Below are 57,671 nucleotides of genomic sequence, written 5' to 3'. Positions count from 1 at the left end.
TGACCGGTCTGCCCGCGGTGCCGGGAAGGCCGGCGTTCCGGGGCCGGGGTGCCGGCACCGCGGTGCCGCCCGAGGTCAGCCGCACCGGTTCGCAACCCGCCTGGTTGTGCTGCAGTGCCCAGCCCTCCAGGGCGGTCTGGCAGGCGAGGTCGAGGTGGGAGACGCCTGACAGATCCAGTTCGATCGGGCGGTCCTTCGGCAGTGCCTCCAGGGTTTCCAGCACGCGCGGAAGCCGGAGGAACGTCGCCGTGCCGGACATGGCCACCACCAGGTGCCCGCTGTCCTTCTCGCGGACGTCGACGTGGATGTGCGAGGTGTCCCAGGCCGACTTGGCGACCGCGAGCACCACGCCCAAAATCACGCCCTCGAACAGATTCGTGGTCACGATCGCCACCGCCGTCGCGCCGAGGATCAGCGCTTCGCCCCGGTCACGTCGTAGCAGCGGGCCGATCTGCCGGACCGGGACCAGCTTGCAGCCTGCGTGCACCAGCACACCCGCCAGTGCGGCGAGCGGAATGGCGCCGATCGCAACGGGCAGCAGCGCCGTGAACAGCAACAGCCACGCGCCGTGCAGGATCCGCGAGAGCGAAGTGGTGGCCCCCGCGGCGACATTGGCCGAACTGCGGACGATGACGGCGGTCATGGGGAGCGCACCGAGCAGGCCGCACAGGCTGTTGCCGACCCCCTGCGCAACCAGTTCCTTGTCGTAGTGCGTGCGCGGCCCGTTGTGCATCCGGTCGACGGCCGCCGCGCTGAACAGGGACTCGGCCGAGGCAATGAGGGTGAAGGCGATGGCTGTCCCGAGCGCGGCGACTCCTCCCAGGGCCGCCAAGTCGTCGAGACCGGGCGGCCGGATGGCCTCGGTCAGACCCCGAACCGTCACATGGGCCACGTCCGCCCCGAGTGCGGCGGTCACCCCGGTCGCGAGGGCTACGGCGGCCAGCGGCGCGGGTACCACGCGAAGCCGCGCGGGAACCCTGGGCCACAGGACGAGGACAGCGATGGTTCCGAGGCCGATGGCCGCTCCGGTCGCCATGCCGGGGGAGCGCACGGCGTCCACGACCAGGCCCGGCACCCCGAGGAGCTTGCCCAGGCCCGATCTCGGCTGCTGGGCGCCGGCCATGGTGTAGAGCTGCCCGAAGATCAGCACCAGTCCGATGCCCGCAAGCATGCCCTGGACCACGGAGCCCGAGATGGCCCGGAACCAGCGCCCGCAGCGCAGCAGGCCCAGCCCGATCTGGAGAGTGCCGGCGAGCAGCACGATCGCACCGAGCATGCCGAGGCCGAACTCCTGAACCGCCTCGAACACCAGGACCGTCAGTCCGGCGGCCGGACCGCTCACCTGCAGTGAACTGCCGGGCAGGAACCCCACCACAAGACCGCCGACGATGCCGGTGACCAGCCCCAGTTCGGCGGGGACACCGGACGCCACGGCGACGCCGACGCAGAGTGGCAGGGCCACGAGGAACACGACCAGGGAGGCGAGCAGATCCTGACGGAGTACGTGAGGCCGGCGCAGGCCTCCGAACGTGGATTGCAGATAGGAGCGCGGAAGAGACATGGACGTTGGTGTTCCTCTGCTCTGGGGCGGGCCGGTGGGAAGGGTGCGGGGCCCGGTGGCCGGGCCTGGGCGGAGTACCCGGGTGCGCGCCGGGCGTGGCGACGGGAGCCCGTGCCCGGCGTGTGCACCGGACGGGAGTCCTGGGCGTGACGGCATGGCGGCTCACCGGTTTCCTGAGGAGTCGCCCGACGTGGACCGGGTGGGGTCAGCGGGTCAGCGGCGACAGAGGCAGCTGGGCCGGCGGGACTCGTGACCCGAGCCCTGCCTCGCCGATATGCCGTGCCCTTCGTGCTCACGGCTACCGCTCCGGCTCCGCGAGGACGTCAACTGCCCTGTGCGGAGCGGTCTTTGGGCTGCCGTGGCGAGGGGCCCACATATGCCGGGGTGCCGGAAGTGGGCCATGCCGGTCGTCGCGAAGGGGCGGGCGTGAGGGATGGGTGACGTCATGTCGGCCTGCCTCCTGCGCCCGTCTCGATAGGGTCCGGGCGCGGTGTGGTCTGCTCGATGGAGAGGTTCCCGGTTTGTACGGAGGGGCTCCGGGGCGCCCGGTGGGGGCGGCCCTCTCGGACCACCCTCACTACTTTGCCCGTGCATTACCGTTTCTTGACAGACGGAATTCTTGCCAAAGTGAAGCCGCAAATCACGCCATCCGGACCTGGCGTGCGGTGTCAAGGGCCTTGCAGATTAAGGCAGTTGTGCGAATGTGCAGAGTTGGGGGACACCGTAGGAGCAAAGACGGCTGCCCGCCGTGCTCATCCCGTGCGCTCATCGCTCGCGACCCCCGAGACGACGAGTCTGCGCCGGAGCTCGTTGTGGACGAGCTCGCGTCGATGTGATGGAGGCCCCACCATGCCGAGGCTGCCGGGAGACGGTCGGCGATGCGGAGTTCCTGGCCGGTGCAGGTGAGGAACAGGGTGGTGGCCCAGTCGGCGGTCGGACGGCGCCGGCCCAGCCGGGACGTAGAGTGCGGGCCCGATATTGCCTGTGTTGTGTGCCGGTTGTAGGCGCCTGGCCGGCAAGTCGGTTCGTGCAGCGGCGGATTGGACTGTGGACAGGCGGCGGTGGAGGCGTGCGCGGTTGCCGTCGTGAGCGCCAGCCTCATCGCGGCGACGGGCAACCCGGTTGATGCGGCGGCGAGTCGAGGTGTCCGATGTATGGAGGGGCTCCGTCGTCGATGCCCGGAGTTCTGTGTGCCGGGCGACTGGCGGCGTAGGACCACTCGCACGGTCCATGCGAGTAGAGCACGAGGAAGGTGAACAACGGGCGACCTGCGCAGTCGCGTGCCTCAGGGGATCAGGCGGGCGCTGGTCCGCCAGATGTACTCGCATGTCGCCGACGCCTCCTGGAGCTTCTCGCGGGATTCCTGTGAGGCGTGGTAGAAGGTCCGCTCGATCATCCAGCACAGGGCGCGTGCCATCGCCGAGGCCTGATCCGGTGCGGTGCCGCCCTGGACGCCGGCGCGTTCCAGGACGGCGGTGATGGCCACGATGAACAGGTCGGCCGTGTGGTTCCACAGCTCGCCGATCTCCGGCACCGTCAACGACAGGTCGATCGCCGTGCGCATGACCAGACCGTGCGCACTCCACAGCTCGACCGTGCGTTGCATGGCCGCCGTGATCGCCGGACGCGGCTCTTCGGTCTGCGCGGTGACCCGGGACCGTTCCCACAGATGCTCGACGGTCCGGGCCACGAGTGCCGTGACCACTTCCTGCTTGGAGCCGAAGTAGAAGTACAGGGCACCACGCGTGATACCGGCGCCCTGGGCCACGTCGCCGACGGTCATGGCGTCGTAGCCCTTGTGCGCCAGCAGGGCCTCGCAGGTGTCGAGGATGGCCCGCTCCCGGACATCCCCCTTGCGTTCGGTGGGGCGACGGCCGTGCGCGGAAGGGCGGCCGGGCATCAGAGTTGAGCCCCCTCGGCGAAGTCGGTCGTACGGGAGAGCGCCTCCCACGCGCGGATGTCCTCGTCCACGGCCGTGCGTGCGGCGGTGACCAGCCGCAAGGCGTCCGAGCCCAGGACTAGGTGGGACGGCGGCTGCTCGACCGAGGTGATGTGCACGAGGGCGTCTCCGGCCCTGGCGGGATTGCCCAACTGGTTCCCGCTGGCCTTCTGTCGCGCTTCGCGGATGGGGGTGAACATCTCGTCGTAGTCGTCGACGGTCCGCGCGGCGCGTGTCATGGACCGTCCGGCCCAGTCGGTGCGGAACGAGCCGGGCTCGATCGCCGTCACATGGATTCCGAACCGCGCGACTTCCTTGCCCAGCGCCTCCAGGATGCCCTCCAGGGCGAACTTGCTGCCGCAGTAGGCGGACATGCCGGGCACGGCCATGAGTCCGCCCATGGAGGTGACAGCCATCAGGTGCCCGCGGCGCCGGCGACGCATGTGGGGCAGCGCCGCCTGGAGGGTGGCCACTGCCCCGAACACGTTCACCTCGAACTGTCGGCGCACCTCGGCCAGCGGGGTTTCCTCGAAGGTGCCCTCCAGGCCGTAGCCGGCGTTGGCGACAACGACGTCCAGAGGTCCGACGTTCCGCTCGACCTCCGCGATCGTGCCGAAGACGGCGTCATCGTCCGTCACGTCCAGCATGCGGCCGTGGGCACGCCCGGGCGCGAGCTCCTCGAAGGCCCGCAGGTCCTCCTCGGACCGTACGGTGCCGACGACGGTGTGCCCGGCGGCCAGGGCGGCGTGCGCGAATGCGCGCCCCAGGCCCGTGCTGACGCCGGTGATGAGCCAGTTCCGGTTCTCCATGGTTCCTCCAGAGCGGCCTTGCCAGGAGCCGGGTCGCTCCCTCGGCAAAAGTCTACACAGTGTAGATTTTTATCGTTGCTGCGTCGATTCTCTTAGGCCTCATCGAGATCACCGTGGGGCATCCGGCGAGGCGTGAGAGGAGATGCGGGGCTTGACCACCGGCCGGCTGCCACTTGCCTGCCGCCAGACGATCGAACGAAGACGGGGGAGGCGGGCGCGCAACGGAACCGAGTATTCGGGGGCTGGGGATGACGCGGATCCACTCGGACGGGCATCGAGGAGTGGTTCTGTCCGTCGGCGCCGTGTCCCGTCGTACGTCGGGTACGGTCGCGGCGCACTCGACTGGCGGATGCGGGGGGACGGCGGATGACCGACGACGGAACGCGGTGGATCCCGGACGTGTTCGACGGGTGGCCCCTGGTCGTGCCGAATCCGATCGGTGTCGCGTCGCGGGGGTCGCCCAGGGTGGACCTTCGGCGTGGACGAGCCGGTGGACGTGTCGCAGTTCGCAGCCGAGGGCGACGGCGAACTCGGCGCGCGGGTCGTGATGGCCGAAGCTCCTCGCGGGATGGTCCGGGCAACCCAGAAGTACCTTGCAGCATCGGGCGTTTCCGCGACCCGGGTGAGGACGCGGCTAGCGCGCGTCGTCGCCTCCGCCCTCTCCGACCTCTACAGCGCCGTCACCACCACGATCGGAGTGGTGAGGGGGCCGATGCACGGCGGTGCCAACGGGCCGTGACGCACATTCCCGAGAGATCGACGCCCCGTGCCGCGCCGACGCCTGGCTCGACAAGGGGTCGGCGTCCGAGCGGAAGATCATGGGCTTGGGGCATCGTGCACACAAGCGCGAAGACTCCCGTGTTCCGATCACGTAGGACGCCCTGGACCGGATGGAGGCGCGTGCTGCCGATCCGGAAGCGAGTCGGCTAGCCACCCTGCACAACGCCCCTGCGGCACGCCCTGCTCGACCGCAGAAGAATCCATCCCAACCCGGACTGTCCGGCTGGACTGGCCTACCACTCATGTGCTTCGACGTCCCGGCCCTCACGCCGGTCTTGGTGATGAGCTGCGTCGCCGGCTGGACCGCCCACCTCACCGGGCAACCCGCTCGCAACTCCGTGACCCGCCCTCTGGCTTCCTGCGAAGGCCCGGGCCAGAGAGCCGCGCCGGGCGCCAGGCGATGCACCGTGGGACGAGAGCGGCGCGACTCGACAGCCCCGGACGCACCATGACTGTCCTGCGGCGGGCCGACAGTATGTTCACGCAGGGTCTCTAGGCGTGCGCGTGGCCCGGTGCGCGGGACGTACGGGGAGCGGCGTGGTGGGCGACGTCGGACCTCTCGCGGGCTCGGAGGCGTTGCAGCCACAGGGACGTCAGCCCCAGCAGACCACTGAAGATGACCAGGAGCAGGACGGACACCCACATCTGCGGGCTACCGGGCGACTGCCAGGCTGTCCACGCCGTGGATGCGGTCCACAGGGCGAGGCCCAGGGCGTAGAAGCCACGGACGTGGCGCAGTTGCCGTACGGCCCGCAGGGACTTGACGAGTTCGCTCTTCGATGCCATGCGGGCCCGGGTACCCCGGCAAGCGCCGCTCAGTATGGCGGGTTTGCCGATTGCTGCCGCGGCGGTACGGACCGGTGCTCTTCGCCGTGTCCTTCGAAGGTGCGCCGAGCCGCCGCACTCTGGTCGGCGGCGGGCCGGTCGTCGGCGGGGATACTCGGAGCGGCGCCGCAGCGCTTGCACTGCCTGCCGTTCTCGGCCGGCGTGCCGATGGTGAACGGGGCGTCGCCTTCGTTCTGGCCGCACCTCACCGTGGCGGTGCAAGCCCCCTCCCGCGTGGGCGCTGTTTTGGCTGCGGAGGCGGTGACGGAAACCTCAACAGCGGTCGATGGGCTCTGCGGCGGTCAGCCTGTACTGGGCACGGCTGTCCAGGAGGAGCGGCACCAAACCGCGGAGCGGCTGACGCATGGGCGCGACGGCGCCCCCGTCCGGTGACCGGCGCAACTGGATTCCGTGCAGGGCGAGTTGACGTCCGACGTGCTCGTATTGGTTCTCGTCCAAGCGGTAACCGCACGGGGGAGAGCCGAGGATGTCGGCGGGCTGTGGGGGACTGTTGTCCGCACCGGCGAGGTAGAGGGTCCCCTGGTCCCCGTGCTCGGCGGCGTGGGACGTGGCGGCCTCGATGGCTTTCCGACGGTCCGCCGCGTAGGTGAGCAGGCCGCTGAGCCCGGTCAACTGGGCCTTCACTCGCCGTCGTTTGTTGACCGCGGGAGTCTTCTGCTCCGCTTCGGTCGTGGCATTGATACGGCTCTCGATCAGCAGGGCGATCGCGTTTTTGATGCCCGCCGTGTTCCGCAGGATGCGTTCCTGGCCGTCCCCGGCCACCTGCTTTATGGGGGTACCGGTCTTCGGATCGGTCCAGATCCCGTAGGTGCCGGTGCTGAATCCGGCCCGCTGCGCCGCCCTGCGCACGTAGTCCTGGGACAGGACCCGAGCCTCCTCGCGCAATGGCGGCGAGGTGTTGAGGTTGCGCGGCCAGAGGTCGAAGAGGTCCCTGTCGTAGTGCCCGGTGACAGCCGCGTACTCGTGCAGGTCGTAGACGACGTCAGGCTGCCGGTCACGCAGGACCGACGCGATGGCGGCCGCCTCCTCGGTCCTCAGGGCCATGTGATCGCGGTTGATGTCGACGGCCTCGGAGTTCGTCCTGGTATCGGCGGCCAGACCGTCCGGATTCGCTGTCGGGACGACCAGGACGACGGTGTGCTCCAGGAAGTCCAGTGTTGGTCGGTCCTTGGCCAGGGCCAGGTCACGGATGGTGGTGAGGCAGGCCTCGCGACCCGCCGGCTCGTTCCCGTGCTGGCTGCACACGAGCAGCACGGTGATGTCGGCCTGCCGCCCGCCGATGCGCACCTCGCGCAGTTGACGGCCTTGGCGGGTGGTACCGATCCGCCGTACCGAGGTCCGTTCGCTGAGCCGGTCGACCTCGGCGAGGAGCGCCTGCTCCTGCGGCTCACTGGTCCACTGCGCCCCGTCGCTGCTCTCGAAGCCGGTCCGGACCTCGGCCTTCGGTCCGTCGGCCGGGCCATTGGCGACGGCGAGACCGCCGCACACCAGACTCAGCGCGGTGAGACCAGTGAGAAAGCCGGTAGCGACTGCGCGCCGGTGCATGGCGACCCTCATCCCGTGGTAGTCGACCGGACCCTTTGGGGAACTCGACGCTAAACACCAACGGACGATCGTGCACGCCGTGCGAGCCGAAAGGCGCCGACCGTTCGCGCCGACCTGGCGTACAGGCCTTGGCTCCCCGCCAGGGTGCCGGGCTGCGACCGTGCCCGCGGCAACAGGAATGCCTCGCGCCTCGTCACCCGACGCGCCTTGACCGCCCGACGGGGTCCACCGGTGCGCGGCGCGTGACCCACGGACGGAACGAGATGCACCGATGGCCGACGCGTACGTCCGCGCCGCGCCTCATCGAGTCACCTTGGTTGTGGCCGCCCACCCCTGCACGGCCGGGCGGCGGAGGCGGCCGTAGGCGGGTTGGTCAGGCCGGTCGCACGGTGCGGGGCCCGACGCACTCGGCGCCGTACGCCTGGACCCGCTCACGCAGTGCACGGTCGGCGGTCACGACGGTGCACGGGCGGTCCGCGTAGGCGGCGGCGAGTTCGACGATGAGGTCGTCCCCGCTGCCCGGCGCGGACTCGACGCGTACTCCGGGCACGGACTCGACGTCTCGGGCCGCACCTTCCACGACGAGGATGACCTCCTCGCTCCCCTCGCGTTCCGCGAGTCGGTCCCGGAGCCTCATCGTGGCGCCCCTGCGGTCGCGCCACCACCCGTCGGGCACCGATCCGACGACGTTCGCGGCGTCGACGATCAGCACCGGGCGCGTCCTCATGGCGCCGTCCGGGCGCAGGAGATCCAGGATGGTGTGCGGCGCATCGTTCGTCGGATCACGGGCCGTGATTCTGCCACGCGGCAGTGCCACCAGTACCGACCCGCCGGGGGCATCCGCCGCTCCCTTGTGCCCGGCCGGTCGGGCCGGAGCGGGGAGCCGTGCGGCGACAACCGATGAGTTCCTTCGTGATCAGGGGTTATGGACCACGATCGGCGCGTGCGGGGCGCGAGTCCGGTAGAGGCGGCGGGCGCCGGTCCTGTGCCTTGTCGCCGGGACAGGTGACATGAGCACTTCCCTGCACCGGGGGCAGCCAAGACGCGACGACAGGGGAACTCGGCTGCGCATTCTGATCAGCACGGCCTTCGTCTTACTCGACGGTGTCGTGGAGGCCCCGGCGGTGAGGCGGAGGAGTGCACAGCGAGCCGCACCGGTCGTCGGCCGACCAGGGTTGCGGCGTCCGGCGCGAGGGCCATTCCGAACTCGCCTCGCTGCAAAGCCGGTTGGCGATGGATGGCGGGGCGGGCCGGCGGTTCACTGCGGGCCGGACGGCCCGGGCGTCGGATTCCGGCCGGGTGGGCGTGAGCGGCATGGTCCGGATCGTGAACCCGGCTTGCCGAGAGGTGTAGACCAATCTAGATTGTCGCGCGAACCACACGAGCCGTTACGCACTGTGAGGTCGTTTTGTCAGTCGCTGGATCTTCCTCCAGAACACCCACCTATCAGTCGATTGCCGCCGACCTGGCCAAGGCCATCAACTCCGGCCGCATCCAGGTGGGCGCCGCGCTGCCGCCGGAACGGGCCCTGGCCCAGAAGTACGGAGCGGCCCGCCACACCGTCCGGTCCGCCCTGGAACTGCTCCGCGAAGAGGGCCTGGTGTTCACCGGCCGCCGCGGCACCGTCGTCCGCACGTCGTCCGCCATCGAGCCGTCGCCGCGCCCTGGAGCCCGGCAGGAGGCGTCGCCATTCGTCGCCACCGTGCCGCCGGGCCCCGGGCGCCTGTTCAGCGCCTCGGTCGCGCCCGCCCTCGCGGCAGAGCTTTCCGTGGAACCGGGCCGGAGTGTGCTCACCTACCGCTACACCCTTCACCAGCCCCTGGGGGACACCGCGGTGGACGCCATCACCTATTTCACCCCTCGACTGACCGACGCATTGCCGCAGTTACGGACCTACGCCCACCGTCTGCCCGTGACCAATCCCGATCTGAAGAGCCTGCCCCACTGGTGCGAGCACGCCGGGCTGACCGTCACGGCCAAGGAGACCATGACCCTCACCCGCAACGACCACGTACGCGAGCCCACGTGGCCCCTGCTGAGGCTGCGGCGACGCCTGTACGACCAGACCAGGGGACTGCTGGCACTCACCGATCTCTGCCCGCCCCTGACGTGGAGCGAAGTCACCGTGGAATCAGGCCAATTCCACTCCTGCCAGGTCAGCGTCTGAACGGTGGGCCGGATCTGTCGAAGGCGCCGTCGGGAGCTGCCTCCCGGACGACGGCGGCTCGGCCACCGGTGCGGAGCGCCTCTTCCCGTGCCCTCTCTCGCGTGTAGCCGAGGAACGGTGTCCTCTCGCACGAGAGGACGTTCCACGTCACCGTGCCCGAGGACACTCCGCCCGGGTGAAACCTGATCCTCGTCACCAGCCGGGGCATCGCCTGTCGCATCGTGCCGGAAGCCGTTGACGACGTGCCCCTCAACACGCCCCGGTGGCCGAGACGGGAGAAGCCCAACGTCGACACGGACAGGGGGTGGGACCGCCCGCCGGCCCGGGCTGGATCGGCGTGCTGTCGGGCGGCACGGACGGAACGAGAGGGCGGAGGGCGCGGTCCGGCCGCTGATCTTCGTGCCGCGACGACGGGCGATAGCGCTTCCGCTCGGGCCGACGCGCACGGGGGCGTGCGGGACCGTACGAGTCGTGTCGGGCCCGGCGAAGCCCTTTACGGGTTCTTGCGGACGATCGACGCGTTGAGCGCCGTGGCGAAGGCGCACCAAGCCGCGTACGGCAGGAGTGCTCGCGCCGCACGACGGTCGACCCGTGCGATACGGCGGATCAGGTCCACGTTGCTCACGTTCAGGAGCAGGGTTCCGGCCAAGCCCGCCCTCGGACTGTGAAGGCGGAAGAAGAGCCAGTTCCAGCCTGCGTTGAGGGCGAGATTCGTGGCGAGACCGGTCGCGAGTCGCGTGCGTTCTTGTCGGTCTGCGGCCTCGCCCAGTGCGTGGCCGCCCGCGTAGGCGATGGTGGCGTACAGCGGAGTCCAGACGGCACCGAAGGCCCAGGACGGCGGCTGCCATGAAGGTTTGCGCAGCGATCGGTACCAGACGCTCGCGGGATCGACGGCTCGCGCCCCGAGCACCGCGGTGGCTGTGACGGCCGTAGTGGTGGCGCCGTACCGCAGCCAGGGGCCGATGGAGTCGCGTGTGTTCGTGATGGTCATGACGGTACGGTTCCCCGCACGGAGCGCCCGTATCGGAAGTCGGCGGACAAAACCCTCGCCGGTCCCGGCCGACGACGGCATCCCTGCTCTCCTGCCTGACATAGGCGGCCCCCGCGTCAGGCGGCCTTCGAGGCCGGGCGGGTGGCGCGCAGAGCGGACCGTGCCGTGGGGGCGCTGCCGATGGCCGGTACCAGGACCGGGTCCTTGCCGTACTCCGTACGGGCGCTTTCGAGCAGGTCGCTCCACGAGCTGACGCGCGGGCGCCGACGGAGCAGCGCGCGACGCTCCCGCTCGGTCATGCCACCCCAGACGCCGAACTCGATCCGCTGGTCCAGAGCGTGGGCCAGGCATTGCGTCCGGACCGGGCAAGCACCGCACAATGCAACGGCTTCCTGCTGCCGCGCGGTCTCGGCGAACAGTGCGTCCGCGTCGCTCTCCTTGCAGACCGCCCGCTCGCTCCACCCCAGCAACACCATCATGTCCCCCTTCTCTCCCGTATCCGTCTGCGCCCGTCGTGGGCGGCCCCGTCCTCAACGGCGAGGCGAGGCAAGGGGGTTCACACCGGCCCCGCCCGGGCTTCCGTATACCCCGGATCGGTGATCATGCACGGCGGAAGGGGCACGGGATTGTGCGCCGAGGTGATGATGAATGCGTGGCCCAGCCGGAGTGACTGCGGGGGAGCGCGCCGGCTGTCCACGGAGCATGGAAACAGAACAGCTGATGTGTGTCGTATGCATCGCCGCAGCGGGGCGGAAGTCGGGAGGCGGGTCGGCGCGGGCCTCTCGCCGGGCTCCCTGATCTCGCTGCTCGCCGCCATGCTCGTACCGTCCGCGCTTTGGCCTTGGACGAGGCGGGCCGTTCGCTGAACCGGTCCGGCGCGATGTCACGGGCTCGGGCCCAGGTCGGCAGCCGTGCCGCATCCTTCTGGCACTGTCGCGTCGTCACCGCCACCCGCGTGACTCGGCGGCCCAACTCCCCGCGCACGGGCAGGCGTTGGTGGTCCAACGGGGCGGCAAGGCCGAAGAGGAACGTCGACGGGTACGGTCGTCCGCACGGCGGGCCAGTCCCACCAGGGCCAGGGCCTCAAGGGAGTGCGCGGCCATGCTGGGCACCGTCCCAGACTCTCGATTTCGGCGTCCCGTGAGCGGTGCCGTTTGACGTGAGGTCAGCAGTGGCCGTAGGGGGATGCTGTGACGGGCGTCGAGATCGCGATCGGGTACTTGTTCGCTTGGGCCGTACGAAAGGCTCGGCTCGCGGCCGGGCGCGCCGACGGAGAAGTCGACCGCATGGTGAACGCCGGCATGGATCGCCTGCACGAGGTCGTGAGCCGGAAGCTCGGCGACGACCCAGCGTTCCACCGGCTGACGGACGAGGCGGCGTCCGGTCACGAACTGCCGAGCGAACGGACCCGGCAGCGGGTCCGGCTCGCACTGGAGGAGGCCAACGAGACCGACCCGGACTTCGCCGTCGCTCTCGAGCGGGCAGTGGCGCACCTGCGGTCCGTTGCCCCGCAACCCGGAGCGCCGTCCGGCGGTGACCACATCGAGTTCCAGCACAACACCTTCCACGGCCCTGTGCAGGCCAAGGGCATCCAGCACATCGATCACGGTGACGCGTCATGACCGACGGCAGCCAGCGGCCCGACGGTCACGACGCCTTCCAATTCCACGACAACTCGTTCCGGGGCCCCTTCCAGACGGAGGGTGTCCAGCACAACAACTACTACAGCGGGCCTACGGCAGGTCCGCCGAAACAGAAGTGGTGGCGCCGCAGGGCAGCGAGGGCGATCGTCGCGGTGACGCTCCTCCTCGCGGCTGCCGGTGGGTATGGGGTCTACGTGCTGGCAAAGTCCATCAATGGTGGGAACGCCCAGGCGATCCAGGTTTCACGTCCGCTGGACCCCGGCAGCGCGACACTGCCGTCCTACGTCCATCTCCAAGCGCAGGAGGACTGCGCGTCCGACGTCCACTACTACGCGGAGACGGCGGCTGACTACGAGAAGGGCGACAAGCGCGGGCAGCGGAGCCTGGGACCCGTTGCCGTGGACATCACCAGTCAGACGTCTTCTGACGAAGCAGTTCTGCTGGTGGGAATGAGGGTGCTGGATGTGCAACGGCAGCCGCTCCCGACCACCGGCATCGCCGTCCAGGACGGTGGATGCGGCGGCCAGGTGGACGTCAGACCCTTCGCGACCGATCTGGCCAAGCCCGACCCGCCCATCTTCGCGGAGCCGTCCGGCGGACACCCACCGGCGAAGTTCCCGTACAAGATCTCTCCCGACGATCCTGAAGTGTTCAGGCTCGAAGTGCACAACACGACCTGTTTCTGTGCGTTCGCCATCGAGCTCGACTGGATCGCGGCGGGCAAGGCAGGCAAGACGATCCTGGACAACGACGGGAAAGGCTTCCTGTCTGCCGCGGCTCCCGCCATTGCCGCATACCAACTCGATTCGACCAGCCATCTCATGCCGACCACATTCCAGCAGATCCTGCCGTCACACGCGTAACAGACGTAACAGAGGAGTGGAACCGCCGTGGACACGGGTGACGCCCGTTTCAGAAGACGGCGATTGGGTTCACGGCGAGTCCGGTAGTGCCAGTGATGCGCGGCGGCGCCAGCACCAGCATGAAACTCGCACGCCCCAGCCGTCCGCAGACCTCGGCGAGCTCGTCCAGGTCCGCGGCGTCGATCAGCGGCAGACCGAGCCGAGCGAGGGCGACCTGGTGCATGGGCATGGGGAATTGGGCTGGTCGGGCGTCGCTGATGTCGCCGAGGTACACGCTCACACCGTGTTCGTCCAGCCATCCCACAGCGCTGAGGTCGAGGCCGGGTACCGGTTGGCCGAGCGGGCGATGGGTGTCCCATCCTCCCCGCACGGCCACAGCGTCTCCGGAAGACAGCACCGTGCCCGCACGATCGAGCGCGGCATCGAGATCGGTCGCTCCGATCCGCCGGTCGGGCGGAAGACTGCCGCCGTCGGGAGCCAGGTCCAGGAGCACGCCGCGGGTCACGATCCCGGCGCCGAACGGGTCCGCCGAGCCATGCGCAACGCCCGTCGGCGTCACGGCGTCCTGCACCGGTACACCGGGGTAGACGTGCTCGTCCACCGGCATGTGTGCCACGGCGTCGAGATGGGTCAAGGCGGCATTGTGCGTGTTGATGACGAGTGTGTCGGTCAGCGCCAAGGGCTTCGCCCCGTTGAAGTTCATGATCTGCAGCACGCCGGCCGGCATCACGGCAGGGCTGCCGACGGGGCCGAGTCCTGTGGTGAGGGGGACCGGGCGAATGCGGCGAGCCAGGCTGACGTGGTGGGCGTCGCGTACTTCGGTTGCGGCCCGCCTTCTTGCCGCCGCGTCGATCAGGTGGAGGGTGCCCAGTTGATCGTCGTCGCCCCACCGACCCCAGTTGCTCGGAAGTACGGCCTCGGTCATGGTTACTCCTTTCCGGCGGGACGCTGCTGCAGTGCCGTCCCGCTGCTGGGCCCGATGAGGGGGCTTGCTTCGTTGAACTAGCGAGCAGGGGGAGAGGGCGAAGTCAACTTCCCTCCGCTGCACGGGAGATGGAGGGGCGAGGCCGAGGCGGAGATCAGCCCGTGCTGCTCGTTCACGCACCCTGTTCTTCCGCCCCGACGGCTGTCTCGCAACGCCAACACCAACGCCATCGCCGATGCCAACGCCGGTGCCGAAGGCGGTCTTGTGCCCATGGCTGTGGCGATGCCGTCTCTACGCCTCTGCTCCGCTTCCGATCCGTCCCGCTGATGGCGCCTCACGCATGAACAGACCGGTCAGTCGGTCCAGCGCGGTGCGAAGGCTGCCGCCCCCGGTGCCGCGCGCGCTGAGATAGCCGTCGGGACGTACGAGGATCCAGTCGCCAGCGGCTGCGGCCAGTGTGTCCTGCACCCGGCCGCCGGGGTCCCACACGCCGCAGTCGACCCCGTTCGGCCGGCGCCGGCTGATCGTCACTCCGTTCAGCCAGGCCGGGAGCGACGTCGTCTCGGTGGCGATCGGGCCCTGGCCGGAGTCGTTGCCGTCGGCGAAGACGAGCAGGTGCCACGTCGGAGCCCGGAGCAGCGCGCGCAGTGCGGTCCAGCCGGGGGATTGAGCATCGGCCGCCGAGATCTGAGTGAGGCGTTGGCCAGGACGTGGGCCCTGATCCGCCCCGTCGTCCGGCACGGTGAGGGGGCTTTCGAGGTAGGCGATGCTCAGCCCCGACATGCTCCGAATAAGCCGACGCATGAACCCGTGATCATGACGCTCGGTGTCCCCGGTCTCCCTGCTGGACGTGTCGACCATGGCCGTGTTCATGACCTTCGCGGTGGAGGCAAGCAGGGCTTGGCCGATGGGAACCCGCTCGGCGTCGTAGGTGTCGAGCAGTGTGTCGTCGGCGTGACCGTGTACCACCATGGCCAGCTTCCAGGCCAGGTTGTACGCGTCCTGGATGCCGGTGTTCAGCCCCTGCCCCGACGCGGGCGAGTGGACATGGGCGGCGTCGCCGGAAAGGAGACACCTGCCGACGTGCATGGTGGGGACCGCGCGCTGCTGGATGGTGAACTTCGAGGCCCAACTGGGCCTGCTCACCAGGGTTTCGCGGCCCAGAGCCTGTGACAGTTTGGTGCTGAACTGTCGGGCGATCAGGTCGGGATGCGCAGGCTCGCCCGAACCGGTCGTGTCCAGAAGTCGCCACTTCCCCGGTTCCGGAAACGGAAACAGCATCAACGCGCCACCGGGCGGAAACAGCCAGTGCACCCCGTCCCGTTCCACATCAGTGTGCACGATCGCATCGGCGATCAGCCATGTGTGCGCGGCTTCGCCCGCCAGGGGGAGCCGGAGGGTCTTGCGGACTGTCGAGTGTCCGCCGTCGCAGCCCCACAGGTATCGGGCACGTACGGTCTCCTGCGCGGCGCCTGGGTGATCGCCGCTGCTCAGCACGGCTGTGACCCCGTCGGTGTCCGGCTTGAACGAATCCAGCTTGGTGTTCCACTCCACGTCGATCCCGGCCGACATGGCATGCGCACGCAGCACTCGCTCGGTGATGACCTGATCGATGTTGAACATGTACGGAAACGGGGTCACCAAGTCGCCGTAGTCGAAGTCGACCCGGGTCGTGCGGTCGGCCTGGTGGCGGACGAACGCGTTGACTCGCGTTCCGTGCGGAGCGATGTCGCCGAGGATGCCGAGCTGATCGTAGATCTCCAGGCTGCGGGCGTGGGTCCCCAGCGCGCGGCTGGTGGTGGCAGGTCCGGGTGCGGCATCCACCAGCCGAACCGACAGTCCCCACCGGGCCAGTTGCATCGCCGCCGTGAGACCGACCGGGCCCGCTCCAGCGACAAGGACGTCGACGGCATTGCTTGTCATGGCAACCGAACCTCCCCTGTGTCAGCTATGCTGACGCAGGAACATACCCCACAAGTGACAGGACCGCGAGCGATGAGCGCCAAGGAGAACGCCGGTACGCACCCGCCGCTCCTCACCCTCCTGCAGCGGGGGGCCCGTTGGTTCTCCGACGAGTTGATGGAGCGTTTGGACGCCGCGGGCGTGGACCCCATCACACCGGCGCACGCGGCGGTGCTCGCGCACCTGGACTCCAGCGCGTCGCTGAGCATCGCCGAGCTCGCCCGCCGGGCCGGCGTCACCCGCCAGACGATGCATCGCGCGGTCACGCAGCTTCTCGACGAAGGCCTGCTGGTCAGCACGCCGGGGCCGGGGTTCCCTCGCACTACCCTCATCGGCCTGACGGACGCGGGGCGTCGGCGTCGTGACGTGGCGTCAGGGATTCTTCACGACCTGGAGCAGACTCTGGAGCGTCAACTGGGTACTGAGGCACTGGCGGCTTTGCGTGACAGCCTGACGCGGGCCTGGCCGGCGTGAAGAAGTGGGTCGCCGACCAGGAAGCAGGACGGCATCGGACTGCGGCGGTCGCGGTCAGCGTGGGGTACCCAAATCCCCTTCCCCAGAAGTGCGTTGATGCTTAGAAGACCTGTGTTCTGTGCGTACAGGGCGTGATGTCGGCATGCGGCCCTACGGCTACCGATCCCGCCGGGGGCTCAGGGTCACTCGATGGTGAGAACGTCCCGTACCGTGCGACGCGGGGAGCGGGGACCGGCCGGACCGTATCCGATGCGGAGCATCACCTGTACGTACGGCATGGCGGAGAGCGGGTCTCGTACGGCCCACCGCAGGTCCTCGCGCTCGAGAGCTTCCGTGGTGACGTTGGCCACGAGATCGTGGTGCGTGGCCAGGAGCAGTACGTGCTGCAGGGCCTGGCCGACACGCAACCAGTCGGCGGGGGAGTCCTCGGCCGTGCCAAGCAGGGCCAATTGCGGGACCTGTTCGAAATCCAGGCAGCCGCGGTCGGCGACCGGCCGGCCGGTGGCGAAGTCGCGGATGGGGGCGGCGCCACTGCGACGACGCGGCGCGAAGGCGAAGTCGGGGACTCCGTCGACGGTCGTGTCCGACGGGATGGTCCCGACGCGGGTCCAGCGGGCGAGTTCCGCGATCTGCTCCGGGTCGTGTGCGTTCTGCGACTCCGCGTCCTGGGCCAGGTCCAACAGTGCATCCACGTGCCAGGGATGGGGGAAGTGGAGGGCCGCGCCCTCGCATGCCGCGGCGTCGCGGAGAGCGTCACGGACGGGTTCGGGTACGAGTGTCGGAGCGAACGGGTATCTGCTGGTGTGCCGCCTGGCGATGTCCTGACGCAAGGAGGCCAGGTCCCGAGTCTTCTGTGTGTCCCGGGGTGGATGCGCGTCCAGCCGCACCGCGGCGAGGAGTTCGGGCCGGTCCGGATCGGGCAACAGGGTCACCTCCGGGTCCAGGCCGGCGTCGGCGCAGGCCACCCGCAGGGTGAACAACGACGCGCCACACCCGATGTGCAGTGCCCGGCCCTGGGAGTCGGCGTACGGGACCGCGCGCCGTTCGTCGGAGTACAGCTCGACGGTGTTCGTCGCACGCAGGAAGAGAAACCGCCAGGGTTGGGCGTTGTGCAGGGACGGTGCGGCCGTGGCGGCCTCGATGAGCGCGGTCACGGCCGGAACGTCCAGGGTGGGGATGGTCCGTGGCATGGTGTTGCCCTCCTCGCCGAGGTCGGAGCGTGGCTGTGGCCCCATCCGTCATACGCCCCTGGGCGCGGGGGCCTGGCGGTCCGGGAATCCTTGGCGGGCCGCGCATTCGACCCCGGGTACGAACAGAAGCGGGCGGAACGACCGCCGTGCACAAGGGAATTGATCAGCTGTCAGTCGAAGCGCGCACTACGGCGACGGTGCATTGTGCGTACTGGACGACCTGTTGGCTCACGGAGCCCAAGAGCGCATTCTTGAAGCCGCCGTACCCGCGCGTGCCCACGACCATGGTGCGGGCGTCCTGTGACATCTCCACCAGGACGTGGGCGGGCGAGCCCTGCACGACCCGGGGGTGGACCGGGGCCGCGGGGCGGTCGCCCAAGGCCTCCTGGATGACCTCGGCCAACTTCTCGCGGGCCATCTCCTCCGGGCTGACCATGCCGGAGGCGAGCCCCGTGATCCCCATCCCGAGGGGATTGCGCGACCACTCCCAGCACATCACCGCGTGCACGCGCCCCTCGATGGAGGCGGCGTGCTCGACAGCCCACCGCAGGGCGTCCATCGAGTTGCGCGAGCCGTCCACACCAACCATCACCAGGGGTTTTCCGACCTCGCTCATGTCGTCCTCTCGCTTCGCTGTCGTACTCGACGGGCACTCGGGGGATCGAGGTATCAGTGCTGCGCCCGCCATGCGGTGTTGTCCGGGCTCACCCTCAGCCTCACCGTTGTGAACGGGTACTCACAGATGCCAAAGTCCTTCGCGGCAGGGCCACAGGTCCCGGCCGCAGCAGCCGTCGACCGTGCGGTGCGCACCGCCTCGCAGGTCCCCACAAATCCTGCCCGGCTTTGTCCGGTGCCGCCTGTCGAGATCGTCGCGTGGGACTGCAGGCTGCTCGGTCCCGGCGTCTCGAACTCGCCTTCGTCGTGCGCGGCGGGCTCGCCTCACGCCGGTCGTACGACTGTGCCCGGACTTGCGAGGTCGAGGGGTGTCCGCACGATCGCCGGCCGGGTTGACGGAAGCGCGGGTACGGGCAGCACGGCCGGCAACGACCGGGGCATGCGTTCCAGGACGCCGCCCGCGAAGACGTCGTACAGGGGCAGGGACTCCAGGTGCACGTACCCGATGTGGCAGTCGCACGTGGTCAGGGGGCAGGGACGCGGGGCGAGGGCGGTGCGGTAGGAACCGTCGTAGAGATTGCCCAGCTCGTCGCGTACGAAATGGCAGCGGCGGACCGTGCCGTCCCCGTCCACCGAGATCACGGACTCTCCGGTGCGGCAGGGCAGCCCGGCCGAGGCGTGCGGGTGGCGGCTGAGGGGGAAGAGCGGATCGAGCGCGGTCCACCGGGCGGCCTGTTCGTCCGTGTAGATGTGGCCTTCGGCGGCGTTCACCCAGAGGTACACCTGTTCCGGCAGTTCCTCGCGCAGCTTGCGGGCGGCCTCAAGGTGCTCGGGCAGGCCCACGACTCCGACGCTGAACCGCACGTTCAGATCGCGCAGTTGACGGGTCTTGGCCAGGAAGCGCTCGTGCGGTGTCTGCCCCGGGTGGTAGGTGCACCACAGAGCCACCGTGTCCCGGTCGGCTTGGTCGAGCCAGTCGGTTCGGCAGCTCAGGTTGGTCTGGATCGCCACGCGCCGCACGTGCGGTTGACGGGAAAGGCGCACCAGGGCGCGCTGGTACCAGGAGCGGGTGAGGCCCTCGCCCCACGGGGTGAAGAGCACGGAGAGGCGGTCTTCGCGCTGCGCTGCGACCCAGGCCTCGAAGCGTTCCAGAGCCGCACGGTCGGCGCGCAGCTGAGCCGTGGTGTCGCGGCGCTTGGCGAACGGACAGTACGGGCAGTCGTAATCGCAGGAGGCCAGCGGGCCGCGATAGAGGATGGTCAGGTCCACGGCGGCCTCACTTCAGTTCGTAGGCGGCCATGGCGTCCCGCACGGCCGGGGAGAAGAACTCGGGACCGATGGCATCGGAGTGGGCAAGCCCTTCGGCGGACAGGCGCAGCAGGTCGTCGCCGTCGCCGCGCAGCCAACCGCGCGCGGCGAGGACATCGAGTTCGGCGCGGAAGTCGTCCCAGGGATCGGCTCCGAAGCGCAGGCGGTAGTCCGCTCCGAGCAGTCCCTCGGCCTGGAGCAGGGACTGCAGCAGGTGTCGGCGCCGGGCCTCACCCTCGTCGACGTGCCGGCCGTGGAGGGCGTGGGAGAAGTCCTCGGTGGCGGTGTAGTCGTCGATGATGCCGCGGATCTCCCGCATGGAGACCGCGTAGTCGAAGGAGTAGTGCAGCGTCGAGGTGTACGAGCGGGCGCCACAGCCCAGGCCGATCATGCCGTCGGTCTGACAGGCGTAGTCGTCCGGGCCCTGCGGCGGGGCGTCGGCACGGCGGAACATCCGCATCGACACCTGCTCGTAGCCGTGGGACAGCAGATGGTCCCGGCCCTCCCGGTAGCGGCGCAGGCGCTGTTCGTCCCAGTCCCGTCCGGCGCGCAGCGGGTCGGCGTGCCGGCCGAGGCCCGTCAAGGGACGCACATAGAGCGGATAGAGGTAGATCTCCTCCGGCCGCCAGGCCAGCGCCGCGTCGAGGGACTGGCGCCAACTGGCCGCCGTCTGGCCGTCGATCCCATAGATCAGATCGATGTTGAGGACGGGAATACCCGCTTCACGGATGCGGGCGAGGGCTGCTTCCACGTCGGAGCGGCGCTGTGGCCGCGCGGCGGAGCGCGACTCCTCCTCGATGAAACTCTGCACCCCCAGGCTGAGTCTGGTGGTGCCGCGCGCGGCCAGTACGTCCAGGCGGTCCGTCGTCGCGGTGGAGGGGGAGGCCTCGACCGACAGCGGAACAGCACGGAGGTCCGCTCCCATCTCGTGCTCGGCGATGTCGCACAGCTGCTCCAGCTCGCGGGGCTTGAGGAACGTGGGTGTGCCGCCGCCGAACGCGGCGTTGACGAACCGCGGCGGTTCGTCGTCGCCGAGCGCCCCGCGCACCGCGGCGGCTTGGCGGCGCACCGCGTCCAAGTATCGGCCGGTCAGGTCGTCGGGCGCCCCGATGCGGGTGAACAGGTTGCAGAATCCACAACGGACCTCGCAGAACGGTATGTGCACGTACAGCGAGAGGGACCCACGGGACTCGCCTGCCCACAGGTCCTTCAGCGCGGGGCGCGGAGCGAGCGGCCGGTAGGCGGTCTTGTGCGGGTAGGCGTAGGTGTAGCTCTGGTAAGGGCGCGGAGCCGTGTGGGGCGGCGTGGCCAGGGGGGTGTGGGTCATGTGGTCGGCTCCAGGAAGAAGTGGCTGTACGGCACGGTCCATACGCAGTCGTGACCGAGGCGATGACCGGTGTAGCCGTCGTCGCCGTACGCGGTGCCGTGGTCGGAGCTGACGATGGCGAAGCAGCGGCGGCGGGAGCTCATGGCGTCGAAGAGCCGTCCGACATGGCGGTCGATGTACTCCAGGGCCGCAGCGTGGGATGCCCGGCTGTCGCCCGACTCGCGGGTCGCGCCGGGCAGATGGAACCAGTTGGGCTGGTGCAGGGCCGAGGCGTTGAGGAAGAGGAACAGCCTTTGTTCGGGCGGCAGTTGGGTCACGACCTTTTCGGCGCGCTCCACTTGGGCTTCGAAGGAGGCCGGGGAGGCCACCGAGAACGCGGGTTCCCAGTGGCTCTCCTGGAAGAATCCGGGCAGTACGTTGCCCAGCGCGCCCTGCTTGTTGAAGAAGCCGACTCCGCCGATGCACACCGTCCGGTAGCCACGGGCGGCGAGACCGGCCACCAGATGGGGGGCGTCGAAGACGAACGTCCGCCCCGCGGTGCTCTCGCTGCCGGCGAACCGTGCCGCGAACAGCCGTGGGTGCGGGCCGGGCGACGCCGGGGTGGGGAGGAAGCCCGCGAACATCGCTTGATGGGAGGCGTAGGTGAAGTTGCCCGGGGCGTGGCGCTGTTCCCAGGTGCCGCCGGGCAGGTGTGCAGAGAGGTTCGGGAGGCGGCCGGTGGCGGCGAGTTCGACGGCCACGTCGTAGCGCAGGGTGTCGAGCGTCAGCAGGAGGAGGTCGTCCCGCCCCACCACCTCGTTCATGTCCGGGATGTCGTACGGCGGGGGAGCGGTGTCCGCGGCGGCCCGGGAGGTCTCAGGGGTGGTCATGTGCTGTCCTCGGTGGTGCGTCGAGCGTGGTGGGTGGGGCGACGATGTGTCGAGCCGGGAGCGTGTGTAGTGGGGAAAGATGCGCGGGCGGCGCGGTGCGGCCGGACCGGACCGCGGCGATCTGGGCCCCGTAGGTGTCCAGACCCTCCGCGCCGCCGTCGGGCAGACCCGTCAGCCTCGGGAGGAGATCACCGAAGGCGTTGACCTCTCCCACGGCGAACCGACGCCAGCCCACGGCGGGCAGCAGGTCCACCCCGACGCACAGGGTGCCGGGGAAGCAGGCCGCGGCCCGCTCGCTGACGGCGAGGGCCTCCGTCCACCGGTCACCGGCCAGCGCGCGCACGGCCGAGAGGTCGCCGCGGGCGCCCCCCAGGTGCAGATTGGTGAGGGGGGAGCGGCTCGTCCGGACCACGGCATGGGTCGCGCGGCCGGCCACGACCACCACGCGCAGATCCGCGGATCTGCCGAGGAGCGAGGCCTTGGGCAGCCAGCGCTCGATGTGCAGCCCGTCCGGGGCGAGCGTGTCCACGATCGAGGCGATCTCCGTCTCGTCCGTGTAGCGGCGGATGCGCAGGGAGTTGTGGAGGCTGCCGTCCGCGGTGTGCTCCACGCTGGTGGTGACGGCGACGCGGCCGCTGCTGTTCGTCTGGACGGCGAACACGCCCGAGGCGGACGACCCGTGGGCGAGCTTGACGAACACCCGGTGCAACCCGGCCTCGCGCATGAGGTGCCGTACGCCGCTCCACCCCTCCACCGGTGCGAGCCCACCGCTGGTCGGTGACGGGGGTACGGGCACGCCCGCGCGGTCGAGACGGGCGTGGCACAGCCGTTTGTCGAAGAGCACGGCGAGATCCGCCGGGTCGTCGAGGCGGCGCCCGCCGCGCAGCGAACGGACGGCGCCGAGGAAGTTCTCGTACCAGCGTGCGGAACCCTCGACGCGGGTCTGCTCCTGGCTGCCGCGCAGGATTCGGTCCACCGCCGCGTTCTCGCCGGGCGAGTCCAGCCGTACCACCTCGTCGTCGCCGAAGTCGGCGCCGCCGTCCCGCAACACATCAAGCCACTCCACGACGCGTGGTGTGCCGTGGCCCGCTTCTCGTGCCGCCGCCGTGAAGAGTTCCGTCCGGCGGTTCTCCCCGTTGGCGACGACCGCCCATTTCACCGCCATGTGCCGTCCCCGCACCTCTGCCATGCCACGTCCTGGCCTCGTCGTCCTCGCGGCGTGGGCTATTCGCCCACGGCGACGAAGCGCCAGACGGTCCCGTCCTCCTCCTCGTCGGAGTCGGCGTCTCCCGCGTCGGCGTCGACCCTTACTCCGGCGGCCTCCAGTGTCTGCACGAGGCGGTCGCGCAGTTCCGGGCCGAGGTAGTTGTGGTGCAGATCGAGCGACTTGAGGTGGGTCAACGGCCGGCCCGACAGCAGCTCTGTGACACCGTCGTCCGTGAGGACACCCATCGAGATGTCCAGGTCCTCCAAGCGGGCCACGACGGGAGCCGAGGCGAGTGCGCGGCAGATGTCGTCCTGGATCTCGCTGTTGCGCAGCCCCAGCCGGCGCAGGCTGGGCAGCCGGTCGCCCGCGAGGATCGGGGCCAGGTCGGAGACCTGGCAGTCGCCGCCGTACTCGGATGTGCCGAGCCACAGGTCGAGGGAGACCAGCGCGGGCAGATCGCCGCCGGCGATACCGCGTACCGCCGCCACGGGAAGGCCGCCCGTCTCCACGGTGAGCGCGCGCAGCCGTTCGTGCCGCACGGCCGGAAAGACCAGCTCGTTGCCGCCTCGCACGCCGAACTCCTCCAGATCCGGGAAGGCGGCCAACAGGGGTGAGACGTCACCTTGAACGATCCAGGAGATCTCGCACTCCTCCATGACGATGTCACCGAGGAACAGGCCGCGCAGCGCGGGCAGTTGATCACGCGCGGCCACCAGCGCGTCGATCACCGCGTCCGGTGCCTTCTCGTACACATCGCTCCAGGCGCCGACGATCAGCGCGCGCACCCGTCGACTGTCCACGGCCGCGAGGAAGCGGGCGAAAGCCTCCGGCCACTCTTCCTCGCTGTCGTACGCGTCCACGGCGATGCGCCAGGCCACGGATTCGGCGGCGGGCAGGGGTGCGGCCGTCCCCGGTGTGTCGCCGGCGGCGGGAAACGTGAAGGCCGGCAGGCCGTGGAATTCCTTGAGGTGGCTGCCAATGGTCATGGGGACCGCTCCTTCGGGCTGTTTCCGATGCGTCGACGATGGGCCCGGCTCGATGGACCGAAGCCAGGTAAGGGAGTTGTACCAAGCCCCACTGACATCACCGCCAACAGGGGCGTCGCTCGATGGCCGCTCGGAGCTCGGTGGCCGCGCGGAGCAAGCGTGTTGGGCGCGGGGCGTCCGCGTGGCCGGAGCCCTTCCACTGAGGGGCATCCACCTGCCGCGGAGGCGGACGCGGAGACGGACGCGGAGACGGACGCCGCTCGGCGGGCGAGGCCGATATTGGGCAACTCGGGCGCCAACCAGGGGTGTTGGGGCTCGGCGGTCTTGATCGACGGAGTCGGAGACCGAGGACCGGTGGGCGGTCGGTGGGGTCGACTGAGCCGAGCCCCCCGGTTCGCAATGCTGGGACCGGAAGGATCTCTGAGAGAGCTGCGGGTTGCGAGCGGGCGCGTGCTTGGGGGCGGGTTCTCGGACGGGGCCGAGGAGGGCCGGCGTCAGGCGTGGGCGAGTTCCAGGACCGCGATGCCGGCCAGGACCGCCGCGCTTGCGGCGAGGCGGCGGTTACCGAAGGGCTCCCGGAATATCGCCAGGCCGATCAGCGCGGCGAAGACGATGCTGGTCTCCCGCAGCGCGGCGATGGTGGATATGTTGCCGCGGGACTGTGCCCAGACCACGAGCCCGTATGCGAGCAGGGAGAGCACGCCTCCCGCGAGGCCGCGCCGGCCCACGGACTTGAGCTGGACGCCCAGCGATCGCCTTCGCATCAGCCAGGCGGACACGAGGAACGCGAGGCTCTGGGACAGGAAGAGCCATGCGATGTACCCGGCGACCGTGTCCGATTTCCGCACGCCGCTGCCGTCGACGAGCGTGTAGGAAGCGATCATCGTCCCTGTTCCGAGGGCGGCGGCCAGCGCCGGTAGCTGAGCGCGGCCGGGCATGCCGTCGGCCAGGGCCAGTCCGACGAGACCGAGGGAGATCACCAGAACGCCCGCCGTGTCCTTGGCGGACAAGGGGCGGTCGAGGACGGTCGTGGAGACCAAGGCGACGAGCAGCGGGGACGTACCACGGGCGATCGGGTACATCTGGCCGAAGTCACCCAGCCGGTAGGCCTGCAACAGCAGCATCTGGTAGGCGACTTGCAAGGCGGCCGAGGTGGCGATGTACGGCCAGGCCGCGGCGGAGGGACGCGCGGCGAAGCAGACCATGATCGCGGCGCATCCGGTCGTGGCCACGTTCATCAGCACGAAGACGGCCAGTTTGTCCTCGGCTCCGTGTGCCAGTGCGTTCCAGACCGCGTGGAGCAGGGCGGCGGTCAGCACGGCGACGGGCACGGCGGCCGCGCCGTGCGTCGGCAACGACAGGGCCATGGACATGAAAACCCTCCCTCGTGGAATCTTTTTCCACGCTAGCATCGCTCCATGGAATTAAATTCTGCCGGGGGTCGGGGGCTCGCGGCCCACGTCCGGGCCCACCTGTCGGAGCTGCGCGACGCCGAGGCCCGCGTCGCCCAGGTCGTTCTCGACAAGGGGGCGGAGCTGGTGCATCTGAGCGTCAGCGATGTCGCGCAGCTCGCCGGGGCGGCACCGTCGTCTGTCGTCCGTGCCTGCCAGCGTCTGGGTTTCCGCGGATATCAGGAGCTCAAGATCGCGGCGGCCCGCGAGGCGCCCGCGCCGCCTCCGTCGAGCGAAGCCGATCCCGCTGCCCGTGCACTCGCCGAAACGGTGCGTTCCGCGCGGGAGGCGCTGGACGGTCTGGCTTCCACGCTCGCCCTGGACGCACTGCGCGACGCGGCCGCGGCACTCGACGCGGCTCCGCGCGTACTGGTCGTGGGTGCGGGACTCTCCGGTGCTGTGGCTCTGGACACCGCATACCGCCTGCGCGCCCTGGGCTGTGTCGTCGACGCGCCGGCCGACCCGCTCACCGCCCAGCTGGCCGCCGGGCTGCTGCCGCCCTCGGCGGTCTGCCTGGCCATCAGCCACACCGGTGCGACCCGCACCACGGTCGACGCGGCCCGTCGAGCCCGCACGGCTGGGGCGACCGTCCTTTCCCTGACCAGTTACGCCCGTTCACCCCTGAGCGAGCTCAGCACCCGCACGTTGGTCGCGGGTGGACAGGACCGCATCTTCGGACTGGAGACGGTCGCGAGCCGCCTTGCGCACCTCGCGGCCGTCGACGCGCTGTGCCAGACCCTGCTCGCCGTACGCGGGACGGAAGCGGACAAAGGGCTGGCGATGTCGTCCGATGTCACGGCGGACCACACCTACTGATAGGCCACGGCTGCCGTGCGGAACCGGTTCCGCGACGGCCCGTCCCGCACGCGAGGCCGGCGTCCGTGCCTCCCCGTCAGTGTCTCCCCGTCCGTGCCTCACCTACGAGTGCGGGCTCGGCGGAGGCCGGCCCGGGAGCGGCCCACAGGAGGCACGGGCCCGATGGACCCGCCAAGCGCCGTGTCACGCGTGCGGGTTGCCGCCCGCGGGTGGCCGCAACGCGTCCACCAGGAGGTCCAGCATCCGGCCTGTCGGAGCCGTGCCCTCGACTGCCGTCGAGGACAGGAACACTCCGAGGAGCATCATCGTGACCTCGTCCGGTTCCACGTCGGCTCGCAGCGAGCCGGTCCGCACGCCGGCATCGAGGATCGTGGCGATGGCCGCGGTCAGTCGTTCACGCGTGGCCGGGGTGGCGATGGCGCCCGATGCCCAGCCCGCGCGCAGGGTGTCGGAGATTCCGCGCTTGGCCGCGAAGAAAGCGGCGTAACGGTCCATCCACGCACGCAGGGCGGCTTCGGGTGGGAGCTCGGAGAGCAGCGCGGGGACGCTGGTGACGACGGCGTCGAGCTCGGAGGCGTAGATGGCTTCGACCAGGGCTTCACGGGTGGGGAAGTGGCGGTAGAGCGTCCCGATGCCGACGCCGGCCTCTCGGGCGATGGCGTCCAGGCGCGCCGTGCCGTCCGTCGCGGCGAAGGCGTCGCGGGCTATGGCGAGCAGGCGTTCGCGGTTGCGCCGTGCGTCGGCGCGGGCCGGGCGTCCGGCCGCAGGGGGCGGCCCGTCGGCGTTGGGGGAGTCTGGCGAAGCCAAAACGGAGACCCTCCGGTTGGTGTTACGGTCGTAGGTAAACGGAGTTCCTCCGTTTGCTTCCATCGTCTCATGAGAGCGAGACCGTCATGGCATCCACCGACCGATCTCTTCAGCTCACCGCCGGCGGCGCCGTGCGACCCGGTGGGCCTGGAACGCTGGCCGGCCGAACCGTCTCCCGGGTCGGCTACGGCGCCATGCAGCTGGAGCGGCTGCGCCGCGACGACGCGATCGCGCTGCTGCGGCGCGCGGTCGAGCTCGGCGTGGATCACGTCGACACCGCCCAGTTCTACGGCGACGGCCACGTGAACGAGGTCATCTGCGCGGCGCTCCGCCCCGAGGACGACGTCCTGGTCGTCAGCAAGGTGGGCGCCGAGCCCGCCCCGGGCGCCGCGGTCCCGCTACGCCTCGCGCAGCGGCCCGAGCAACTGCGGGCCGGGGTCGAGGCCAACCTCAAGAGCCTGGGTCTCGACCGGATCCCCCTGGTCAACCTGCGCCGCGCCGACACCGGCCCGGGGCTTCGCCCCGAGGGCGATCAAGTGGTCGACCTCGACGACCAGCTCGCCGTCATGACCGCCCTGCGGGACGAGGGCAAGATCGGCGCGATCGGCCTCAGCAGCGTCACTCTGGACGGACTGCGGCGCGCGCTCCCGGCGGGCATCGCCTGCGTGCAGAACGCGTACAGCCTGGTGGCGCGCGACGACGAGGACATGCTCCGGCTCTGCCGGGCCGAAGGTATCGCCTGGGTGCCGTTCTTCCCGCTGGGCGGCGCCTTCGCGGGCCTGGCGAAGGTCGTCGACGAGCCTGCCGCGATCGCTGCCGCCCAGGCGCTGAACGTGACCCCCGCCCAGGTCGGCCTGGCCTGGCTGCTCCACCACGCCCCGAACACCCTCCTCATCCCCGGGACCGCCGACGCGGAGCATCTGCGCGGGAACATCGACGCGGCCGCGATCAGCTTCGACGACACGACACTCGCCAGCCTCGACGCCGTTCCCAGCCGCGCGGGAGACATCGTGCGGTGAATTGGTGTGGTGTGGTTGCGCGGAGCCTCGACCAAGCGCGCCGCTTGGCGACGCCCTGCGGGGGCCCTGGAACAACGTCACAGTCAGGCCGGCTTGGCTGCAGCTGAAGGTCGCGAGCAACTGGGTGGTGCGGGAAGGCGGTACGGCCGGGCGATGAGTTTGCGAGACCGGAACGGTCTACCCCCAGTAACAAACGTCAGACGGCTCACCGCGTAGGCGACGGAAGGTCGCTACTAGGAGGACGGCTCAGTGACCGAAGATGTGGGCAAGGTGACCGGCGACCTCTCGATCTCCGTGGACGGGTACTCGGCCGGGCTCAACCAGACCGAGCAGCGTCCGTTCGGTGATGACGCGGGTGATGGCTGGGGCGACAGACTGCACGCCTGGATGTTCGAAACCCCCGAGCAACGGCAGGCTGAGCTCGACCGGCTGACGGTGGTCGGCGCCTTCATCATGGGGCGCAACATGTTCGGCCCCGTACGCGGCACATGGGATCGGCAGTGGAAGGGATGGTGGGGCGACAATCCCCCCTATCGCGCACCGGTCTTCGTGCTCACCCACCACCCGCGCGATCCACAGCCGATGGACGGCGGCACCACGTTCCACTTCGTCACCGACGGCATCGAATCCGCACTGCGGCAGGCTCGAGAGGCGGCAGGGGGCCGCAACGTGTCGATCCACGGGGGCGCGACCACCGTCAACCAGTACCTGGCGGCAGGCTTGATCGACGAGCTGCGGCTGCACATTGTGCCGTTCACGCTCGGCGCCGGTACGCGGCTGTTCGACGGAGTGCCGTCCCTGAATCTTGAACAGGTGGAGTCGCGAGCAGCGAACTCGGTCACACACGTGACCTATCGCATGCGGTCCTGAGCTTGGCTTTGTTCACGAGTGCGGGCTCTGGTCCCCTTCTTTTGACAGTGGGCCAGGGCCCGTACTCGTGAACGAGCGCTTCAGCCGGCCAGTGAGTGTTCCGGTTGGCCCCCCGTGCGCTCAGCACTGTGAAAGGGAGAGCCGGGGCCGCCGCATGGGGGCAGGAGGGCCGCTCAACCTCCCCAGGCTTCCCCGGCCCTCCCGCATCCCGACAACCTGGTGCCCAGCCGCGCCCCCCTCATGCGCCGCCCGCGTCCATCCCTGCCGCGCTTGGGAACAGCGGGCGCGCGCCAGGCTCGGGGCGCAGCTTCGGCGCCGGACAGCACGACCGGCCGCAGCCGGTGTCTGGCGCTGTCGGGGACCTTCACGACGACCACGTTCTGCCGGGGCGAGCACGTGCCGAGCGAGCCACTCGTGTGGGACGTCAGGCCGCCGCCAACACCCGATCCAGCCAGGAACGGCGGGCCTGCCGCGCTGCTCGGCTGATCGCCGCGTCCGGGACCACCAGGTCGAACGTGTGGTAGCCGCCGGACCACACATGCAGCTCGGCAGAGCCGCCGGCCCGCCAGATCCGGTCGGCGTAGGCTACGGCCTCGTCGCGCAGCGTCTCTGCCGAGCCGACGTCGATGAACGCCGGGGGCAGTCCGGACAGATCCGTTGCGCGGGCCGGCGCGGCGTAGGGCGAGACGCCCGGGGTGCCGCATTCGGAGCCGAGCAGGGCCTTCCACCCGAAGCCGTTCCAGCTGCGGTCCCAGACATCGACACCGTCCATCTGGTGGGCCGAAGCACTGTCGTTGCGGTCGTCGAGCATCGGGCACATCAGCAACTGCCCGGCCAGCCGCGGGCCGCCCTTGTCACGCACCAACAGACTCAGCGCAGCGGCCAGGCCACCGCCGGCACTGGTCCCTGCGACGACGATCCGGTCCGCGTCCAAACCGAGTTCGGCCGCGTGCTCAGCGGTCCACAGGAGCCCGGCGTAGACATCGTCGAGCGGTGCGGGATACGGATGCTCCGGCGCGAGCCGGTAGCCTGCCGAGATCAGCGATGCCCCGAGCCGCTCGGCCTCGTCCAGCAGCGGTTCGATGAAGAACAGATGCCGCGGATCGCCGCTGAAGTAGCCGCCGCCGTGCACGAAGTAGAGGACCGGGCGCGATACGGCAGGGCCGGCCACGGCGGCAGGCGTGCAGATCACCAACTCGGTTTCGGAGGCACCGGACGCCCCCGGGGCGGAGACCGAGGTCACCTCGAACCGCCCACCCTGGCGCAGCTCGTCGAGCGTCGGCACCTCTGCGGCGTCTTCGGTCCGAATGGTCGGCAGCCGCTCCAGGCTCATCGGGCCCGCACCGCTCTCCTGCACGGCGCGGTATCCGTCCAGCAATGCCGCATCGAAAGGTATTGTCGCCATCAGTCCACCCTCGTCGGAATGCGCGCGCCAGTCCCGGGAACGGCGCTCATGAGCTCCGAACGCGCGCCCCGTGATTCCTCGTTGGAAGCGGGCGTCCAGCCGCCAGGGGCAGTGTAGATCTTGCTCCACGTGGCCGATCTCCGTGGTCCTGTGTCGGGCCGGGGCACAGCAGACAGGGGCACCTCGCCTGTGGTGAGCCCGGCGGGCGACGGGACCCGAGCCTGACGGCGCTGCCTCATGTGCTCGGCAGGTTTCGGCAGTGCGTCACGGCGGCCGCCGGGCTGCCGCCGTGACGCGTCGCTGGGTTCAGCGGACGCTGACGGTCGCGGTGTCGGAGGTGCGTTCACGGACGGGGTGGCGGTCGGTGGGGCTGTTCAGTCCGTAGACCACCGCGCGGTGTTCGACGATGGCCGGTGTGGGCGGCCTTGACCTGCGTGACGCCCTGGGCCTCAGTTTCTGCGTGACTACGCTGCCGCAGGAGATCTGCTGCCAGGCTCCACCGCTGCTGCGGCGTCATCAATGCCGTGGCCGATGACGCGGTAGGTCTCGCCCACGTGCGCCGAGCGCTGCGCGAAGACCAGACGCGAGGCACCGCATCATCGTGGACGAGCTCTCCGCCGACGGCCGGTGCGTCCTCACACTGAGGAGCTCCGAGGCCTTCGTCTACTGACCGAGTCGCTCTAGCCGAGCGGGCCGGCCCATTCGGCGTCCGAGTAGAGAATCCCGGGGTGCATACTCACCCGAAAGTCGCGTGCTGCATCAGGGGATACCGGGAATGCGTATCGGCCCTCTGCCGTGTCGCCGGGCGCGAGTTCACCCTGGAACAGCTTCATGTTCGCTTTGGTGTCGAGGAGGAAGTCGACTCCCGCACCATTGGCGTCCTTGACGCGCGGCTGAAGGAAGTTCGCGTCGACCGGCTCGCTGGAGTGGTTGGTGACGATGATGTGCAAGAGGAACGCGCGATCGCCCTTCTCCAACCCGAGAGCCCGTTTGCCGGGCGTGTACTCGGTGGGCGCTGCCACGGTGACCGTCACGCCGTCGTCGTACGTGTGGCTTTCCCCGTATTTCGCGGGCCCGGGGTTGCTGACTTCGTGGAACGTGGGCAACGGGGATTCGGGCGCCTGAGGGGTCTCCGCGACCGTGGCTCTGCGGCGTTCCCTGTCGTCGTGGACGGCGTCCTTGACCATCGTCACGGTGACGACCAGGCCGACGACGGCGAGGGCCATCGAGATGCCGCCGAGGATCGTGCCGCCGAGTGCCGAACTCTTGTTGTCGGCCCGCCCTTTGCGGACGTTGTGAAGCCCGATCAGGCCGAAGATCACAGCGAGCGGGCCCAGGATCCACGCCACCCAGAACAGGCCCGGCAGGAACGCGATGAATGAACTGATCGAGCCGAGAACGATCGCGGCGGTGCCGAGCCCGTTGCTGAGCCGCGGCGGCACTGGAACCCATCCATACGGATAGCTGTCCATGGGGGGCGGGTTGTGGCCGGGCGGCGGCCCCCACTGTGGCTGTGGTTCAGGGGTTTCAACAGGCGTCGTCATGCTCGTCTTTCTGCGGTGCAAAGTGCGGGCCTCACCCTAACAGCGTCCTTTACATCTTCTTTACTGGTTTTTCTGGAGGCGTTCGTAGTCGAGCGTTGGGCGCGCGACGTCAGCGAGCCAGGCTGAACGATCCGGGCGCATGGTGGACTCGGACAGGCCAGTCGTCCGCAGGTCGAGGTGCGGCACGCGGCCCGTTGTGGCGTGCTTGACCGCAGGAGCATCGCTGAGGTGCTGGCCTGTGACGGGGATCTGCCGTTCAGGCAGCAGCTCGGGAACTGCCGTTTGCTGTGTGGGGCCCCCTTCGTATTGCGAGTGGGAGGGGATCTTGACGGCCGGTCAGGTCGGACGGCGAGCGGGGCCTGTATGTGCTCGTGGGGACGACGGTGTCAAGGGAGGGAAGCCGGGTGGGGAAGTCCTTCGTTCTGGGCGCATGGGAGATGCTGGCGCCTGCGCTGGCTACCGGGGCCCTGTAACGGGGGCATCGGAAGGCTGGACGGAGGAGGTGTGGGGGCTGGGCCGACACGGTCCTCATCAATAGGACAACGTTTCGTTGTTTCATTGGTCGTGTGCGGTAGGGTGAGGGTATGTCACGTGATTCCCGTCAGCAGGCCCGTGACCGCCTGTCCGCACTGGCCCCCGCTCCCGCGGACGACACCACGGCCGCGCGCCGCGTCGAGCAGGACGCGTCACTGGTGGGGCGGCTACTGGCGGCCGCCGGCGGTCACAGCGACCACGGACAGCAGCCGGCCGTGACCCCGGACGACGTGGGCGCCGCTCTCGGCCTTTTCGATGACATGCGCGAGGAGTTGGACCGGCTGGAGACCCAGGTGGTCATCGAGGCCCGCCGCCGCGGTATGGACTGGCGGCAGATCGCCGCCCATCAGGGCCTGAACTCTTCCCAGGCCGCTTCGCAGCGTTACCAGCGGCTGATGACCCGTCTTGAAGAGATCCGCCAGGGTGTCCGGTAAGGGAGTGGAGCGCGAGATGACCGACCAGCCGCGCGAGTTGTTCACCGCCGTCGACGCGCTGCTCGCCGCTGTCGATGACGGCAGTGTGCTGCCCGCCCCGGAGGAGCGGGTCAGGCTGCGGGAGGCCGCCGGGCTGACCCAGGCCGCCGTCGCAAAGGCCCTCGGGGCACGGGTTCCCAGCATTCAGGCATGGGAGGCGGGCCGCGCCGAACCGGCAGCCGAGCGCCTGGACGCCTACCGCAGACTCCTCGAAGGCCTCGCCCACCGCTACCCCGCACCCGCTGCACCGCCCGGCGGAAAAGACACTGACCGGACGCAGTCCCTGTCCGCGGACCCGGCCGCGACGGCAACCGAGGGCACTCTGCTGCCTGCGCCGGGTTCCGCCCGGTCCCCCGCTGCGGGCTCCGTCGCCGAGGCTCCGGCTCCCGTTGCCGCCGCGGCTCCGGCTGGGGTAGCCCGACCCGTGCGTACCACCAGGCCGACGTCGTCGACGTCGGGCCGTCCCGGCGTGCGGAAGGCTGCCGCTGCGGGCATCCCGGTGGATGGATCCGATCCGCGGTTCGAGAACGGTCCGTTGGCGGTCCTGGACGTCGACTCCGACGGCACGGTGTTGGCGCACTGTACGGGCGGTCTGGTCTTGGACGTGCCGGCGAAGTCTCTTCCGTCCTTGGTGGATTGGACGTTGAGGGAGGCGAGGTTGGGTGCGGCGAGGCTGTCCGGGCCAGGCAAGGATGCTGATCCGTTGCTGGTGCTGACCGAGCCCGCGCTGGAGCGTTACGGTCTGCCTGTTGCGCTCACGGAGGAGGAGCGTCTCGCGGGGCGGCTGCCGGAGGGCCACAAGGTCATCAAGCAACTGGCCCGTGCGGAGTGGAAGCTGACGAAGCGTGGGTTTGGGCCGTGGGCGCGGATCTACCGCCCCGCGACCGGTTCGGAGCGGGCGTGCGTCCAGCTGTGCATCCCGTCGTGGCAGGCGCTGGATACCCGGCACTGGGGCGCGGCCGGGCAGCTTCCGCCGGCAGAACTGGCCCGTGTGCTGGGCGTGTATGCGTCGCGTGTGATGACGCCGCGCGGCTCGACGGCCGTGACGGGTTTGGAGTTGATGACGGCGCTGCATCCGCCGACCCGGGCTTCGGCTCCGGACGCCGACGGTAAGCGCACCGCGGAGCACAATCCCGGTTCGCTGGGCAACGATCCGGTGGACTGTGCCCCGTGCGAGGCCCCGGACGGGCACCCGCTGCTCAAGGATCTGCCGCGTTTCCATGTGCGCGGCCCGGCGGAGAAGCTCTTCGAGGAGGCGTACGACTGGGCGCGGCCGATGACCGACGACGAGTGCACCCTGCGCCACCTCGTCGGTATCGATGTAAACATGGCCTTCGCGGCCGGCGCGAACGGCCTCAATGTCGGTCTGGGCGCGCCGACGCACGTCACGTCCCCGGTGTTCGATCCGAAGCTGCCCGGCTCGTGGCTGGTGGACCTGTCCCATGTCGACCTGTCCCGAGTGAAGGTCGGTAAGGAGTGGGTGGAGCTGAACGGCTCGCTCCTGCCCTCCCCGTTCACGCCGAAGGGCGAGCGCCCGGAGGGGCCGGCCTGGTACGCGACCCCGACCGTCGCCTACGCGGTGGAGCTCGGTTACGACGTCGCGCCGGCCGAGGCATGGGTGCGCTACGAGAACGGCCGTTACCTGGACGGCTGGTACACCCGGCTGCGCGATGCCTACCTCGCGACGATGGCCGACCTCGGCGTCGGCGCGGACCTGGCTCCGGCCGACTTCCTGACTGCGATGGACGGTTACAGGGCCCACGATCCGGAGTTGGCGATCGTCGTCTCGGCGGTCAAGGCGACGGTGAAGGGCGGCCTGGGCAAATTGCGCGAGCGTCCGCGGGGGGAGGGCTGGCGGCCGGGCGAGCCGTGGCGCGCCCTTGCCCGCCCGACATGGCGGCCGGACATGAGGGCCGCGGTCATTTCCCGCACCCGCATCAACCTGCACCGCAAGATGGTGAAGCACGCGGCGTTCACTGGCCAGTACCCGGTCGCGGTCCTGTCCGACTGCGTCGTCTATGCCGCGAGCGGCCCATCGCCTCTGGACTTCCTGCCCTACCGGGACGGCAAGCCGCTGGCCGGCGGTTTCAAGCTCGGCATCAACCCCGGCCTGGTCAAGCACGAGGGCACCCAGTCCGTGCTGTGGGGCGAGGAGGTCCGGGACCGGTTCGACGCCCCTGAGCTCAACCTCGCCCGGTACATCAAGGACGGCACCGTCACCGACGCCGACAACGGCGAGTAGGAGCAGAACAGATGACCCTCTTCGGCGACGGCCTGGATGCGGCGGTGCAGAAGGCGTTCACCCGCCCCGCGCCGAAGTCTGCGGGCGCGCAGATGCGATACCTGGTCAAGCAGTTCAAGGGCACCAGAGCGGTCGCCCAACTGCTCCGCATCTCCCAGCGCACCGTCGAGCGCTACGTCAAAGACCAGATCAAAAAGCCCCGCCCCGACCTCGCCGCCCGCCTGGAACGCGAGGTGAAGAAACGCTGGCAGCCCCAGATCAGGGCCAGAGCCCGGGAGAAGGCGGCGTCCACGGGCGGCATCATCATCGACGCCCGCGCCCGTATGGGTTACACCGCGCCGATCGGGTCCACCGACCAGGACCGCATCCGGCACCTGACCGTCGCCCTGCCACCCCACCATGCCGCCCGCCTCCTCGACGCCCAGGAAGCCGGCGCCGGCGACGACCGGCTGAAGGAGATCACGGCCGAAGCCCTCAAAGAGGTCTACTTCCAGGACGGGGGTCGCCGCGCAGGAAGCCTCGAAGAAGTCCGGTTCACCGACATCGAACACCTGGAGTTCGGCCTTTAACAGCCGCGTGAGGGCTCCGGACGCCGGACTGGTGTGGCTGAGCGCCTCATCTGGCGGACGGGAGCAGCACTTGGCGGGGCTGAGCGGCTGAGTTGGTGGATACGTGCTGTAGAGAGCAGGCCGCTTGGATGTCGATGTTGGTGACCGGGCATGGGGTTGTTTCGTTGACCGGGCTGACGTACCGCCGGGCACTGGCTGCCACCACTCTCATCGCTACTGCCGTGACCGGTAGCGTCCTCGCTGCTGATTCCGCCTCTGCCGGCGGCGTCGAGCATTGGGCAGCACCACCCGCGGCACGGGAGTAGGAGGCGGCAGCCTCCTCGGCCTGCCGATCGGACCCCCTCCACCAATGTGGCGGCGCGGACATGCCTGGCCAGGATGACGTCCAGCACGGCGCCAGTTTCGACGCCTTTGAAAGCAGCCCGGCCGACAACCTCGCCAGTCCTTGAAACGCGGAGGGCGATTACGCACAGGGCTCGCTGCACCCGCCGTCTCAACCGCTCAGCTCCGCCAGTTCAGTCGCCCAGCCGCCAGGTGGAGCGGTCAGTCACAACGGGTGTGCGCGCCGATGCTTCGGTAGTTGTCACATAGGCAGTCTTGTTGTCACGTGCGGGGTGCGGAGCTGGAAGGTTGTCCTCTCAGTTCTTGACGGCCTCTGCGATCTGCTGGGCAGCCTGGGATGGGGTGAGGTGCGTGGTGTCGATGACCTCGGCTTCGTCGTGGAGCCACGTGCGGGCGGCCGCGGCGTAGGGTTCCAGGTGCACGAGGCGAAACGGGGAGTCGGGGCCGATAACGGTGTCGCCCGCGATCCGCGCGCGGAGAGTGTCCTGGTCGGCGTGGAGGACGAAGTGCCGTACCGGAATATCGTGCTGGGCAAGGCCCGAGCTGATCTCGCGCCAGTACTCCTCGACGAGGACGGTCATGGGCATAACCAGGGTTCCGCCGGTGTAGTCGAGGACGCGGCGGGCGGTCTCGACCACAAGGGGCCGCCACGGCGGCCAGTGCTGGAAGTTCTCCGTTTCGGGCAGACCCGGCGTGATGTCCATGAGCGTCTCGCCGACCTTCTCGGCGTCGAACACCCGTGAGTCCGAAATCAGCTGCTGGACGAGCGCGCTGGTCGTCGTCTTGCCCGCGCCGACCCCATGAACACCTCCTGCTGACAGTAAGGCTGGCGAACGAAGCCATGTGGCAGGCCGGATGCGTCGCCTGGTGACAACCGAGATGCTTCGCGTGCCCCCTCTCGCAGCCGATCCGGGTCTACTGGTGACATCTGTCGTGCTTCGGCCCAACACCGATGCATGCGCGGGGTGTAGGGTCCGTGCCCTGCTCCACCGAGCGGCAGCCATGTAAATCCGCGAGGGAAATCAGCAGTAGCTGATTCAGAAGGACCGGTAGATGCGGTCGGGATGGGCGAAGGCCGCGTCTGCGAACTCCGCGAAGTCCATGTTGCCGATCGACAGATTTGCGTGCACGTCGTGGACGCCGGCTGGGGCGGTCCGGAACTCCCGCGGCGGCGGTAGGGAATCGATGAGCTCCTGGTAGTACATCGGGTCGAGGTCTTCCTCCTCGTCCTCGGTGATGTCGAGGACGAGCAGTGCGCGATGGGCAGACTGCATCGTGGCGCGGTCGGCGAGAAACACCACCATCAGGTTCTCGTCCCGCCTCGCCTCGGCGAGGACCTCCCCCGGCGTGCGATCGGCCCAGACAGGATCGTCGACGAAATGAACAGCAGGCTCGAACCTGCCGTCGTCCCCCCACGGCTGAGCCAGGTCCGCGACCACCGCCTGCCACACAGCCTCGTCCCCATAGTCGGTGCGGATGATCAGCGCATCGAACTCGTCGCGCCCTGCGATCTCAGGCAGTGCCTTCACTCGACCCCTCCCACAATGCCAGGCAAAGGCCTGACTGTCTCATGAGCCACCGACAACGCTTCATGCTCAGCCTCCGCCGGCCCATCCCGCCGCCGCGGGGTGTTCCGGCCGCTGCCCGGCAGCACTCGGCCCAGGGCCTGTGCCCTGAACTCAGCGTCCGGCCGGGGCGATGGGGCTGCTGCCCGGTTTGCGAGCGGGACGACTTGATTGCCGGGACGGTGTCGCCGCAGAGTGTGTCGTGGCGCAGCGCGGACTGTCATGCGCGGACTGCTGTGCCCGGATCCTGCTCATCAGCCGAAACCGGCAGACCGGCCTGTGCAAGCTGTGTCGCGACGAACGCTAGGTGGGGGAGTCGGCTCCGGTTTCGTTTCCCGTCTCTGGTGTGGTGGGTCAGTGCGCGGGTCGTGACGGGCACGAGAAGTCCAGCCGCACGCCACTGCCCGACCGGAGTCTGTGCTTGCGGCACTTGGCGAAGGAGCTCTGTAAAGCCCAGGGACCGGCCCAGGGCGGCTTCATGCACAGCGGACGCCTCGGGCGCCATGAGGCCCCACTGGGTGGCCTCCACATGGGCGACCAGCGGCAGTCGCACCTCGACGAGGTCCGCGCCGAGCTTCTCCAGATGGGCGACGGCGCCGTGCACGGCCGATGCGACCTGGGGGTCCACACGGTCGAAGTAGTGGTTCACGGGCACCCCGACGCGCAGTCCCCGCAAGCCGTCGTCGGCCGTGCGCGGCCAGGAGCCGGCGCGTGGCGCAGCGATGCCGGCCCCGTCGTGCGGGTCGTGGTGAGCCAGTGCTTCGAGCACCAGGGCCGCGTCCTCGACGGTCCGGGTCGGAGGGCCGACGTGGTCGAGGGACCACGACAGGGGAGCCCCCCGTGCCGCGAGATCAGCCCGTAGGCGGGCCTGAGGCCCGACACGCCGTTGAGCGCGGCCGGCACCCGGATGGAGCCACCGGTGTCCGTACCGAGCGCGAACAGGGCCGAACCGGCAGCCACCGCGACCGCCGAACCGCCGCTCGACCCGCCCGCGATGTGCTGCGCAGCCCACGGGTTGGCGGTCTGCGGGGTGAGGAGGCCGTAGTGGAATTCGTGGGTGTGCGTCTTGCCGACGAGGACCGCACCGGCCGAGAGCAGTGCCGCGACCGTGCTGTCCGCAGTGGGCACGCGCCCCTCCCACAGCCGTGAGCTCGCGGTCCTGGTGATCCCGGCCGTGTCGATGAGGTCCTTGAGACCGTACGGGATGCCGTGCAGGGGACCGAGACGCCGGCCGGACCGGATCTCCCGCTGAGCCTGTGCGGCCGCCGCTCTGGCGTGGTCGGCGACCACGGTGACGTACGCGTTGAGCTGCCCCTCTACCGCAGTGCACCGTTCCAGGACCGAGTCGGTGAGTTCAACGGGCGACAACTCGCCGCATGTGTGAGGTTCTCCTCAGGTCGACAGGCCGCAGCTGAGCACCGGGACGGGTCCCGGGCGCTCCGCAGACGGGTGCGTGTATGCGCCGATCGTTCGCAGGGGTCGGCCCGCCGCCGACGAAGGGGGTGACTGCGGCGGGCCCTGATGGAGAGAGCGGTCCGGGCCCTACGGGGACTCGGGGAAGGAGATCTTCCTGGCGTGGTGGAACCAGGCCACGAACACCATCAGGACGGCGGCACAGCCGCCGAGAGTCATGACGGTCGAGGGGGAGGTGTGGTCGATGACGATGCCGCCCGTCAGTGCCCCGATGGAGAAGGTGGCCTGGAACGACGCCGTGAACACGACGGAGGAGGCCTCGGGGGAGTCGGGGTTGGCCTTGGCGAACCAGGTCTGCGAGCAGACCGGCACGGCGCCGTAGGCGATGCCCCAGACGATCAGCAGAGCCACCGCGCCCAGGTCCCACCGGCCGAGCACCGGCAGCAGCAGGGTCACGAAGGCGATCATCGCCGCGGCCGCGGCGAAGGTGGCCCGCGGGTACCGGGTCACGGCGGACCCGCCGAGGAAGTTGCCGACGATGCCCGCGACACCGTAGATGAGCAGGTAGACCGTGATGAGCCCGGAGCTCACATGGGTCACCTGCTCCAGGAAGGGGGTGACGTAGGTGTAGGTGCCGAAGTGGGCCAGGACGACGAGGAAGGTCAGCACCAGCGCGAACCGGGTGTTGATGTTGCGGAACATCCCGCTGAGCACGTTCAGGCGGGTCGCCTGCACGGCCGGGAGCGCGGGCACCACCAGGAGCAGCATCACGAACACCGCGACGGTGAAGACGCCCATGACGAGGAACGTCGTCCGCCAGCCCGCGATGTCCCCGATGAACGTGCCGAGCGGGACGCCGAGCACCGAGCCGAGGGGCACCGCCGAGAAGATCACCGAGGTGGCCCGGCCGACCTGCTCCGCCGGTACGAGCCGGCCGGCGAGCCCGGCCCCGATGGACCAGAAGCCGCCGATGGTGATGCCGACCATCACCCGCGAGATGAGGATCATCCAGTAGCTCGACGCCGCCGCAGCCAGGAAGTTGGCCAGCGCCAGGAGCAGGATGAACGCGCCGAGCATCGCCCGCCGGTCGATGCGCGCGGTGGCCACGGTCACCACCGGCGCGGAGATCGCGGCGAGGAAGCCGGGCATGGTCATCATCAGCCCGGCCATTCCGTCCGAGATGGTGAAGCTGGACCCGATCGATGTCAGCAGACCGATGGGAAGGATTTCGGTGGTGACGATCGCGAAGATCCCCATCATCACCGAGATCACGGCCAGCCAGGAGACCAGAGGTGAACGGAGAGTCGGCGTCGCCGAGGCCTCGCTGGAGGTGGTGGTTGTTGTGGACATCAGTCCCGTCTTGTGTTGGGCATCACGTGAAGTGTGATCACCAGTCCAGCAGGGACGACAGCCAGCTTCTGGCAGATTCTCGACACCAACAACAGGCGTCCAGGGTGATGTCGCGTTTCCGCTATCCGCCCCCGGCGGCCGAAAGCCGAGCATCTTGCCTGCTCAGGGATGTCCGCGTGATGCCAAAGAGGTGCACGGGGGGCCGTCGGCGCCCCGCTCCCGACACCTTGACCTGCCCGCTACTTTGCCAAGTCGACGAAGGGGGAGGTCGGGCGGGTGAGGCGCCGCGATGGCCGGGACGCGGGCGCCGCCCTTCAAGATCGCCGACTGTAGTGCTGGTGGCGTCCGGCCGCTGTCGCCGCGAGCACGCGGCCCGGTGCGCGGGGCGGTCACGCGGGCCAGCCCGTCTCGCTGTATAGCTCCCCGTTCTGGATCTTCTCGATGGCCAGCCGGGTGTAGGGGACGAGGTCATCGGGGAGCGCGGCGGGGTTCCAGAATTTCCACTGGGTGCACTTGTCCGGTTCGCGCAGCTCTGGCTCGCCGCTCCAGGTTCGGGGACGGAAGAAAAGGCCCATGCGGGGCGGGTATTCGGGCTTGCCGATGTGGTGGACGACGTGGACGAGTTCGACGTCCTTGCGCTCGATGAGCAGGCCGGCTTCCTCGTGAGCCTCCCTGATCAGGCAGGCGATGGCGTTCTCCTGCTCACAGTGGCCGGCCAGGACGTGCCAGGTGGACGGAGCGAACGCGGAGTCGGGGTGGCGCAGTCCGAGCAGCACCGTCCCGTCGGGCCGCTCCAGGTAGAGATGGACGCCGATGATGTTGGGGACCGTGCCGCGGGGCGAAGCCGGACGTTCCGCCTCGGGCGCGGACCCGCTCCGCGTCGCCGGAAGGCCGGCGGCGTGGCGTCGTACGAGGTCTTTGGTGGTGTCGGCGATGCGCAGGCGGTGGAGGTCGGCAGGGGAGAACCAGGCGAGCATCACCCCCTCGGTCAGGTGGAGTTCGCGCGGATCACCGTTCCAACGGCCCGCATAGATGGCGATGGGCACGGTCGCGCCGGCGTCATTGGTGGCGTACTCGGTGCCGAAAGGGGTCAGGTCGGCGAGACTGAGGCCGGCTTCCTCGGACAGTTCGCGTCGCACGGTGTGCTCCAGGGTGGCGTCCTGGGGCTCTCGGCCGCCGCCCAGCAGGGACCACATGCCCGGCTCCCAGATCCGGCCGGGAAAGAAGTCGCGCAAGTGGAGCAGGTATTGACCCCGGTCGTTGTGGATCAGGGCGGAGGCGCTTGCGGTCCCCGGTTCGACCGGGGGAGTGAGCCTGAGCAGCTTCTCGCGCAGGGACGGCGAGGCCGCCTGGTCCATGGGACGCCACTCGATGCCGCCGACCTCTTCTTCCTGCGGCACGATGGGCGCCCCTGCCCCGGTACGCGAGCGGAAGAGGAAGCGGAAGTCGAAGTGCTGGTGAGCGGGTTCGTCTTTGCCCGGGCGGGCGTCGATGTCGTGAGTGTCGATGTCGAACGGCACGGTCTCGTAGCCCGGCCAGGGGACCACGGCCTGGGACGGGATTCCGGTCTCCTCGTGCAGCTCGCGCAGAGCCGCCTGTGCCAGGGACTCGTCCCCGGGTTCGGCGTGTCCCCCTGGAGCCAGTACCTTCCCGCTCGCCAGGTGCAGCACGTGCAGGACGCGGCCGAGGGGGTCGACGACGATGACGCTGCATGTGACGTGCCCCGAGAAGGTGGAGCGGCTCGCGATGTCGTCACCGGTGCGGTCGAGGGCTTCCAGGAGGCCGTGCAGGTGAGGGCGCTCGTGAGGGTGGCGGGCGAGATAGGACTCGACGGTGGTGCGGATGTGGTCGTGCGACAGCGGCATGGTTGCACCTCGAAGGCAGGCTGTGAGGAACGGGCTGTGGGGCCTGGGCTGATGAGTCGTTCGCCGTTCGTGAGGCGGCTGGGGCTCACTGCCGTGATGGTGGCCGGGGGGCGATGCGGTGCGCGGTCAGCAGGATCGCCGCGAGAGTGCCGGCTTCGGTGATCCGCCCGTCGCCGCACATCGCGAGCGCCTCGTCCAAGGCGATCCAGCGGAGCTCCATGTCGGCCTCGCTCGCGTCGCGGTGGTGCTCCCCGATGCGCAGGCCGCGGGCGAGGTACAGGTGCTCACGGGTGCGGGCGCCGGCGGGCATCCGCCACATGGTCGTGAGCAGCTCGACCTCGGAGGCATGGAGACCGGCCTCCTCGCCGAGTTCCCGGCGCGCGGCCGCCGACGGGTCTTCGCCTGGCTCGCATCCGCCACCGGGGCACATCAACAGCCGCTGACCGCATACGTAGACGTTTTCTTCCACGAGGGCGATCCGGCCCTGGCCGTCGAGGGCTACGACGCGCACGCCGTCGGTCGACTCGGTGTACTCGTAGGTCCCCTGGCTCTGGTCCGTGCGCCGGACCACGTCGCGGCGGACCACCAGACGAACTCCGGTGAACTGGACGGTCGATGAGAGTGTTCGCCAGCCTTCGATCACGTTGAGCTCTCCTTGGGTGAGGACGGCTTTCCGGCCTGCCTTCGTCGGCGACGCCGCTGAGAGGGGCCGGAGGTGGTGCTACGAGGACTGGCCGCGGGGAGTCGGTGCACCCGCGCGCGGGCCGGGCACCTGGTCGTCCGCGATGCTCGCGTATTCGGCGGCCTGGGCCAGAAACATGGCCCGGTAGCGGCCGTCGGGGCGGGCCATCAGCTCCTGGTGACTGCCGGACTCGACCAGGTGTCCCTGATGAAGGACGTGAATCATGTCGGCGTGGCGTACCCCGGACATGCGATGGGTGACGAGGACGACGACGCGATGGGGTGAGGCGAGGGCTCGTACGCGCCGGAACGCTTCGATCTCGGTCTCCGGGTCGAGGGCGGAGGTCGGCTCGTCCACGATCAGGACGCTGTCGGCGTCCTGCGTGATCGTCCGCCAGTGGGTGCGGGCCAGACCGATGCGCTGCCACTCGCCTCCCGAGAGATCTGCGGAACCCCGGAACATCCGCCCGAGCAGGGACTGCCAGCCGGCGGGGAACTTCTCCCACAGCCGGTCGGCGTCGGCGTGCCGCAGCGACCGCATCAGGGCGTCGTCGGTGTGCGGGTGCTCGGGCCGCCCAATGCGCAGATTCATCGCCGCAGTCAGCGGCCAGCGCTGAAAGTCCTGAGTGAGGACGGAGACCCTGGCGAAGACCTGGCGCCGGTCAACGTCGGCGAGGTGCTGCCGGCCGAAGCGGACGGTGCCACCAGCGGGACTGACGAGCCCCGAAAGGACCTTCATCAGGGTGGACTTGCCGGATCCGTTTTCGCCGACGACCGCGACCACCCGGCCCATCTCCAGTCGTAGCGACACCTCGTGCAGCGCAGCGTGTTCGCGGTCGGGATACCGGTAGGACACCTTCTCCAGCTCCACCGAACCCAGCCTGCTCGCCAGTGGCTCACCGCCGTGGGGGATCGTGCGTGTGACGGCGCCCGTCACGAAAGCCTCGTGGTCGCGGACGTAAAGAGACTCCTCGTTCAGCTGGTTCAGATTCATGACGAGGGAGCCGAGCGACGCCGATCCGGAGCGGATTGCCAGGATCGCGGTGCCCGCGACTGCGAGGCTCATCCACCCCGCCGTGATCATCCCGTACACCGCCGCGTAGGTCAGAGCCGTCGCAACCCCGGACATACTGGCCGCGAGCAGCTCGATCATGGCCTTGCGGGTCGCCAGACGCCGCTGCTCCGACTCGGCCGTCGTCGCCATCTGTTCGTACTTGGTCAGGAGGAACGGCCCGACCTGATGCACCCGGACCTCCTGCGCCGCCGTCCGCTCGGTCAGCAAGTTGCCGAGCAGCCGCGATGCGCGGAGGTGCTCGACCCAGGTCAGCCGGGAGACGTAGCGCTCCTGCGCGACCCGCATCGCCCCCCAAGCACGCGGGGCGGCGATCAGCAGGAGCATCGGCAGCAGCCGCACGTCCAGGACGCTCAGCACGCCCGCCGCCGACACCAGTGAGATCACTCCGTTCAGCGCCGCGATGCACGCGGAGATCATCCTCCGGGAGGCATCCACCCCGAACTGGGCCACATCCATGAGCCGTTTGAATTCGGGGTCCTCGATGGCCTCCAGCTCCACCTCGGCCGCGGCCTTGAGGTACTGGACCTGGGCGATCCGCTCCACCAGCGGCTCCAGACGCCCCGCCCGCGACGTGGACAGCCCCGCGAACAGCGACCGGATCACCGCCGCACAGGCTCCGGCGACGACCGCCGGCAGGGCCTGATGCAGCCGCTCGGGCGCGCTTCCGCCGCCCAGCAGGGCGTGCATGACCGAATTCACGATCAGCAGACCGATCGCGGCCGCGATGCCCTGGCCGACCTCCGCGATGCCCAGCACCACCAGACCCGACCGGTCCGCCCGCCACGCCCGCTTCACCGTCGCCCCGACCAGACGCGGCATCGACCGCAACGCGGACAGCAGCGTCACCTCGACGCGCGACCGCTCGTGCTCCGACCACGCCGCGTCGTAGCGCAAGGCTCCGCCGAACAGCTCCTCCTCCGCCGCCGACACGGCCGGCTCCGTCATCCGCGCACGCCACAAACTCATCGACGACTCCTGGAGCCCGCGCGGCCGGAAACCGTCGCACCGGGCATCGAAGAGGCACCCTGACCAGGGTGATGTTCGAGCGGTCCGCTCCGTGCGGGGGCAGGGCAAAGCACGGGCATGGAGGCCTCCAGCAGGGTGGGCGAGGGGTGCAGGGCGATAGCTAAGCGCATCCGACGGTTGCCCAGGGGCGTTTTCAAGAGCGGACCAGTGAAGGTGTGTTCGAATACGTGCAGGGGCCCAAGTGCCTTACGAGTAGGGCCAGTTGAAACCAGCAAAATCGAGTACCCGGCACCCGGGCCGCTCGCTCGTACGACGATTTTCAGCCATCTGCGGGGCAGGGCGCCCCGCAGTAGCACGCACGATGCGGCCGGACGCGCCTCGGGTTGCTGGGGCCGCACAATGACCGGTTTCGCCGCCCCTGGCATGGCCGGCACCGCCGACCGTGCGAGGCTGCCACCACCGATGGCGCAGGCCACCCCCAAGCCGCTTGGCGCGTCGGCCGCGAGGGGGCGGGCGAGGCTGCCACTCGCCATGAGGTTCTCGTCATCGGGTGAGCGAGCACGCCCAGCAGGGACGGATTCGCGGACGCTACGGCCTTCTGCGGCATCCGTTCGTCGGAGTCGGAGCTTTGTCTCCCGGGTCGACAGGATCCGTCTGCCTACGCGTTCTCCGGATCGCCAACTTGCTCGGCTGGCAAGAGGGTCCGGTGGGCGCACGTCCACCCAGTACCGAGAGCGGGAGGCACCCTCACGTCGCCTCGGGGATGGAGCACCGGGCTCACGGCAATCCGTTCGCGTGGCGTTTGTCCGGCCGCCTACGGTCTGCGCATGACGAGGACTACGCCGACCAGACCGGTGTCCGTGGAAGCGGTGTTCCCGGAGCTGGCCCCCTACCGAGCCCGGACTACCCGGTTGCACCCCAGACCGGGACGGCCCGGCATGCACGACAGTCACGTCGGCGGGCCGATGCTGTGGCCGGACGGCGAACAATGGCCGCTCTGCCACGAGCCGCACCAGCACGAGACCGAGGGGTACGCACCCGAGGAGATCCGCAGCGCCCGCGCCGCAGGCGTTTGGCCGCCGAGCCGGCCGTGGCTCCCCGCCGGAATTCACGGCCTGGACGATCCGGTGCCCTTCGTGGGGCTGGCCCAGTTCTTCCGTCGCGACATCCCGAACCTTCTCTGCGGGCCCGACGGCGCGGACCTGGTCCAGCTCTTCCGCTGCCCCTTCAGCCACGGCCCGGACCTGGAGCGCCGCTACCGCCTGGAGTGGCGACGGGCACGGGATACCGAGCGCGCACAACGCTTCCTCGCCGCTCCGCCCGAAGTACCCCTGCTTCGATGGGAGCACGAACTCCCGGAGCCGTGTGTCCTGCATCCGGAAGAGGTGGACACCTATCCCTGGGCGGAGGACGACACGCTGCCCGGCGGGCTGATCGCGCGCATCGACGCGTGGGACGACGCCCAGGCGGCGGAACACGGCCCCGACGCCCCCAGCTACCAGTACGACCTGTCGATCCCTCCAGGCTGGCGCGTCGGTGGCTACCCCAGCTGGGCGTCGACGGGCCCGATGGCCATCGACTGCGCGTCCTGCGCAGCCCCGATGCGGCTGCTGCTGACGGCAGAGGGCAACGAGATGGACGCCGGCTCGCACAGCTGGGCGCCTTTGGAGGACCGTGACCCGTCCATGAGGGGGAAGGCATCGATCCGAGGCGGCCAATCCGTCGCCCAACCCACTCGGCTCCACTTCGGCCGGGACCGGGACCTGCACATTTTCACCTGCCCGGCCAACCCTGGGCACCCGCCCCGATGGGTGCTCGCCTAGGGGGTCTGGCAGTGAAGGATCATGACGGAGTCGGGTACCGGAACTCTCCGAACGCCTCGACCGGGTTCACGTCCCGCGATCAGGGCCGGGCCAGGGAACTGGGCGGTCTTCCGGACTCATCGGCAAGTGCCGGTTCCGAGCGCTGGTTCAGCTGTTCTTGATCGCCCGCGTGACGGCGGGTGAAGAAGACGCGTAAACCCCCGCCGAAGGCATCGTTCAAGGACCCCAAGATCCGGGGCTGGGGGCCAGGGCCCAGAGGCGGCGCCGGTCATCGGAATCGGCCTCGGCGGCAAGTCGGCGCCCCTGCGAGGCATTCTCCTGCCAGATGCTCCACCACGGCTGCACCCATTCGCGGCGCCGCGTCCTGGACAGGCTGCTGCTCGGCGAGGTAGCCCGGACCGTGAGGCTGCGGTCGCAGGCCCTGAGTCGCAGCTCGCGCCGCTGTCCGCAGCCCGCTTCCGAATTGGCCATCTCGCGCCCTGGAAAGGCCTGTTGGCCGGACGACGCTCGCCCTGCTCTGTTTCGCTGGGTCAGCCCGCCGCGAGGCGAGATGCGCCGCAGCGCCGCAAGACCCCAGGTGCAGCACGGCGGAGCGGCATGGCGCGTGCTCCGTCACCGCGGATCCACCTCGCAGGCACACCTTCCTCACTGACATGAACATGCGTTTCTCGCCAACGGGGCCACGGCGTGGCGGACTTGACGGACCCTCATGATCGTCCGATGGTACGCTCCCGTGCACATGCCACGTGAGCTTTCGCCTTGGCATGGCTACAGCCAGGGGGGCTCTCCGGGCGGTGACGTCTGCCCACAGCCGAGGGTCCGCTTGGGCAGATTTCGAGAGCTGGATTCCAGCCGCTCAATAGAGAGTCACATGACGAATTTTTGGCAGGATCCGACAGTCTGGGCGCTTGTCGTCGGCGTCGCTGTCGCCGCCACCGTAATCACCCGCCAGCGAAAAACGATCAAGGCGCTAAGTCGTCACAAGCAGGGCCTGCACGGTGAGCTGACCGCATCGCAGGGCAGGGCAACCGACCTCCAGTCAACCGTCACCGAGCTGCGCAACGGCTATGACGAGGTGGTCCGCCAGGCCAAGGAAGAGGCGGAGGAGGCCACAAACACCGTACTGAAGTCGGCCATGCGGACCCTTCAGGGCCTCGCCGCGGAGCAGCAGCGGGCCATTTCCGGACTGCAGAAGAAGTACGGCGACTCGGCCGTGCTGCGGGACATGCTGGACATCGACCACATGAACTCGCAATTCAACCGGCGTGCGCAGTCCATTGCCGTGCTGTGCGGCGGCTGGCTCGGCCGGCAGCGCGAGGCCGCATCGGTCCATGACGTGATCCGCGGAGCGCAGGGCCGCATCCGGCACTACCAGCGCATCGAGATCGCCTCGCGGGTCGATTTCGCGGTGACCAGCCGTGCCGTCGAACCGGTCGCGCTGGCCGTGGCCGAGCTGCTCGACAACGCCAGCAGCTACTCCGAGCCGTCCACGATGGTCGAGGTCGAGGTGCGGACGGTGCCCCGGGGCATCTGCATCGTGATCGACGACGCCGGTGTCGGCATGAGCGAAGAAGAACGGACGAACGCCACCGCTCTGCTGTCCAGCGGCTCCGCGGTGAGCGTTTCGGAGCTCGGCAACCCTCCCGCGTTCGGTTTCGCGGTGATCGGCGCACTGTGTGCGCGGTTCGGGTTCACGGTCACCATCGACAGCACCTCTCCCTACGGCGGCGTCCGTGCCGTGGTGATGGTGCCGAAGGAGTTGTTGACCGAGATGCCGGAGCCCAAGGCGCCCACCCCCGCGCGAGAAGTCAATGCCGTTGCCGCGAGCCGCGGTTCGGGTGCCGCGGCGACGGAGGGCGGGCTGCCCCGACGACGGAACAAGCGCGGCATGGCGCTCGTGCCGGACGGCGGGGGCGGGTCCGACGAAGCGCCGCCTGCCCGGTCGGCAGAGGCGCGGGTGGCGGCCATAGGCGCATTTCAGCGTGGCACTCTCAGCGGCCGAGGTGCGAGGGTACCGGCCGCCGAAGGTGATACCGCTGCCGATACACACGAAGGACTCGATGCCCCGTGAGCGACAACCTGTCCTGGATGCTTGAGGACGCGCTGCAGATTCCGCATGCTCTCCACGCGGTCCTGATCTCTGCCGACGGCCTCCAGATGTCCCGTACCGCGGAGATCGACCGGGGCGATGCCGACAAGGTGGCCGCCGCCGTCTCCGGCCTGCAGTCGCTCAGCCGGGCCGTCGGCTTCTTCTGCGGTGAGCACGGAACGAACTGGCGCCAGACCCTCATCGAGTTCGACGGGGGCTGGGTGTTCCTGAACGCCGCGGGCGGCGGCAGCTATCTTGCCGTGGCGGCGTCGGTGGAGGTCGACATGCAGGACATCACGTACCGGATGCAGCAGCTGGTCAGCCGGTTGGGCAAGGCGATGTCGACCGGCCTGCGCGGCGACACGGTCACCTCATGACCGAACCCGGCCGTCCCGAGCCCGAGTTCGTGTCCGAGGCCGGAGAATTAGTCCGTCCCTACGTCATCACCCGTGGCCGTGACCTACCCGACGAGGACGAGTTCGCCCTCATCACTCTCGTCACGACGGCCACCGACGAGCAGCAGCGGCCCCAGCGGCTCTCGCCCGAGGAGCAGCAGATCCTGGAGATGTGCTCCAGCGGCTACCTCTCGGTCGCCGAGATCGCCGCGTACTCCCAGCTGCCGCTCGGGGTGGTCAAGGTGCTGCTCAGTTCCCTCGCCGAAGGGGGCTATCTCGTGGCCCGGGCGCCGGTGCCCTCGGCCCGTCCTACCAACAAGGCCTTGCTCAAGGAGGTGCTCGATGGCCTCAAGGCTCTCACTGTCTGAGGATGCCTATGTGCCCAGCGGCGCACAGCAGACCGCAGTGAAAATTCTGGTCGTCGGGCATTTCGCCGTCGGCAAGACCACCCTGATCGGCTCGCTCTCCGAGATCACGCCGTTGTCCACCGAGGAGCGGATGACGACGCTGTCGGAGCGCGTCGACGATCTCAAGGGAGTTCAGGGAAAGACGACCACCACCGTCGCCCTGGACTTCGGCCGGCTGACGCTGAGCGAGCGCATCGTCCTGTATCTGTTCGGTTCTCCCGGACAGCAGCGCTTCGTGAGTCTGTGGGACGACACGGCCCGCGGCGCGCTGGGCGCCTTGGTCCTGGTGGACCCCGAGCGCTTGGCCGACTCCTTCGACATCATGGATCTGGTCGAGAGCTACGGCCTGAACTTCGCCGTGGCCATCAATCACTTCGACGGCAGTACGGTCCACACCCCGGAGGAAGTCCGGGAGGCCCTCGACCTGCTGCCCGACACCCCCGTCGTCACCATCGACGCACGCGACGAGAAGTCGTCCGTCGACGCCCTGATCACCTTGGTCCGCTATCTGTACGAGCGCGCCGACCTGGAGCACGCATGACAACCCCCTCTGTACCTCCGCCCGGCTGCCCCGCACACGGCAGCGGGCAGCGCATACCCCTGGACAGCGCGGAGTTCGCCGCCAATCCGCACGCGTACTACCGCTACATGCGCGAGCTCGGCCCCACCGCTCCGGTCACCATCGCCCCCGGCGTGGAGGCGACGCTGGTGACCGATTACAACGCGGCTCTGGAACTGCTGCAGGATTCGACGACGTTCCGCAAGGACTCGCGCCGCTGGCGTGCGCTGGCCGAGGGCTGCATCCGCCCCGACAGCCCGGTCCTGCCGCTGCTGGCCTACCGGCCGAACGCGATGTTCACCGACGGTGCCGAGCACGTGCGGCTGCGGCAGGCCATCACCGACTCCTTCGCCCGGGTCAGCAACAAGCGGCTGAGCCGGATCGTCAGCCAGGCAGCCCAGTTCCTGATCAACCAGTTCAGCGCGCGCGGCAGCGCCGACCTGCTTCGCGACTACGCCCAGCAGCTCCCGCTGTACGTGTTCAACGAGCTGTTCGGCTGCCCGGCGGAGATCGGTGACCGGGTGCTGTTCGGCATCTCCGGCATGTTCGACGGAGTCAACGCCGAGGCGGCCAGCCAGGTCCTGCTGGGAGCGGTCGGCGAGCTGGTGGCCCTCAAGCGCGCCCGGCCCGGGGAGGACGTCACGTCCTACCTGATGCAGCATCCGGCGAAGCTGAACGACGAGGAGCTGGCGCACACGCTGGTGTTGCTCCTCGGTGCGGGCGGCGAGCCGGAGGGCAACCTGATCGGCAACGCCTTCTACACGATGCTGACCAACGAGGAGTTCGCGCGCCTGGGACAGTTCGACAAGGCTGTGGACGACACTCTGTGGCGCAATGCGCCGATGTCCAACTATGCGCCCCATTACCCGGTGGTCGACACGGACGTGGCCGGCGACAAGGTGCGCGCCGGTGACCTGGTGCTGGTGTCCTTCGGCGCCGCCAACACGGCGCTCGCGGACCGCGGTGCCGACACCCGCGGTCACCTCGCCTGGAGCGCGGGCCCGCACGCCTGCCCGTCGAAGGAGCCGGCCAGGCTGATCGCCCTGACGGGCCTGGAAACGCTGTTCAACGCCCTGCCCGACGTCGAACTCGCCGTCCCCGCGGACAGTCTCGCCTGGCGGCCCGGCCCCTTCAACCGGGCCCTGGCCTCGCTGCCCGTCCGGTTCAGCGCAGTCACCCCGCGCGCCGCGGCCGCACCGGAGCCGACGGCCGTGCCCCGCTACCAGGCACCTCCCGTCGCGGCCGGGCCCGCGCCCGCGGCGCCGCAGCCCAACGGCAAAGCGGGGCGCTGGAGCAGCTTCATGAAGTGGCTGACGGGCCAGTAGCCCACACCCCCTGTGATGCGTGTGGCACGGGCAGTTGATATAGCCTGCATTAAAGATCAACTTCCTGGGTAGAACGGCGCGGAGTGTCTGGAGTGACACAAGATGAAGGAGAGGCAGTGGACCTCGCAAGCACTTCCGCGCACCTATCGGCGAGCGCCCGACCGGGCCCCCAGCGCACCATCCCCAGCAGACGGAACCCGTGCGGGGGCGGCGACCCCGACCAGCCGCAGGAACGAATACCCACCGCTCTCGGCAGCGGCTTGAGTTTCGTCTCCTCCCTGGTCGGCGGAGCACGTCCCCGTACTCCCGCACCGTCCGGACGCGTTGCCCGTCACGACGAGCGAGGCACACGATGACCTCCCGCCCGGGCCCCGGCATACCGGCAACCGGCCCCGGTGAGACGACGCTCGGCGACCACGTACTCGGTCAACTGCGGCGCCTGGGCGCCACGGTGGGCCTGAGCGAGAGGGACACCGAGCTGTACGGACAGGTCCTGATCGAGTCCCTCGCAGGCGCCGCCCACCGGCCGCTGTCCCTGCCGCCGGCCTCGTCCGGCTTCCTCTCCGACGACCACACCCCCGTCGAGTTCTCTCTCGCCGGCACTCCGGACACCGCTCCGGCCCTGCGCGTGCTCGTGGAGCCCGGCTGCGCCCACAGCGACATGGCCGACAGCGGCCGCGCCGGGCTTGCGGTCATCCGTGCGATGGGCGCCCGCTGGGGCTTCGACACCGGCCAACTCGACTCCCTCGCCGACCTGTTCCTCCCCGCTGCGGCCCAGGGCCCCCTGGCCCTGTGGTACGCGCTCGATCTGCGCGCCGGAGGGGTCCCAGGAGTCAAGGTCTACCTGAACCCCTCCGCCTCCGGCCCGGAAAACGCGGCCCGTACCGTGCGCGAGGCACTGCGGCGGCTCGGCTACGGCCAGGCCTTCGAGCAACTGCCCCAGGCGGCCGGCTATCCGTTCCTCGCTCTGGACCTGGGCGCCTGGACGTCGCCCCGCGTCAAGGTCTACGTGAGTCACCTGGGCATGTCGGCCGATGACGCCTGCGGGCTCAGCCGTACCTCAGGAGCCGCAGCGGCCGACATCCGCTACTTCTTCCACGCGGCCTCGGGCTCCCTCGCGCCGTCCGAGAGCGGCGCAGACGACACCCTGCGGCTCGTGCGGCGGCCGGCGCTCACCTGTCACTCCTTCACCGAAGGCGACAGCGAACCGAGCGGCTTCACGCTGCACATTCCCGTTCGCGACTACGTGCGCGACGACGAAGAGGCCCTCGCCCGCGCCACAGCCCTGCTGACCCGGGCCGACATGGACCCCACCGTCCTGAACCGGAGCCTGGTGGCGCTCACGCAGCGGAGCCTCAGCGACGGCGTCGGGCTGATCGCCTACCTCGCCCTGGTGTACGAGCGCAACCGGCCGCCCCGGCTCACCGCCTATCTGAGCTCCGAGGCCTACCGCGTCCGGCCGCCGCAGGAGCAGTACCCGCGGGGCACCTGGATGCCTGCGCAACGCACCCGGAGCGTCCTGGACCGCGGGCACCAGGCCGTCGCCCACGTCAGCCCGTACACCGCACAGAAGGAAGTCACGTGGAGCCCTACCGCATCAAGGTCGTAGAACCTCTTGCCTTCACCACCCGGGAGGAGCGCGAGGCCGCGCTGAAGCGGGTCGCCTACAACCCCTTCGATCTGCGGGCCGACGAAGTCACCATCGACCTGTTGAGCGACTCCGGGACCGGCGCCATCTCCGCAGACCAGCTCGCGGCGGGAATGCAGGGCGACGAGTCCTATGCCGGCAGCCGCTCCTTCTACCGGTGGCACGAGGTCGTCTCCGAACTCACCGGCTACCCCCACATCCTGCCGGCCCACCAGGGCCGCGCGGCCGAACGCGTCCTCTTCTCCTCGCTGCTGCGGCCCGGCACGAGCGTGCTGTCCAACACGCACTTCGACACCACCCGCGCCAACGTCGAACTGACCGGCTGCACGGCGTACGACCTGCCCTGCGCCGAGGCCAAGGACCTCGACAGCGACTACCCGTTCAAGGGCAACATCGACCTGGTCGCCCTCGAACAGGCCCTGGAGAACGCGGACCGGACGCCCGTCGGGGCCGTGCTGATGACCATCACCAACAACGGTGGCGGGGGCCAGCCGGTCAGCATGGACAACCTGCACCGCACCGCCGAACTGTGCCGCCGTCACAACGTGCCGATGATCCTCGACGCGGCCCGGTTCGCGGAGAACGCCTGGCTGGTGACCCAGCGCGAACCCGGCTACGCCGACCGCACCCCGCGCCAGGTCGCCGAGGAAGCCTTCCGCCTCGCCGACGGCTGCGTCATGAGCGCGAAGAAGGACGGGATCGTCCACATCGGCGGCTTCATCGGCCTGAAGGACCCCGAACTCGCCGAGCGGTGCGGGGGTCTGCTCATCGCCACCGAAGGATTCACCACCTACGGCGGTCTGTCCGGACGTGACCTCGACATGATGGCCCGCGGCCTCCTCGAAGTGACCGAGCCGGCCTACCTCGCCGAGCGTGCCGACATAGCCGCCTACCTCGCCGCACGCATCCGCGAGGCGGGCGTCGACATCCTGGAGCCCGCCGGCCTGCACGCCCTCTACGTCAACGCCGGGCGCCTTCTGCCCCACATCCCTCCGCACCAGTACCCCGGCACCGCCCTGGTCTGCGAGCTCTACCTGCGCGGAGGCATCCGCTCGGCGGAGCTGGGCTCGCTGTACCTCGGCGAAGAGGACGAGCACGGCAATCCCGTCAAGACGGCGCCCTACGAGCTTGTACGGCTGGCTCTGCCCAGGCGGGTCTACACCCGCAGCCACTACGACCACGTTGCCGCCACGCTGGCAGACATCGCGAAGAATCCTGAATCGGTCCGCGGCTACCGGGTTACGGGCCAGTCCCCGATCCTCCGACACTTCAGCATCAAACTGGAGCCCGTGAAGACCGGCGACTGATCAGCACGATTCGTTCGTGACGACGCGCGCCCAGCCATCAGATTCCTGCATGCAGCGCAAATCTTTCGGCTGGGCCGACACCGGCCACCGCACCAAGGCAATTGACCGGTCGAAGCCGTGGGAATTTCACCACACGGTGTTCGGTGTTCGGTGTTCGGTGGGACTCTCCACCCCAGTGACGTGTCCGGAGGCGGTTTTCACTTGGCCCATCTCTGTCCACGTCGGCCCGGGGAGGCCACTCGCCCATGACGTGCTTGGCTCAGGGGCCACCGCCCTCCTCCTTGAGCCGATCTTTGCTGCCTTCATGGGTGGGGCGGCCCGTGCCCGGCGGCTGCGCTGAGCACCACTGGGCCGGCACCGCGGTCGGAACCCCGCCACGGGTCGCAGGCCCCTGCTCCGGGTGCGGGGAGGACCGGTTGTTACCGTGCACGCGTGCCTCACTCCTCACGCGACACACCGGAAGGCGCCGGTTGGGGGAACTCCCAACTCGGCACGTACAAAAGCCTGATGCCCGCTCGGGTGGAGAAGCTGTCATGGCTGAATCCCGGGACGCTGTGGGCCGCCCGAAACGGTGTCCTCGCCTCCTGGTTCGGAGATCCGACGGGCCGGACCCGCAGTCGCTGGGTGGAGCAGGCCGTGGCCGCGGGCGCTCCCCCCGACGCGGTCGTGCGCCGCACGGACGCCGACCACTTCTCGTTCATGGTCATCGGTGACACGGGTGAAGGCGACGACCCCCAATACGCCGTGATACCGGGCTTCCTGAAGGTCAGTCAGGGCACCGACTTCGCCGTGCTCGCCAGTGACGTGATCTACCCAGTGGGGAGCACCGACGACTACGGCAAGAAGTTCTTCCGCCCTTACCAGAACTATCCGGCGCCCATCTACGCGATACCGGGCAACCACGACTGGTATGAGGGCCTGCAGGGCTTCATGCGGGTCTTCTGCGAGGCTCCGCCGCTGGCGTCCGAGGCGCGACCCCGCCCTCTGACGCGGGCCTGGTTGCGCTCGCTGCTCTGGCACGCACCGGGCAGCACCGACGAGCATCGTCTCGCCGAGGCGCGGGCTTTGCGCTCGGAGCCGTCCCAACAAGCCGTTCAGCCGGGCCCGTACTGGGCCGTCGACGCCGGGCCGATACGGATCATCGGCATCGACACGGGCCTGCTGGGCACCCTCGACGCCGAACAAGGCCGCTGGCTCCGCGAAGTGTCGCGCGGCGACCGGCCCAAGATCCTGGTGACGGGGTCTCCGCTGTACGTGGACGGCGAGCACCACCCGTGCGCCATCGAGGGCGGAGGCACGGTGGACGCCATCGTGCGCGACCCGGAACACCACTACGTCGCGGCGATCGGCGGCGACATCCACAACTACCAGCGGTATCCGGTTCGGGTGGACGGCGGGCGCACGATCCAGTACGTCGTCGCCGGTGGCGGCGGGGCGTTCATGCACGCCACGCACACGGTCCCGAGGGTCTCCGTCGCCGGCGTGACAGAGCACGACTTCCGCTGCTATCCGTTGCGCGGCGACTCGTTGGCCTTCTACAGCAGGCTGTACGGGAACCGGCTGCGGATGCCGCGCTTCTTCACGCTGACCGAGGCCGAGGCCCTGGCGGTGGTCGCCGAAAGGCTGGGCGTCCCGCCGATCCGCGCACAGGGGGAGCCGGTTCGCGTCACCCGGCGCATCCGCCTGGTCGCCAGTCTCCTCGGCGCGGGTCGGCGGCCCGACCGCAAGGCGCGTTTGCGGCTGCCGGTGCGCAAGCTCTACACGCAGCTCTTCTCGCCGGGTTCGGCGACGTACAGCCCGCCGTTCTTCAAATGCTTCCTGCGGCTGGACGTCACACCGGCCGCGATCCGTCTGCGCTGCCACTCGGCGACCGGGACCCTCGACCACGAGATCGATCCGCCGGTCGAGGACGAGGTGACCATCCCCCTCTCTTGACGCCGCGCGGCAGGTGACCGGACGGCCGGGCATCTGGTCGCGATGCCCGGCGTGACCGTCCTGGACCTCGATCTGTCGGTTGGCGCCGGCCGTCGCGCGCGAGGAGACGTCGGCGGGGACCCATGCCAGGTACGCAGCTGAGCCCGCCCCTGCCCGGTCCGACGGCGCGGTCATCGCTACCACCGCCCTTCAGCAGCGGGAGGGGCGCCCGGCCCCGGGCCTGGACCTCACGCCCCGACTGCACCGGCCAGGGAGAAGTGGCGCTCGGGCTCAGCGCGATCCGGGCGGCCGGGCAGCGCATGCCGAGCGGTGGCGGCGACTGTAGGTGGGACATGTGGGATCTCCCGGTGCGTGGCGGGCGTCACGCACCCTGATCAGTACCTCTTCCCCTGTCTCACGTTGCGGTCGGACCGCGTTGTCTCAAGAGTGCGGCTTTCCCTCGGCTATTGGGGGAGCGCGATTGGGGTCCGGTGGTACTGGAGGGTCAGCCGATGCGCACGCCGAACTGGAACGGCATGTTGTCCATGGACTCGTAGCGCACGACCGTGCCCGTCCGGGGCGCGTGCAGCACCATGTTGTTGCCGGCGTACAGGCCGATGTGGTGCAGGTCGCCGAAGAAGAGCACCAGGTCGCCGGGCTTGAGCTCGCTGCGGCCGATCCGGGTGCCCGCGTTGGCCTGCTCCTGCGAGGTGCGCGGCAGGTTGGCGCCGGCCTGGCGGTAGGCGTAGCCGGTCAGACCCGAGCAGTCGAAGGCCGCCATACCTGTCTTGGACCAACCGTACGGTTTGCCGAGCTGGGTCTGGGCGGCGGCGAGGGCGGCGGCGCCGACCTGCGAGGCGGGGACGTCCTTGCCGAGGTTCGGGCGCTCGGTGGAACGGTTGGCGCGCGACTCCTCGGTGGCGAGGGCCGCCTTCTCCTGCGCGGTCAGGGAGTTGAGCAGCTTCTGCGCGTCGCCGAGCTTGCCCTGGACTTCCTTCTTCTTGTCGTCGAGCACCTTGCTGGTGTCGGCGAGGTCCTTCAGCTTGTCCTGGGCCTCCTTGCGCTGCTGCGCGAGGGTGCGCTGCTTGCCCTGGATCTTCGTCAGGGCCTCGGCCTGCGTGGCGCTCAACTGGTCGAGCGAGGAAGCCTTGTCGAGGAAGTCGTCCGGGTTGGAGGAGAGGAACAGCGCGAGCGAGGGGTCGATGCCACC

Annotated in this window: 47 protein-coding genes and 4 pseudogenes (1 of these 51 running past the window's edge); 20 read left to right on the top strand and 31 right to left on the bottom strand. The window is 69.6% G+C overall.

Annotation, left to right across the window (positions count from 1 at the left end; genetic code table 11):
* From IE267_RS37825 to IE267_RS39995, 4 genes and pseudogenes are all read right to left on the bottom strand, one after another.
* A protein-coding gene (locus IE267_RS37825; RefSeq protein WP_189766373.1) for a SulP family inorganic anion transporter crosses the window boundary here: on the bottom strand, positions 1-1,561 show its 5' portion. 56 nt of this gene lie to the left of the window's left edge; 1,561 of the gene's 1,617 nt are visible here — the first part of the coding sequence; its start codon is at positions 1,559-1,561; its stop codon lies off the left edge, out of view.
* Between the two features lie 1,285 nt (positions 1,562-2,846).
* The gene (locus tag IE267_RS37820; protein WP_189766372.1) at positions 2,847-3,461 is read right to left on the bottom strand and encodes a TetR/AcrR family transcriptional regulator; all 615 of its coding nucleotides are present in this window, start codon (positions 3,459-3,461) and stop codon (positions 2,847-2,849) included.
* Positions 3,461-4,309 carry an oxidoreductase gene (locus tag IE267_RS37815; RefSeq protein ID WP_189766371.1) on the bottom strand — a complete coding sequence of 283 codons (849 nt, stop codon included), beginning with the start codon at positions 4,307-4,309 and terminating at the stop codon, positions 3,461-3,463. Before IE267_RS37815 ends, IE267_RS37820 begins: the two co-directional genes overlap by 1 nt.
* Before the next feature lie 425 nt (positions 4,310-4,734).
* Positions 4,735-4,942: pseudogene (locus IE267_RS39995) on the bottom strand (short-chain fatty acyl-CoA regulator family protein); the annotation flags it as partial.
* Between IE267_RS39995 and IE267_RS37810 the strand changes: the two are divergent.
* Positions 4,938-5,541 (top strand): annotated as a pseudogene (locus tag IE267_RS37810) (citrate/2-methylcitrate synthase); the annotation flags it as partial. The pseudogenes IE267_RS39995 and IE267_RS37810 overlap by 5 nt on opposite strands.
* Before the next feature lie 40 nt (positions 5,542-5,581).
* Here IE267_RS37810 and IE267_RS37805 read toward each other — a convergent pair.
* From IE267_RS37805 to IE267_RS37795, 3 genes are all read right to left on the bottom strand, one after another.
* Entirely contained in the window at positions 5,582-5,875 is a 294-nt protein-coding gene (locus tag IE267_RS37805; RefSeq protein ID WP_167151039.1) for a hypothetical protein, read from the bottom strand.
* 312 nt (positions 5,876-6,187) lie between these two features.
* A complete protein-coding gene (locus IE267_RS37800; protein WP_189766370.1) occupies positions 6,188-7,480 on the bottom strand; it encodes a M14 family metallopeptidase in 1,293 nt (430 codons plus the stop codon).
* Between the two features lie 373 nt (positions 7,481-7,853).
* Positions 7,854-8,207, bottom strand: coding sequence for an NYN domain-containing protein (locus IE267_RS37795; RefSeq protein WP_189766369.1), 354 nt, complete (start codon positions 8,205-8,207; stop codon positions 7,854-7,856).
* Between the two features lie 681 nt (positions 8,208-8,888).
* Here IE267_RS37795 and IE267_RS37790 point away from each other — a divergent pair.
* Entirely contained in the window at positions 8,889-9,647 is a 759-nt protein-coding gene (locus IE267_RS37790) for a GntR family transcriptional regulator (protein ID WP_189766368.1), read from the top strand.
* 493 nt (positions 9,648-10,140) lie between these two features.
* On the opposite strand, the gene IE267_RS37785 is transcribed toward IE267_RS37790, so the two are convergent.
* From IE267_RS37785 to IE267_RS40630, 3 genes and pseudogenes are all read right to left on the bottom strand, one after another.
* Entirely contained in the window at positions 10,141-10,638 is a 498-nt protein-coding gene (locus IE267_RS37785; protein WP_189766367.1) for a TspO/MBR family protein, read from the bottom strand.
* Positions 10,639-10,754: 116 nt separating this feature from the next.
* Positions 10,755-11,117 carry a WhiB family transcriptional regulator gene (locus tag IE267_RS37780; protein WP_167151029.1) on the bottom strand — a complete coding sequence of 121 codons (363 nt, stop codon included), beginning with the start codon at positions 11,115-11,117 and terminating at the stop codon, positions 10,755-10,757.
* A 121-nt stretch (positions 11,118-11,238) separates the two neighbouring features.
* Positions 11,239-11,649 (bottom strand): annotated as a pseudogene (locus IE267_RS40630) (hypothetical protein); the annotation flags it as partial.
* A 179-nt stretch (positions 11,650-11,828) separates the two neighbouring features.
* Between IE267_RS40630 and IE267_RS37775 the strand changes: the two are divergent.
* Together IE267_RS37775 and IE267_RS37770 are read left to right on the top strand one after the other, a co-directional pair.
* The gene (locus IE267_RS37775; RefSeq protein WP_189766366.1) at positions 11,829-12,260 is read left to right on the top strand and encodes a chromosome partitioning protein; all 432 of its coding nucleotides are present in this window, start codon (positions 11,829-11,831) and stop codon (positions 12,258-12,260) included.
* Positions 12,257-13,144, top strand: coding sequence for a hypothetical protein (locus IE267_RS37770; RefSeq protein ID WP_189766365.1), 888 nt, complete (start codon positions 12,257-12,259; stop codon positions 13,142-13,144). The genes IE267_RS37775 and IE267_RS37770 overlap by 4 nt, the downstream gene beginning before the upstream one ends.
* Positions 13,145-13,193: 49 nt before the next feature.
* Here IE267_RS37770 and IE267_RS37765 read toward each other — a convergent pair whose 3' ends face one another.
* Both IE267_RS37765 and IE267_RS37760 read right to left on the bottom strand, forming a co-directional pair.
* Complete coding sequence (locus IE267_RS37765) at positions 13,194-14,069, bottom strand: cyclase family protein (RefSeq protein WP_189766364.1); 876 nt, start codon at positions 14,067-14,069, stop codon at positions 13,194-13,196.
* Between the two features lie 291 nt (positions 14,070-14,360).
* Positions 14,361-15,992, bottom strand: a complete 1,632-nt coding sequence (locus IE267_RS37760; RefSeq protein WP_189766363.1) for an FAD-dependent oxidoreductase — start codon at positions 15,990-15,992, stop codon at positions 14,361-14,363.
* Between the two features lie 72 nt (positions 15,993-16,064).
* On the opposite strand from IE267_RS37760, the gene IE267_RS37755 reads away from it, so the two are divergent.
* On the top strand, positions 16,065-16,505 hold the full coding sequence (locus tag IE267_RS37755; protein WP_189766362.1) for a MarR family winged helix-turn-helix transcriptional regulator: 441 nt from the start codon (positions 16,065-16,067) through the stop codon (positions 16,503-16,505).
* 182 nt (positions 16,506-16,687) lie between these two features.
* Here the strand turns inward: IE267_RS37755 and IE267_RS37750 are convergent, their stop codons facing one another.
* From IE267_RS37750 to IE267_RS37715, 8 genes are all read right to left on the bottom strand, one after another.
* Complete coding sequence (locus IE267_RS37750; protein ID WP_189766361.1) at positions 16,688-17,695, bottom strand: Acg family FMN-binding oxidoreductase; 1,008 nt, start codon at positions 17,693-17,695, stop codon at positions 16,688-16,690.
* Between the two features lie 163 nt (positions 17,696-17,858).
* Positions 17,859-18,311 carry a universal stress protein gene (locus IE267_RS37745; RefSeq protein WP_189766360.1) on the bottom strand — a complete coding sequence of 151 codons (453 nt, stop codon included), beginning with the start codon at positions 18,309-18,311 and terminating at the stop codon, positions 17,859-17,861.
* Between the two features lie 323 nt (positions 18,312-18,634).
* On the bottom strand, positions 18,635-19,579 hold the full coding sequence (locus IE267_RS37740) for an STM4011 family radical SAM protein (RefSeq protein WP_189766359.1): 945 nt from the start codon (positions 19,577-19,579) through the stop codon (positions 18,635-18,637).
* A gap of 7 nt (positions 19,580-19,586) precedes the next feature.
* Positions 19,587-20,945 carry an STM4012 family radical SAM protein gene (locus IE267_RS37735; protein ID WP_167151021.1) on the bottom strand — a complete coding sequence of 453 codons (1,359 nt, stop codon included), beginning with the start codon at positions 20,943-20,945 and terminating at the stop codon, positions 19,587-19,589.
* Complete coding sequence (locus IE267_RS37730) at positions 20,942-21,748, bottom strand: STM4013/SEN3800 family hydrolase (protein WP_189766390.1); 807 nt, start codon at positions 21,746-21,748, stop codon at positions 20,942-20,944. Before IE267_RS37730 ends, IE267_RS37735 begins: the two co-directional genes overlap by 4 nt.
* A gap of 52 nt (positions 21,749-21,800) precedes the next feature.
* Complete coding sequence (locus tag IE267_RS37725; RefSeq protein ID WP_189766358.1) at positions 21,801-23,003, bottom strand: STM4014 family protein; 1,203 nt, start codon at positions 23,001-23,003, stop codon at positions 21,801-21,803.
* Positions 23,004-23,038: 35 nt separating this feature from the next.
* Positions 23,039-24,007 carry an STM4015 family protein gene (locus IE267_RS37720; RefSeq protein ID WP_189766357.1) on the bottom strand — a complete coding sequence of 323 codons (969 nt, stop codon included), beginning with the start codon at positions 24,005-24,007 and terminating at the stop codon, positions 23,039-23,041.
* A 494-nt stretch (positions 24,008-24,501) separates the two neighbouring features.
* Positions 24,502-25,380: an EamA family transporter gene (locus tag IE267_RS37715; RefSeq protein ID WP_189766356.1), complete on the bottom strand. Its 879-nt coding sequence runs from the start codon at positions 25,378-25,380 to the stop codon at positions 24,502-24,504.
* A 45-nt stretch (positions 25,381-25,425) separates the two neighbouring features.
* Between IE267_RS37715 and IE267_RS37710 the strand changes: the two genes are divergently transcribed.
* Positions 25,426-26,274, top strand: a complete 849-nt coding sequence (locus IE267_RS37710) for a MurR/RpiR family transcriptional regulator (RefSeq protein ID WP_189766355.1) — start codon at positions 25,426-25,428, stop codon at positions 26,272-26,274.
* A 183-nt stretch (positions 26,275-26,457) separates the two neighbouring features.
* Here IE267_RS37710 and IE267_RS37705 read toward each other — a convergent pair whose 3' ends face one another.
* Positions 26,458-27,081 carry a TetR/AcrR family transcriptional regulator gene (locus tag IE267_RS37705; protein ID WP_229861653.1) on the bottom strand — a complete coding sequence of 208 codons (624 nt, stop codon included), beginning with the start codon at positions 27,079-27,081 and terminating at the stop codon, positions 26,458-26,460.
* An 86-nt stretch (positions 27,082-27,167) separates the two neighbouring features.
* On the opposite strand from IE267_RS37705, the gene IE267_RS37700 reads away from it, so the two are divergent.
* The gene (locus IE267_RS37700; RefSeq protein ID WP_189766353.1) at positions 27,168-28,100 is read left to right on the top strand and encodes an aldo/keto reductase; all 933 of its coding nucleotides are present in this window, start codon (positions 27,168-27,170) and stop codon (positions 28,098-28,100) included.
* Positions 28,101-28,349: 249 nt separating this feature from the next.
* Positions 28,350-28,970, top strand: a complete 621-nt coding sequence (locus IE267_RS37695; RefSeq protein ID WP_189766352.1) for a dihydrofolate reductase family protein — start codon at positions 28,350-28,352, stop codon at positions 28,968-28,970.
* Between the two features lie 424 nt (positions 28,971-29,394).
* On the opposite strand, the gene IE267_RS37690 is transcribed toward IE267_RS37695, so the two are convergent.
* Positions 29,395-30,375: an alpha/beta hydrolase gene (locus IE267_RS37690; protein ID WP_189766351.1), complete on the bottom strand. Its 981-nt coding sequence runs from the start codon at positions 30,373-30,375 to the stop codon at positions 29,395-29,397.
* Between the two features lie 680 nt (positions 30,376-31,055).
* A complete protein-coding gene (locus IE267_RS37685; RefSeq protein WP_189766350.1) occupies positions 31,056-31,847 on the bottom strand; it encodes a DUF4190 domain-containing protein in 792 nt (263 codons plus the stop codon).
* A gap of 656 nt (positions 31,848-32,503) precedes the next feature.
* Between IE267_RS37685 and IE267_RS37680 the strand changes: the two genes are divergently transcribed.
* From IE267_RS37680 to tpg, 3 genes are read left to right on the top strand one after another with little or no spacing between them, the layout of a single operon-like run.
* Entirely contained in the window at positions 32,504-32,887 is a 384-nt protein-coding gene (locus IE267_RS37680) for a hypothetical protein (protein ID WP_189766349.1), read from the top strand.
* Positions 32,888-32,903: 16 nt separating this feature from the next.
* Positions 32,904-35,168, top strand: coding sequence for a telomere-associated protein Tap (gene tap, locus IE267_RS37675; RefSeq protein WP_189766348.1), 2,265 nt, complete (start codon positions 32,904-32,906; stop codon positions 35,166-35,168).
* Positions 35,169-35,179: 11 nt separating this feature from the next.
* Complete coding sequence (tpg, locus tag IE267_RS37670; protein WP_189766347.1) at positions 35,180-35,737, top strand: telomere-protecting terminal protein Tpg; 558 nt, start codon at positions 35,180-35,182, stop codon at positions 35,735-35,737.
* 638 nt (positions 35,738-36,375) lie between these two features.
* On the opposite strand, the gene IE267_RS37665 is transcribed toward tpg, so the two are convergent.
* From IE267_RS37665 to IE267_RS37635, 7 genes and pseudogenes are all read right to left on the bottom strand, one after another.
* On the bottom strand, positions 36,376-36,816 hold the full coding sequence (locus IE267_RS37665) for an ATP-binding protein (protein WP_229861652.1): 441 nt from the start codon (positions 36,814-36,816) through the stop codon (positions 36,376-36,378).
* Positions 36,817-37,116: 300 nt separating this feature from the next.
* Entirely contained in the window at positions 37,117-37,608 is a 492-nt protein-coding gene (locus tag IE267_RS37660; RefSeq protein ID WP_189766346.1) for a DUF6924 domain-containing protein, read from the bottom strand.
* Positions 37,609-38,017: 409 nt separating this feature from the next.
* Positions 38,018-39,012: pseudogene (locus IE267_RS37655) on the bottom strand (amidase); the annotation flags it as partial.
* A gap of 174 nt (positions 39,013-39,186) precedes the next feature.
* Positions 39,187-40,407, bottom strand: coding sequence for an MFS transporter (locus IE267_RS37650; RefSeq protein ID WP_189766345.1), 1,221 nt, complete (start codon positions 40,405-40,407; stop codon positions 39,187-39,189).
* Positions 40,408-40,796: 389 nt separating this feature from the next.
* Entirely contained in the window at positions 40,797-42,272 is a 1,476-nt protein-coding gene (locus IE267_RS37645) for an NUDIX domain-containing protein (RefSeq protein WP_189766344.1), read from the bottom strand.
* Between the two features lie 85 nt (positions 42,273-42,357).
* Positions 42,358-42,915 carry an NUDIX domain-containing protein gene (locus IE267_RS37640; protein WP_167150989.1) on the bottom strand — a complete coding sequence of 186 codons (558 nt, stop codon included), beginning with the start codon at positions 42,913-42,915 and terminating at the stop codon, positions 42,358-42,360.
* Between the two features lie 78 nt (positions 42,916-42,993).
* A complete protein-coding gene (locus IE267_RS37635) occupies positions 42,994-44,994 on the bottom strand; it encodes an ATP-binding cassette domain-containing protein (protein WP_189766343.1) in 2,001 nt (666 codons plus the stop codon).
* 854 nt (positions 44,995-45,848) lie between these two features.
* Here IE267_RS37635 and IE267_RS37630 point away from each other — a divergent pair.
* The 9 genes from IE267_RS37630 to IE267_RS37590 all read left to right on the top strand — a co-directional run bounded on the left by IE267_RS37630 (position 45,849) and on the right by IE267_RS37590 (position 56,482).
* Positions 45,849-46,817: a hypothetical protein gene (locus tag IE267_RS37630; RefSeq protein ID WP_189766388.1), complete on the top strand. Its 969-nt coding sequence runs from the start codon at positions 45,849-45,851 to the stop codon at positions 46,815-46,817.
* A gap of 871 nt (positions 46,818-47,688) precedes the next feature.
* A complete protein-coding gene (locus IE267_RS37625) occupies positions 47,689-48,888 on the top strand; it encodes an ATP-binding protein (protein WP_229861651.1) in 1,200 nt (399 codons plus the stop codon).
* Positions 48,885-49,283: a roadblock/LC7 domain-containing protein gene (locus IE267_RS37620; RefSeq protein ID WP_189766342.1), complete on the top strand. Its 399-nt coding sequence runs from the start codon at positions 48,885-48,887 to the stop codon at positions 49,281-49,283. The genes IE267_RS37625 and IE267_RS37620 overlap by 4 nt, the downstream gene beginning before the upstream one ends.
* Positions 49,280-49,669 (top strand): DUF742 domain-containing protein, encoded by a 390-nt coding sequence (locus IE267_RS37615; protein ID WP_167150983.1) that lies wholly within the window; start codon positions 49,280-49,282, stop codon positions 49,667-49,669. The genes IE267_RS37620 and IE267_RS37615 overlap by 4 nt, the downstream gene beginning before the upstream one ends.
* Complete coding sequence (locus tag IE267_RS37610; RefSeq protein WP_167150982.1) at positions 49,644-50,249, top strand: GTP-binding protein; 606 nt, start codon at positions 49,644-49,646, stop codon at positions 50,247-50,249. The genes IE267_RS37615 and IE267_RS37610 overlap by 26 nt, the downstream gene beginning before the upstream one ends.
* The gene (locus IE267_RS37605) at positions 50,246-51,592 is read left to right on the top strand and encodes a cytochrome P450 (RefSeq protein WP_167150981.1); all 1,347 of its coding nucleotides are present in this window, start codon (positions 50,246-50,248) and stop codon (positions 51,590-51,592) included. Before IE267_RS37610 ends, IE267_RS37605 begins: the two co-directional genes overlap by 4 nt.
* Positions 51,593-51,944: 352 nt before the next feature.
* The gene (locus tag IE267_RS37600; protein WP_189766341.1) at positions 51,945-53,201 is read left to right on the top strand and encodes a tryptophan dimethylallyltransferase family protein; all 1,257 of its coding nucleotides are present in this window, start codon (positions 51,945-51,947) and stop codon (positions 53,199-53,201) included.
* On the top strand, positions 53,174-54,547 hold the full coding sequence (locus tag IE267_RS37595; protein ID WP_189766340.1) for a tryptophanase: 1,374 nt from the start codon (positions 53,174-53,176) through the stop codon (positions 54,545-54,547). The genes IE267_RS37600 and IE267_RS37595 overlap by 28 nt, the downstream gene beginning before the upstream one ends.
* Before the next feature lie 432 nt (positions 54,548-54,979).
* Positions 54,980-56,482: a metallophosphoesterase family protein gene (locus IE267_RS37590; protein ID WP_189766339.1), complete on the top strand. Its 1,503-nt coding sequence runs from the start codon at positions 54,980-54,982 to the stop codon at positions 56,480-56,482.
* 484 nt (positions 56,483-56,966) lie between these two features.
* Here IE267_RS37590 and IE267_RS37585 read toward each other — a convergent pair.
* Positions 56,967-57,671, bottom strand: a 705-nt coding sequence (locus IE267_RS37585) for a C40 family peptidase (protein WP_189766338.1), incomplete at its 5' end; no start/stop codon positions are given.

Origin of the sequence: Streptomyces xanthochromogenes (genome assembly GCF_014650455.1) — a bacterium.
In the GTDB taxonomy this organism is placed as follows: Bacteria; Actinomycetota; Actinomycetes; order Streptomycetales; family Streptomycetaceae; genus Streptomyces; species Streptomyces xanthochromogenes.
The sequence above is the reverse complement of the archived record's forward strand: the minus strand, read 5'-3'. Positions and strand labels throughout refer to the sequence as shown.

Coding starts and splice junctions, on each gene's coding strand:
- IE267_RS37780 (WP_167151029.1), bottom strand. CDS start 11,117: ATGATGGTGTTGCTGGGGTGGAGCGAGCGGGCGGTCTGCAAGGAGAGC.
- IE267_RS37765 (WP_189766364.1), bottom strand. CDS start 14,069: ATGACCGAGGCCGTACTTCCGAGCAACTGGGGTCGGTGGGGCGACGAC.
- tpg (WP_189766347.1), top strand. CDS start 35,180: ATGACCCTCTTCGGCGACGGCCTGGATGCGGCGGTGCAGAAGGCGTTC.
- IE267_RS37730 (WP_189766390.1), bottom strand. CDS start 21,748: ATGAACGAGGTGGTGGGGCGGGACGACCTCCTCCTGCTGACGCTCGAC.
- IE267_RS37795 (WP_189766369.1), bottom strand. CDS start 8,207: ATGAGGACGCGCCCGGTGCTGATCGTCGACGCCGCGAACGTCGTCGGA.
- IE267_RS37615 (WP_167150983.1), top strand. CDS start 49,280: ATGACCGAACCCGGCCGTCCCGAGCCCGAGTTCGTGTCCGAGGCCGGA.
- IE267_RS37735 (WP_167151021.1), bottom strand. CDS start 20,945: ATGACCCACACCCCCCTGGCCACGCCGCCCCACACGGCTCCGCGCCCT.
- IE267_RS37635 (WP_189766343.1), bottom strand. CDS start 44,994: ATGAGTTTGTGGCGTGCGCGGATGACGGAGCCGGCCGTGTCGGCGGCG.
- IE267_RS37605 (WP_167150981.1), top strand. CDS start 50,246: ATGACAACCCCCTCTGTACCTCCGCCCGGCTGCCCCGCACACGGCAGC.
- IE267_RS37610 (WP_167150982.1), top strand. CDS start 49,644: ATGGCCTCAAGGCTCTCACTGTCTGAGGATGCCTATGTGCCCAGCGGC.
- IE267_RS37785 (WP_189766367.1), bottom strand. CDS start 10,638: ATGACCATCACGAACACACGCGACTCCATCGGCCCCTGGCTGCGGTAC.
- IE267_RS37650 (WP_189766345.1), bottom strand. CDS start 40,407: ATGTCCACAACAACCACCACCTCCAGCGAGGCCTCGGCGACGCCGACT.
- IE267_RS37750 (WP_189766361.1), bottom strand. CDS start 17,695: ATGCCACGGACCATCCCCACCCTGGACGTTCCGGCCGTGACCGCGCTC.
- IE267_RS37755 (WP_189766362.1), top strand. CDS start 16,065: ATGAGCGCCAAGGAGAACGCCGGTACGCACCCGCCGCTCCTCACCCTC.
- IE267_RS37715 (WP_189766356.1), bottom strand. CDS start 25,380: ATGTCCATGGCCCTGTCGTTGCCGACGCACGGCGCGGCCGCCGTGCCC.
- IE267_RS37820 (WP_189766372.1), bottom strand. CDS start 3,461: ATGCCCGGCCGCCCTTCCGCGCACGGCCGTCGCCCCACCGAACGCAAG.
- IE267_RS37770 (WP_189766365.1), top strand. CDS start 12,257: ATGACCGACGGCAGCCAGCGGCCCGACGGTCACGACGCCTTCCAATTC.
- IE267_RS37685 (WP_189766350.1), bottom strand. CDS start 31,847: ATGGACAGCTATCCGTATGGATGGGTTCCAGTGCCGCCGCGGCTCAGC.
- tap (WP_189766348.1), top strand. CDS start 32,904: ATGACCGACCAGCCGCGCGAGTTGTTCACCGCCGTCGACGCGCTGCTC.
- IE267_RS37805 (WP_167151039.1), bottom strand. CDS start 5,875: ATGGCATCGAAGAGCGAACTCGTCAAGTCCCTGCGGGCCGTACGGCAA.
- IE267_RS37720 (WP_189766357.1), bottom strand. CDS start 24,007: ATGACCATTGGCAGCCACCTCAAGGAATTCCACGGCCTGCCGGCCTTC.
- IE267_RS37680 (WP_189766349.1), top strand. CDS start 32,504: ATGTCACGTGATTCCCGTCAGCAGGCCCGTGACCGCCTGTCCGCACTG.
- IE267_RS37760 (WP_189766363.1), bottom strand. CDS start 15,992: ATGACAAGCAATGCCGTCGACGTCCTTGTCGCTGGAGCGGGCCCGGTC.
- IE267_RS37625 (WP_229861651.1), top strand. CDS start 47,689: ATGACGAATTTTTGGCAGGATCCGACAGTCTGGGCGCTTGTCGTCGGC.
- IE267_RS37800 (WP_189766370.1), bottom strand. CDS start 7,480: ATGCACCGGCGCGCAGTCGCTACCGGCTTTCTCACTGGTCTCACCGCG.
- IE267_RS37690 (WP_189766351.1), bottom strand. CDS start 30,375: ATGGCGACAATACCTTTCGATGCGGCATTGCTGGACGGATACCGCGCC.
- IE267_RS37745 (WP_189766360.1), bottom strand. CDS start 18,311: ATGAGCGAGGTCGGAAAACCCCTGGTGATGGTTGGTGTGGACGGCTCG.
- IE267_RS37815 (WP_189766371.1), bottom strand. CDS start 4,309: ATGGAGAACCGGAACTGGCTCATCACCGGCGTCAGCACGGGCCTGGGG.
- IE267_RS37710 (WP_189766355.1), top strand. CDS start 25,426: ATGGAATTAAATTCTGCCGGGGGTCGGGGGCTCGCGGCCCACGTCCGG.
- IE267_RS37700 (WP_189766353.1), top strand. CDS start 27,168: ATGGCATCCACCGACCGATCTCTTCAGCTCACCGCCGGCGGCGCCGTG.
- IE267_RS37725 (WP_189766358.1), bottom strand. CDS start 23,003: ATGGCAGAGGTGCGGGGACGGCACATGGCGGTGAAATGGGCGGTCGTC.
- IE267_RS37645 (WP_189766344.1), bottom strand. CDS start 42,272: ATGCCGCTGTCGCACGACCACATCCGCACCACCGTCGAGTCCTATCTC.
- IE267_RS37600 (WP_189766341.1), top strand. CDS start 51,945: ATGACCTCCCGCCCGGGCCCCGGCATACCGGCAACCGGCCCCGGTGAG.